Source organism: Floridaenema fluviatile BLCC-F154, from assembly GCF_041929135.1.
In the GTDB taxonomy this organism is placed as follows: domain Bacteria; phylum Cyanobacteriota; class Cyanobacteriia; order Cyanobacteriales; family Aerosakkonemataceae; genus Floridanema; species Floridanema fluviatile.
Genome location: NZ_JBHFNS010000082.1, coordinates 1 through 40,476 on the forward strand (window position 1 = coordinate 1; position 40,476 = coordinate 40,476).

The following is a 40,476-nucleotide window of genomic DNA, read 5'->3' on the forward strand; positions in this document are numbered from 1 at the left end:
TTGCTCTTTGTTTGGATATAATCTTACCTTTAAACCTATCAACATTTCTCTGTTAATCCGGGAATTAGTAACAGTATAACCTGGGAAAATGTCAAGGTCAAATTATATCGATTCGCTATGCTCAATCTGAGGTTTTGGTCATAATTCATCTCCCGGTAAGCTGCGCTGTACCGGGAGTCTTCTTGCGACATTGAGATAATGTAGCAGCGAATTGTAGCGTTGTTAGCGAGCATCCTAGTTTGTAAGGGCGAAGCATCCCGATCGATCGGCTATTGATGAGAAACAGAGATTTACTACCGGAATGCTTTGCCCTTATTCTATTTCACTGAAATCTCCTGCCTGAGAGCGATCGCCTTTTTCTTAACAACGAGCGACACCTTCTAGGCGTGCGGCTTGTTGAACGGCACTGGCAACAGCTGTAGCAACTCGTTTGTCAAACACGGAAGGAATAACGTGCTCTGCATTTAGTTCCGTGGGACTGACTAGGGAAGCAATGGCATAAGCTGCTTCTAAATACATAGTAGTGGTGATGGTGGTGGCGCGACAGTCTAGGGCACCACGGAATACCCCTGGAAAGGCTAAGACGTTGTTAATTTGGTTTGGGTAGTCGCTGCGACCTGTGGCGATCACGGCGGCATCTGAGACGATGTATTCTGGCTGAATTTCGGGGATGGGATTAGCCATTGCAAAAACTATGGGGTCTTTTGCCATTGATTTGACCATTTCCGGGGTGAGGACTCCGGGGACGCTAACGCCGAGGAAAATGTCTGCGCCTTGGAGGGCTCCGGCGAGGGACCCTTGGGCTTTAACGGCAAATTCGCGTTTTTCTTCGTTGAGGTCGGTGCGACTTTGGGAGAGGATACCTTTAGAGTCACACATCCAGATGGATTCTGCTCCTGCTTTTTTGAGTAGGCGGGCGATCGCAATTCCAGCTGCACCTGCACCGTTAATCACAATGCGAACTTCTGATAAGGATTTTTTGACTAGTTTCAGGGAGTTAATTAAGGCTGCTAAACTAACGATCGCAGTTCCATGCTGATCGTCGTGAAATACGGGAATATCTAATTCTTGTCTGAGTCGCCTTTCGATTTCAAAACAACGGGGTGCGGCGATGTCTTCTAGGTTAACGCCTCCGAAGACTGGGGCAATGTTTTTTACGGTGTTAACTATTTCGTCGGGATCTTGGGTGGCGAGGCAAATGGGGAAGGCATCAATGCCAGCAAATTCTTTGAATAACATGGCTTTGCCTTCCATGACTGGTAATGCACCGCCGGGGCCTAAGTTGCCTAGTCCTAAGACGGCGCTACCATCGGTGACGATCGCTACTGTGTTTTGTTTAATGGTTAAGCTGTAAATTTTTTCTGGGTCTTGGGCAATGGCGGTGCAAATCCTACCCACACCTGGAGTATAAGCCATTGCTAGGTCTGATTGGCTTTTTAAGGGAATTTTGCTGTTGACGCTGAGTTTGCCACTGCGATGTAGATTAAAGGTGCGATCGTAAACTTCTAAAATTTTGATATCGGGGAGTGCCTTCACTGCTTGGATAATCTCTTCGTCTTGTTCCAAGCTGGCAGCATCAACGGTAATTTCCCGAATCGAAACGTGGCGTGATTGTTCGATTAAATCAATTTGTCCTAGATTACCACCAACGGAAGCGATCGCCTGAGTTACGCTGGCTAACATTCCGGCGCGATTAGGTAATTCGATGCGAATAGCCAAACTATAACTAGGATTTGGTGTAAGTTGTACCATGTTTTCTTCTTGCCTCAGTTAACGTTGCTTTCTGGTAGTTTGCCCAGAAATTTAATATTTTCTATTACAACGTCCTCAGATTAGAGGAAGAAAAGCTGTTTTATTGTACTAACTCACACCAATTTAAGAGTTGATGGGGAGGTGGGGAGATGGGGAAGTGGGGACAAGGAGACGATATAACTCAAAACTGCCTCTGTGCCCCTCTGCCTTTTGCCTTTCTTTTAGCCGACGGTGTAAGCGGAACTGATTGCCCAAATGATTAAGCCGATAATCGTACCTAGAACTAGGATGGCTGAAATAGTTACGGCTGTGGGAGTGTCGGCTCCCTCAAATTTCATGATGCCACGATTTAGGTCTGTCATAATGCCGTATATTCCTCCTGTAGAGTGCTGCTAAGTTTTAGAAGTTAAGCATTTCAAATAATAAGTTAACTAGTTGTTGCTAGCTTCGTCTATTATCATTAGTTACAAAAACTCAAAAATTAAACATATCTTTAGAAAGTTTTTTGGCACTGAAGTGCTTAGAACGAACCGAAAATTATAGATGAGTTAAAGTTAGGGAGATGAAGAATTGTGAATTTTTTGGTGATAGTTTTGCTGGTGGTGTTTGTTTTATGGTTGGTTTTGGAGGTGGGGTTACGATCGCGTTTTGGGTTTGGTAATCCGTTAATTTATGTTGCAGATGCCGAGATTGGTTATTTGCTAGGGCCGAATCAGCGAACGCGGAGATTTGGGAATCGGATTGAGATTAATGAGTATTCGATGCGGGGTGGGGGAATTTCTCCGACTTGCCCGGAGTCAACTTTGCGGGTGTTGTTGTTGGGAGATTCGATCGCAAATGGTGGTTGGTGGACCGATCAAGATCGGATTTTGTCGGCAACAATTGCCAGTGAGTTAAAGGCAAATTTGGGGGAAAATGAGTTTAAAGAAGTGGAAGTTTTGAATGCTTCAGCAAATTCTTGGGGGCCGAGGAATGAGTTAGCTTATTTAAAGCGATTTGGTACTTTTGGGGCGCAAGTTGTGGTGTTGTTAATTAATACTGACGATCTATTTGCGACTGCGCCTTCTAGTGTACAGGTGGGACGCGATCGTAATTACCCAGACAAAAAGCCTTTATTGGCTTTACAAGAAGTTTTTATTCGTTATGTTTTGCCAGCACCAAATATCCCGGAATTAGCTATTTTGAATCAGGAGGCTGGCGATCGAGTTGGGTTTAATTTAGCAGCTATTGAGGAGATTTTGGCGATTGCAAAATCTAAAAATAGCAAATTTTTGCTGGCAATGACACCATTATTGCGAGAAGTTGGCGAACCTGGCCCTCGTGATTACGAAATTAAAGAACGCCAACGACTTACCGAATTCACTGCCAGCAAACAAATTTTCTACCTGGACTTTTTGCCAGTGTTTAACTCTGCCGAGTCAAAAGAAAGTTTATATAGGGATCATATTCACCTCAGTTATCAAGGTAATTGCCAAGTTAGCCAAGCAATTACTAAATCTATTGGACAATTATTAGAGCTAAAATCATCAGCCATTACAGACAGGGAAGAATATTTTGGCTGAATTTAAACCTGCAAAGGCGATTGATTAATGCGCTCTACTTCTCTTTGATGCCAAACTTGACCATCAAGAGCCATTTGCTCAATTGAGCTTGCTAAACGCAAAGCTTTTAGAGCTTGTTCGCCGCCGACGGAAGGTTGATTACCACCACGCACGCAATTGACAAAATGCTCTAATTCTGCGTGCAGTGGTTCAATATTACTGGTGTAAACTTTCTCAATTAGACCATCTTGCCGATAGAGTACTTGACCGTAATCAGTCATGCAGTTAGCGGTAGTTTTGCGATGAATCAGAATTTCATTATTGAGAAAGTCAGCTTCAGTCAAGGAATTTTTACAATGGGCCGCAATGCGGCGGATTTTCCGATGGGTAACTTTGCTAGCTGTGAGAGTTGCCACAATACCATTACTAAAGCCTAAAGTGGCGGTCACGTAATCTAAATAGCCAGAATCGGAGGCACGGCTACCACTGGCGGTTAATTTCACCACTGGGACAGCTGCTAATTCCAGCAATAGGTCGATGTCATGGATCATTAAATCCAAGACGACGGAGACATCGTTAGCTCGGTCTGAGTAGGGGCTCATGCGGTGTGCTTCTAGAGCCAGCAGTTCTTCGGTTTTCAGGACTTTGCTGAGTTCTTGAAATGCTGGGTTAAAGCGTTCAATATGTCCGACTTGGAGAATGCGCCCGGATTCAGCGGCAGCATTCACTAGACTTTCAGCTTCGTTGATGTTAGCCGCGATCGGTTTTTCAATCAAAACATGAATGCCTGATTGCAGACAGGTCATTCCTACTGAATGATGCAAGCGAGTCGGTACGGCAATACAAACTGCCTCTACATGGGGCAGTAAGTCGCGATAATCTTCAAAGAAGCGGACGCGATACTTGCTGGCAGTATCTAAACCGCGTTCGACGTTAATATCTGCGACACCGACTAGTTCTACATCTTTGAGTAGGCTCAACACGCGGGTATGATGTTGCCCCATGTTACCCACACCGATGACCCCGATTCGCAACGGTTCTATACTTCGTTGCATATATGCGTTTGCAAATCTCACGGAGATGCTTTCTTGCACTCTGGTATGCTCCTACACCACGCTTGGTCTTTTTACTTATAGCCGTCAAAAACCATCCAGATGGTAACATAGTGACTCCATTGATTAAGAATTTATAAGCAGACTCAAAGTTCCTACACAGGTTAAGTTGACCCAAACGGGTTTTTATGCTTTGGCGGAAAACGTCGTCAGCAGGAGCTAGGAGCAGTTTAGAGGGGGGGAAAGATTATGAAAGCGGTGGTTTTGTTATCTGGGGGTTTAGACTCGTCAACTGTGCTCTATCAAGCTCTGGTGGATAGGTTTGATTGTTACGCGCTTTCCTTTGATTATCAGCAGCGTCATCGCCGGGAGTTGGTTGCGGCGCGAGATATTGCGTGTTCTGCTGGTGTCAAGGAACACCAAGTAGTCAGCTTTGATTTACGGTTGTGGGGTGGTTCGGCGCTGACGGACGATCGAATTGATTTGCCTGACGATCGATCGCTTTCCGAGATGGGAGGAAGTATTCCAATTACTTATGTTCCGGCGCGAAATACGATTTTTTTGAGTTTTGCGCTGGGATATGCGGAAGCGATCGATGCCTCCAAGGTTTACATTGGTGTCAATGCTTTAGATTATTCTGGTTATCCTGATTGTCGTCCTGATTACATCCAAGCGATGCAGGAAGTTTTTCGTTTAGGAACTAAGCAAGGTCTTGAAGGTGAGCCGATTCAAATTGTTGCGCCGTTAATTAATTTGAAAAAGACGGAAATTATTCAATTAGGTAATAGTTTAGGTGTGCCTTGGTCAAAAACTTGGTCTTGTTATGCTGGTGGGGAAAAAGCTTGTGGTGTTTGTGATTCTTGTCGGCTACGTTTGGCAGCTTTTCAAGAGTTAGGTTTAAAAGATCCAGTAGAGTATTCTTAATAAGAACCGTTAATTAAAAACATCTTTATGGGAGGTCTAATATGGAGATAGTTTCTAGTTCTCACCTCTATGAAACCGATTTTTATGCTTGGACTCAAGAGCAAGTTAGTCTGCTGAAAACTCAGCAATGGGATAGATTAGACAGGCTTAATTTGATAGAGGAAATTGAAACTTTGGGTAGGAAAGAAAGGCAAGAATTACGAAATCGATTAGGTGTTTTGTTGGGGCATTTACTCAAGTGGCAATTTCAATCAGAAAAACGTACTAATAGTTGGTTGGGTACTATTCGTGAACAACGGATTCAAATTAAATTGCTTTTGCAGGATAGCCCTAGTTTGAAACCCTATTTAAGTCAAGGTTTCCTTGATGCTTATGAACTAGGTTTGGCTTTAGCAATTAAGGAAACTCAGTTAGACGAAAAGGTATTTCCCGAAGTTTGTCCTTATCTTCCAGAAGAAGTGATGAATCCAGAATTTTTTCCTAATTAATTGGATATTTAATCGGAAATTATATCTGAATCAGAGCTTTTATTATGGATGTTATTTGTTGGGTAATTTTCTGTTTCAGTTCCACTGTTTAATTCGTTTTTCTCTTGAATAAAATCTGATGTGGAATCGAGACGACGAATGCGAATTTGATGTAACCTTGGCCCTTCAGCAGAGATAACTGTAAGTTCTAAGTTTTTATAATGTAATCTTTCTCCAATTTGGGGAATTTTCTGAGCTTCGTAAAGTAAGAAACCTGCTAAAGTGTGGTATTCATCGGTTAAGGGTAAGTTTAAATCTAGGAGGTCGTTAAGTTCTTCTAAGTTGATTTGAGCTTGGACTAAAAATGTTTGTTCATCTAAACTTTGGATGATTAATTCTTGGGGGTTTTCGGGTTCGTTAGCATCTCCGATTATTTCGGCAATTAAATCATTAATTGTAACTAATCCAGCGGTTCCGCCAAATTCATCGACTACCATGACCATTGGCAGATGCGATCGCTGCATCATCGGCAATAATTCACTCAATGGTGTATATTCGGGAACGAATCTTACGGGACGAATCCAAGGTTGAATGGCAGTGTCTAAATTTAAGTTTCCTTGGGCTAAAGGTTCGGCTAATTCGATAAAGTCAATAATCCCCCGAATATCATCTAAAGATTCTCCCATTACGGGGTAGCGGGAGTGACGATTAGCACCGATTTCATAAAGTAACATTTGGAAGGTGGCGGTGCTGGGAATAGCGGCAATACTAATGCGGGGAATCATCACTTCTCCAGCGGTAATATCGCCAAATTCAAAGACGTTTCTTAATAGTTCTCTTTCTTCGGCTTCTAATCCTGTAGACTCGGTAGAAGTGGTAATAATTTGTTGTAGTTCTTCGGGAGTAACTGGTGGTCGCCAACCTTGTCCGGTGTAACGAATTCCGCCTAGTCTTAATAAAAAGCGAGTGGATTGATTTAAAATCCAAATGAAGGGGTTAAAAAAGCGGGCGATCGCTAAACTTGGTGGCCCTAAAAATCTAGCTAATTGTTCCGAATAAAGTAAAGCGACTGATTTCGGACACAACTCGCCTAAAACAATTTGTAAATAAGCAATCAGGAAAAAAGCTACGGGAACGGCTAAAGTATGAGCCATCATTTGATTTAAAGATTGGGGTAAGGGGAGGCGAGTCAAAAAGCTAGCGACTAAAATCGCCATTGTATTTTCGCCAATCCAACCCAAAGCTAAACTCGAAAGGGTAATTCCTAGTTGGGTAGTTGAGAGTAAGCGATCGATACTTCGTTGCAAATCCTGAACGGTTTTTGCCGGAATATCGCCGGAGTTAACTAGTTGGTTGATGCGCGATCGACGCACCGAAACCATCGAAAATTCAGCCGTAACAAAAAAAGCGTTGATTGCAATTAGCAACAACACCGACAAAATCCGAAATAAAACATCCGACCAAGTTAAGACAATGGGAACTTGATTAATCAATCCCAAATTAGCGACTAACAAAACCACAACAGTGGCAAACATTTAAGGAAAAAGTATTATTACTAAAAAACGGTTTCTAACTAATTATTAGGTTTGGTAATGGGGATACCAGCAGCTTGCAGACGAATCTTTTGATCGGGATAATCTGTTAACGTCAAAGAAAGTTGCTCTGCATTTTCTAAGATCGAATTCGGAATATTTACTGTTCCCGTAAAAGCCTGACTATTAGCAGGTAATTCTCCTGGTAAACCCTCTGTATTAGCACTCAAAGGTCGTCCCCAATTGTCAGTAAGATCTAATAAGGTATAAACAAACTGTACTGGTTGAGAGCTTTCATTTTTTAAGCTAACATCCAGCAGTAAAAAACCTTCTTGCTGACGAGTTGAGCGAATTTCCAAGACTACGCCCTTATCTTGGGCGGTAATGGGAAAACCGGGCTGAGTTGGTGGTTTTTGAGCAGCCTCAGCTTTAGCCACTAACTTTTCTTTTGTATTACTGTCTGCTTCTTTTTTTTCTGGTTTAGTTTGCTTGCCTCTTTCCTGTATCCGAGTTTTTACAGACTTAAGAATCTCGGCTTCTTTGAGAAAAACCAGGGGTTTGGAAGTCAATTGAGACTCCTTCTGGTTCTTTCTGGCAGTAGGGCGAGCATCTGGTTGATTGACACCTTTGAGAGCTTCCCTACCTAAAGCGAACCCCCAAATTCCACTCAAAAAGCCCCCGCCAAACATCAGTGCTAGCAAAGTAATTGTCAACACTGCTGTTGGGTTCAATTTTTTGATGGATGTTATATTTTTCGCCATTTTGCTTCCACTAACGCTCAATTATACTCAGCTAGGATTAAAGCTTGTCGGATTTACCTGATTGATTATACAATTAAAGAGCTTATCGCTCTTGATGTGCTTAAAGTGGTATTATAGTATTCTCTGTAAAACTACTACCGCTTTCTAAGCAAAAATTTTTCCGGCAGTTGGCCGAGCGGATTAGGCAGCGAACTCATAATTCGCCTCAGGCAGGTTCGACTCCTGCACTGCCGATTTCAAATTTAGCGGAATTAACTCTAGCTGTGTGTAGCAAGGAATTCAGTCTTGCCTGTGTTGGGGAAGAGGACTAAAGTCCCTACTACAAACTTTTATTGTGGGGGTAGTTCTTGGTTATAAAGTTCAACTCCGGGAACTGGTCTTTCGATCAGATCGGGAAGCAGTAATAACACAGAGGTATTGTAGGGATTAGGTAAATTTCTAGTGCGAATCACTGGATCGCTAGTGTTTTGTAATCTCATGGCTTCTACATAAAGGTTATGAACTGTTCTACCGTCTTCAGTGATTTCAATTTCTGGATAATTTCCCTGTAGCAAGTTCCAGCTGGGGCCAAAAATAAAGTAAAGTTGTCTGGGAAAAACTTGATTTTGATAAACTGGCTTACCGTTGTTGTAATAAGCACGGTTCATTGCTTCATCCAAAGTGTAAACGCTCAAAGGAAAGGGGTTTACACAATCTATGCCGTTTGTACAATCTACTCCGACTTGAGCTTTGGCAGTAGTGGCGAATAAACTAGTAGCAGCAGTCAGTGTTAAGGCTGCGATCGAACTGCTCAGGCGCATGACCATAAATTTCACCCTCACTTTTTTCCAAATATTAACCTATCTTTCAGTTTAAGATCGTTGTTGGCTGATTTAGATTAATTACTGTAATGACTAGTGGAATTAAAAGTTCATCTGATTTGACGAGTTTACGGCAGCAACTACTAGATTTATTTTGTCAGTTGGCGTATCAATCGGGGGATTTTGTGCTGTCTTCTGGGCAAAAGAGTTCTTATTACATTAATGGTAAACAGGTGACTTTGCATCCGCAAGGGGCTTTGGCGATCGGGCGTTTACTTCTCTCCATGTTACCGGAAGATACGCAAGCTGTTGCTGGGTTAACTTTGGGTGCAGATCCGATCGTATCAGCTGTAAGCGTAATTTCTGCTTTGGAAAATCGCCCAATTCCCGCTTTAATTGTCAGAAAAGAAGCTAAAGGTCATGGTACAAAAGCTTACGTTGAAGGGCCAAATTTACCCGATGGTGCAAAAGTGGTAGTTTTGGAAGATGTGGTAACTACTGGACAGTCTGCAATGAAGGCGGTGGAGAGATTGCGCCAAGCTGGTTACACTGTGGAAGAAGTGATTTCTTTGGTGGATAGAAAGCAGGGTGGTGAAGAGTTTTATCAGTCTGTTGGGTTGAAGTTTTCGGCGGTTTTTGGAATTGAGGAAATTCAAGAACGGGATAAACAGTTAAAAGTTTAAACTAAAGTTATACCGTTGCTTTATGAAGCTGCGCCTAAATTTATTTAGCGCATCTTCATCCAGAATTGGTATTAGGAAGGTCAAAATATTATGGTTACTGCGACGAATGTTAAACAGCAAATCTTTTCTTTAGAAGATTATATGCAGAATCCACCCGAAAATACTGAATGGGTGAACGGACAACTGATTGAAAAAAATGGGATGACTTTTAAACATAGTGTAACTCAATCTAGGCTTGATTATTTCTGGAGGAGTTATGTTCGATCGATCGAACAAGGAGGAGAAGTTGTCACCGAAGCAGCTTGTCGCACTAATAAACAAGGTCGCCGTCCAGATATTGCTTATATTACTCGTGAAATGATCGAGCAATATGGCGAGTTTGAAGTGTTACCTCAAAGTTTTCCTTTAATAGCTGAAATTGCTTCGCCAACTGATACAGTTGAAGATTTTTTTGCTAAAGCTAAAGAGTATTTAGATTCTGGTTGTCAGGAAGTTTGGTTAATTTTACCAGAAAATAAGTTGATATTTGTAATTACCGAAAGTCACAGATTATGCTTTGGTGTTGGTGAGGTAGTGAGTACACAAGTTATGTTACTGGGATTTAGTGTTGCGGTGGATGAGTTGTTAGGTTGAATCAAGGTAAACTCAGATCTTGCACTTGCGCTGTTAGCCCACCCGGAAATCAATTTCCGGGCTAATAGCTCAAGTCCATTAAAATGGACTGAAAGCATAAGAATTGAAAGTATTTAGTCCTCTTTAGAGGAGTTTAGCTATAAGAAAAGCGAATTGATTCGCAGGCGGATTTTGAGGCTGATGTAAGATTTGAATAAACACAATTATTTGGCTGAAAATACTTACAATTATATAAAGAGCGATCGCACTACCAATTACAAAGGTAAGTAAATAATTCTATTAACCCACTCTTCAGTATTAGACGCAGACCAAACTATAATTAAAGTTTCTATAACTTCAAATATTGAAAGCTTTTTAGGTACGATTATCAACCCCGGACTTGTTTCATTGCTAATAAATTCAGCAAAGTATCTTGGCATAGTCCTTTGATCGTGAGAAACAAGAATTCTCCCTCCTTGTGCTGCAATTTCTAATACTTGTGTGTCTGTTAAACCGCTTAAACCTGCTGTTGTAGCTGTTTGAAAATCTATTTCTGGTTCTCTTCTTAATATACCAGTTACAATGTTTTGGTTGAGGTCTGCATCTGCCTGAAAGCGAATAGTCATACTTTTTGCATTTGGGCATCAGCTAATTTTTTGTATAGCAAAGGATTTGCTTCCTTCGCCGCTTTTCGCTGTTCCGCAAAAATAACTTCTCCTTCTTCCAGATAAGCATCTATTTCAGTTCGATTTGCTAAGTAAAATGTAATTGAGCCATAAACTTGTTCAAGGGTTAATGTCGGAAAAGCTTGGGCAATACTTTCGGGTGACATACCGTTTAAGAAGGAATAAACTATTGAATCTAAGGAAACACGAGTTCCCGTTATTCGGTAAGATCCTTCTTGCTTTTCAATGTATTCTTTAGTAGTTACCATGTCAAAGTCTTTATTTTTAAACAACAGTATTTTTGCTTGTAAATCCATTGCTGTTTACCAAGGTAAAATATTAAGGTGGGATTTTTCCCACCCTACTTTAATTTTAGATGCTAGGAACTGCTACAGATTCCTGATCTTTTGCCAAGAATTTCTCTAATTCTTCCAATGCTTCGGCATCAACTTTTGTTTGCATTGGGCAGAATTTTGGCCCACACATTGAGCAGAATTCGGCGGTTTTGTAGATGTCTGCTGGTAAGGTTTCGTCGTGGTATTCTTTGGCCCGATCGGGATCTAATGCCAATTCAAATTGACGATTCCAATCGAAATTATACCTGGCTTTGGAAAGTTCGTCATCGCGATCGCGTGCTCCCGGACGATGACGCGCAATATCCGCAGCATGGGCAGCAATTTTATATGCAATTAACCCATTTCTCACGTCTTCTGCATTGGGTAAACCTAAATGTTCTTTAGGCGTTACATAACACAACATTGCAGTACCATACCAACCAGCCATTGCTGCCCCGATCGCAGAAGTGATATGGTCATAACCAGGAGCAATATCTGTCACCAATGGCCCTAAAACATAGAAAGGTGCTTCGGAACACTCTTCCATTTGTTTTTTCACATTAAACTCAATTTGATCCATCGGTACATGACCTGGCCCTTCGACCATTACTTGCACATTATGTTCCCAAGCTTTGCGAGTTAATTTACCAAGGGTTTTTAATTCAGCAAGTTGGGCAGCATCGGAAGCATCATGAGTACAACCGGGGCGCAAAGAATCGCCTAAACTAAAAGAAACATCGTATTTCTTAAAGATTTCAATGATGTCTTGGAAGTGAGTGTAAAGCGGATTTTGCTTGTGATGATGTAACATCCACTTAGCAATAATTCCGCCACCACGAGACACAATTCCTGTTAGGCGAGATTTCACTAATGGCAAGTATTCAATTAAAATACCTGCGTGAATTGTCATGTAATCAACGCCTTGTTGAGCGTGTTTTTCAATCACATGAAGAAAGTCATCAGGGGTAAGATTTTCCATCCTGCCATAGACGCTTTCTAATGCTTGGTAAATTGGCACTGTACCAATGGGAACAGGGGAAGCTTTAATAATAGCAGTGCGAATTTCATCTAAGTTTCCGCCACCTGTGGATAAGTCCATCACGGTGTCAGCACCATATTTCACCGACAATTTCAGCTTATTGACTTCTTCTTCAATATTAGAAGAATTAGGAGAAGCACCAATGTTGGCATTAACTTTGCACTTGGAGGCGATGCCAATACACATCGGCTCTAAGTTAGGGTGGTTAATGTTAGCAGGGATAATCATCCGTCCCCTTGCTACTTCATCCCGAATTAACTCAACTGGGAGATTTTCCCGTTGGGCGACGTAGTGCATTTCTTCGGTGATCACACCCTGACGGGCGTAGTGCATTTGAGAGACATTAGCTTCCCCACGCCGCTTGGCGACCCATTCTGTTCGCATATTTGATTCCTCGGATAAACAGCTTCCCTCCGCTGGTATTACCCAGTCTCAGGTACTAAGGGTCTAATCTCAGCCCAAAATGGGCACCCCTAGCTTGGATGTAGATTGTATCACCTTGGATTGGTGGTGAGTTAGGGTATGTTAGGAAAATTTTATAAAATGTGTAGGAATGGTAATTGCTGTTGAATTGTTATAGTATCTGGCAGAATGCTACCACAACAGTATATTCATCTCGATCGCAAGTAACTTGAAAATTGCGATCGGGATAAAGTGATTTTAGGCGACTCGTCCACATTTGAGAGAGTGCATTTCCTAAATAATATAAGTTATCGATCCCAACTTTCTCTGTACCTGGTAGCAAATCATCAATATGCAGATGATTCATCACTTTTTCAATTGCTGTCATGTCTTTGCCAAGTTTAGCTTTCCACTGTTCGTAGGTTTCTTGATTAAAAGTTTCAGCTAAAAATATTCCGCCTTCATGTTCTATAATATCAGGTAAAAATAGTTTGGTGAATGCGATCGCTATTTCCGCATTAGCGACACCAAATAGATAATCCCAAAGTGAGAACTCTTCGTCGTTCACTTGTTTCCATTGCTGGAAATCAATTAACTGTTCTGGATTTAATGATATTTGTTTTATAGCCATCAGCTTTACAGCGTTACACAACCAGAGAATGATTGATTAGATCGACTTAGATTCTACTTTAGTCTATCATTACATAATCTCTACACAATCATGCAACGCCTAGTTTAGGCTATTTCTGTTGCTGTTGCTGGTCGAACTAATTTTTCAGCTTGTATAAAAATATCTCCAATTGGATTTTTGTTATGTTTATACTCAACAACGTGAGGTGTAGAAATACCTGCATGAGCTTTTCCCGTCAAATCCACTCGTTTAATTGCTCGTCCATTATCATCGTAGACAATGTAGCTAGTTATATTATTTCCATCCATGCGATAGCGAACTTCTCTGGGATTTGCACCATCTAAGAGAAATTTGCCGCTAACTTGGGTTGCATTAGCTATTAGTATGCTGGCTGAGATACCAACTGTCCAGTCAACTGGTTTAGGCATTTGGTTTAGACATTTATAGATTTTATTTTTAGAGCAAGTAATGTTTTGGTTTTGATAGATATTACTTCGGTTTCATAATAATTTTTGTAAAGTTAGTAATAAATTCTCGTAGAACTTCTTTTGAACTAATAGACACCTGCCATGCGTAGGGGAAAAGCTTATCTTCTGTTAATATTAAATAGGTTTCTCTATCGGCGAAGTCTTCTATGTTAAAATTTTCTGGTTTTTCATAAATCATCTGCTCTGAAATCTCGTCATAATAATAAAGTCTGAATTCACCTCTAGTGTCTCCCCGAAAAACAGTTTGGTATTTGTCTTTTATTGATTGCAAAAATATATCTTCTTTGCTGGGAATAACCCAAATTATTCCTAATATATTAAATTCATAATCAGTATCACCATAAGGATAATCATAATTAGAAGGCCCCAGACACTCTTCTATTTTTAAGCTTTCTTGCTCTAAAACACCTTTGCTTATAGAAATATATAAAGTTTCTTTGCGCTGTGCTAAAACAAGTTGATAACGTTTATCACCTTTTCCGGGGTTTTTAAGGCGATAACCTATATATTGAGATGTCCTTTTTTCCTCAAACTTCTCATAAAAACCCATTTCAGTCAGCATACTGATAGCCAAAGACAGCAAATCTTCGCCACCTTGAATCACTTGGATATTCGTAGAGACTAAACGGGGAACGCCGTTTTCTACCTCAAAACGCTGAATGACATCGTAGATAATCTTGGACATGGGCTAACTCCCAAAAACCTTGGTTAAGATTCTTGGATATAGCATAACCGTTATTTTGGAGTTTGCCAATAACCTTAGCTAAGATTTTTAGATTTTGTTGGAAAGAGCAACCCCCAAAGAGGCAGCAAAATCATCAAACGCTATACTCTATCTGTAAAACAGGCAGATGCACCAATGACAGACAACGAAATCATTCGTCTTCAAGCGCCGCAATTTCCAGCAGCAAGCGAAGTACTGGCAAAAGCGTTCGAGAATGACCCAGTTTTTAGTTACATTTTCCCGAAAGAGGATGAAGCTAGAATGGGTAGAATCAAGCAGCTATTTCTCGTTTCATTGCGCTACAGCCAGCCTTTTGATTCAATTTATACAACTGATGATTTAAAAGGTGTGGCAATTTGGGTACCCCCTGGAAAATATCCAATGGGTTTCTGGCAAACTTTTCAGTTAGCTTTAACTATGCCTTTTAAACTGGGTTGGGGAGGGATGAAACGGGGAATTCCGCTATTTAACAAAATAGAAGAATGTCATCAAGAATGTATGTCGGAACCTCATTGGTACTTGAACGTACTGGGTGTTGACCCTGCTTATCAAAATCAAGGTGTGGGTGGAAAGCTGATTGAACCAATTCTCAAACAAGCAGATGGGGAAAATTTGCCTTGTTACTTAGAGACTGATAGCGAAAAAAATGTTAGTTTTTACCAGAATCGCGGTTTTCAGGTGATTAAGAGTTTTGATTTGCCTGGAAATGACCTGTGTGTTTGGGGAATGAAGAGAGAACCGCAGGTTTAATTTGTGGGATGGGTTAGGTACTAAAACGGAAACTTGTGACTTCTATCACGAGTCAAAAGGCGATTCACTCACAAGAAAACTAAGGTTTATCGCACCTTATTTATACCTAATTGTCACAGGAATTGAACTTGGCTAGTCACTTTAACTGCTGGCTAAAAAAGGAATACTGTTAAGCGTCCTCAGTTTGTACTAACAGATACTTTAATGGTCAGTAAATTCTCCATGTCTCAACCCAGATTTACTACTCAAATTAACCCACCCTCTAAAGCTGGGCTAATTTTTATTATAAGCAATAGTGCTAATAATTTTGAATTGTTGACGAAATTATTAACGGAATCACGATTTAATGTAGTAGTAGCTAAAAATGTTGATTCAGCGATTTATCAGGCTGAATATGCTCGACCAAAGTTGATGATTTTAGATATTACAGAATCAGAATTTAATGGTGTAAGAGTTTGTCAATTATTGAAGGAAAATAATATCACTAAAGATATTCCTGTGGTTTTGCTTTCTGACTCTGCCCACCAAGAGGAGAAAATTAAATGTTTGGCAATTGGTGCTGTTGATTATATCAATAAACCTATTCAGAAGGAAGAAGTTTTAGTCCGAGTTAAAAATAATATAACTATTTGTCGGTTGCAACAACAAGTTAGCGAACAGGCTCGACGCATTCAAAATCAAATGGCTATTCAGAATTTAATTGGGTTGATGCAAGAGCGAATTTGTCAGTCTGCTAAGTTAGAGGAAATCCTCAGCCATACTATCAATGAACTCCGGGTGATTTTGCAAAATGAACGAGTGTCTGTTTATCAATTTGAGCAATATTCTAACCAGACAATAAGTTTTGATTCAACAAGTTTAAAGGAGATTTATAGTTGGGATGCGAAAGATTACTCAAAAGTAAAAGCTCGATATTATACTGTTATTAATGAGTATCAAAATCAACCACCGCATCGGGAAGAAAATCAGCTTAATTTGATTCTTCCGATTCGACAGGGAGGAAGTATCTGGGGATTGTTAATTGTCGAAAATCTTTCGCCAAAACTTGAGGGACAGGAATTACAGGTGGAGTTACTTAAACAATTGACGAGACAGATAGGAATTACTATTCAACAAGCGCAACTTCATGAGAAATTAAAAACTGTTAATGAAGAGTTGCATCGCTTGGCAACTTTAGATGGTTTAACTCAGTTAGCGAATCGATATTGGTTTAATATGTATCTTAGCCAGGAATGGCAACATTTATTAATTGAAGAAAGTCAAGGGTTCCGGTTTAAAGGTAATTCAAATTGTTTGTCTTTGATTATGTGTGATGTGGATTACTTTAAGCCGTATAATGATAATTATGGTCATTTGTCGGGGGATTTTTGTTTGCAGGAGGTGGCAAAAGCGATTCGAGAAACGGTGAATCGTCCTGCTGATTTGGTGGCGCGTTATGGTGGGGAAGAGTTTGCGGTGATTTTGCCAAATACAAGTGCAGAAATGGCGTTTGATATTGCAGAGAAGATTCGGACTAAGGTTAAAGATTTACAAATTGCTCATTGTAAATCACCAATCAGCCAATTTATTACTCTCAGTTTAGGCGTGTCCAGTATTGTTCCGCATCGGGAGTCTTCGCCGGAAGAGTTGATTGCGATGGCTGATAGGGCGTTGTATCGGGCGAAGGAACAGGGACGCGATCGCACTTATATCTTGTAATAGGTTACAATGCTCCTCTGGAGAGTGATAGTCTAGAAACTATTCCCATCCAAATCGATGCCAATGAAGCCGAAAATTACAGATATGGTGGCATGGCAGCAAGCTGAGTTGTTGATGCAGCCCGCCTATCTTCGCATTGTTGATAATCTTCGTAAACAGTTGGAACAGTCTGCTTGGAAGGGTACTTATGAGGAAGTGCAAAGTCCTTTTCCGGGCTATCTACTGCGTTTGCAACACAAGGATCAAGAATTTACTATAAGTTTATGGGATCTTTGCTTTCAGGTTTGTTTTTTGGAGTACCAGCCTACTCATTCTGAACTGGAAAGCCAAGATGTTCAGATTGATACTAGTTTAATTGATGAAACTGGGGATGTAGATTGGGAAAAGTTGGAGGCGAAAACGCAACGGATAATTGAGGAGATATTTACAAATTTGCCCGCTAGTTAGTAGACTTTTAAACTTGGAGGTAAGCAAGGATGATGCAAGATTTACAAGATATTCAAGTAGCAGCTGGGGCGATTATTCAAGAGGGAGTAGCGGTTAGTTTTGGGAATGAGTGGGATGCTTTGCAGGCGGCTAGGGAAGGGGTGGCTTTGTGCGATCGATCTCATTGGGGTATAATTTTAGTTAGCGATGATGATAGATTGCGCTTTTTACACAATCAAAGTACCAATGATTTTTTATCTCTGAAACCGGGCGCAGGTTGCGATACAGTTTTTGTTTCTTCAACAGCTAGAACTATTGATTTAGTAACTGCATATATTTTAGAAGATGCAGTATTACTTTTAGTTTCGCCCAATCGTCGGGAATATTTGCTGCAATGGTTGGATAAATATATCTTTTTTGCTGATAAGGTGAAACTGAAAGATATTACTAATGATACTGCTATTTTTAGTTTAATTGGCTCGGAAAGCGAGCAAATTGTTAAAAAATTGGGTGCGGAAGAGATTATTAATCAAGCTTATGGTAATCACCAATTATTTAAGTTAGAAGATATTGAATTTCGCGTGGCTGTCGGTAGTGGTTTAGCCATTCCCGGATATACTTTAATTGTGGCTGCTGAATATGCAGCAAAGTTATGGAAGAAGTTACTAGAATTAGGTGTAGTTCCTTTAGGCGAACAAGGTTGGGAACAGTTAAGAATTACTCAAGGAAGACCAACTCCAGACCAAGAATTAACCGATGATTATAATCCTTTAGAGGCGGGGTTGTGGCAAACAATCTCTTTCACTAAGGGATGTTATATTGGTCAGGAAACTATTGCTAGGTTAAACACTTATAAAGGTGTGAAACAGCAACTTTGGGGAATCCGTTTAGCTGCGCCTGTAGAAGTGGGAAGTGTGATTAGTTTGGGTGATGAAAAGGTAGGAAAACTTACGAGTTTTACTGCAACTGAAAATGGTTATTTTGGTTTAGGTTATGTGCGAACAAAAGCTGGTGGAGAAGGTTTAAAAGTGCGAGTTGGAGAAGTGGAAGGCGAAGTTGTCGAAGTTCCGTTTTTGACTCGTGATTCTTCTCAATAGACTTTTGGAAAAAATGCGAATTCTTTCTTTTTTAACGCAGATGAATACTTCTCCATTTCTTCCCTTCGCGTTCTTTGCGTCCTACCCTGCGGGAAGGCTACGCCTAATGCGGTTCAAAAAAAACTTATTGCTGTTCTCTTACCCAAGCGCGAAAAGCTTTTAAAGTAGCAGTTTCCCCATCTATTAAACTTTGGCGAATGAAGCGAGGAATAGCATCCAAAGCTAACCAAGGAAAAGTCCGACTTTGCGATACTTGATTATAAATCAAAATTGGTTCTTGTAACAGATAAATTTCTAATTTCTGCCCATCATAACGCCAAAATTCGGGAACTCCCAGTGCAGCATAAATCGGACGTTTGTCTAAAGAACTGCTGGTAATATCAATTTCAACTACTAAATCTGGAGGAGGGTCAATTTCAAGATTAATATTTTGCTTATGCCTAACTAAAGGCTCATTTTGGATATAATAACAGGAGTCTGGTTCTGCGCCTTGTTGTAAACTTTCTCGCTTTAAAGTTAAAGAGCCAAATTTCTTTAAGTTTAAGTTTAACTCATCTGCGATCGCACGCACCAAATCATCAATAAATCGGTTGTTATTTTCATGCTCTCCCAAAGGTGTCATAATTTCCAAAAATCCTTCATAATAAGCTAGGCGAGTTGCTCTGTCTTCTCCTAAATCTACTAACAATCTCTCAAAAGTTTGCCAACTGACATTTTTTAAGATTACCCTTTGTTCGGCGGGTACGGAAGTTGCTACAATCATAAGTTTTTTAAAGATTAAGGTTATTATTGAACCGCTCCAGACGCAGAGGACGCAGAGGGAAGAGAAGGAGGATTACTTTAATTTGGGATGGAATTTAGCATAAAGCATTGTTAGGACTGGTTTATCATTTTTTAAATGTCGTTCTATGACTGCTGGTACTTCATCTGGGTTTACGCGATCGTACCAAAAACGATCGGGTTCTATCAATACCATCGGGCCATTACCACATTGTCCTAAACAGGGACTCGCAATAATAGTAACGCCGGGTACAGGATACGCTAAAAAAGCTGCTAAAACTTTCGCAGCACCAAGTTTTCGACAAGCTTTACTTTGACAAATTAAAACTGTTTTTGTAGACATTTTCTCTGAAGTAGGTTGAGTGATAAAAAACCCAACCTACTTAGATTTTGACTCAATTTAGCTAACTTTGAGGACGGCGCGATAGCGAACTTTGTTCTCGCGAACTTTCTGCATTGCTTCGTTTGCTTGTTGCATTGGGAAGGTTTCAATGATAGGCTTGATTCCAAAGCGATCGGCAACTGAAAGCATTTCCACCATCATTGCTCTTCCGCCAATCGGAGAAGACATCACTCGACGACGCTTACTAAGTAAAGAGAACAGTGGTAGCGTCAAAGGTGCGTCAGGAACCCCAACCAAAGTTAAAGTTCCATCAGAATTAAGATATTCGATGTAAGCTGCCCAATCCAGAGATGCGGGAACTGTACTAATAATAATGTCAAGTAGGCGAGTTGGTAGTGGTGGCGATTCTCCGGGAGGAACAACAACCACATGATTAGCGCCTAGTTGATGGGCGAATTCTGCTTTATCTTGAGAAGTAGTGAAAACGGTGACACTATTGCCTAACTTACTAGCAAATTGCACCGCTAAATGTCCCAGTCCGCCAATGCCAATTACACCAATTTCTTGACCGGAACTCATCCCAGCATAACGCAAGCCTGAGTAGACTGTAATCCCTCCACAGAGTAATGGTCCTGCTGCTTCCGTTTCTATGCCTTGAGGAATATGGAAAGCAAAGCGCGAGTCTACTTGAAGATAATCTGCAAAACCACCATATCCACTGATAATTAAACCTTGGTTTTCGTCGCAAAGGTTTTCGTTTCCTTTGAGACAATCGGGACATTGCAAGCAGGATGACATTTGCCATCCTACACCAATGCGATCGCCAATTTTCAAATGTCTCACTTGCGAACCTAACTCTACCACTTCCCCAATTACTTCATGTCCCGGAACTAGCGGATAACGCGAGTTTCCCCAATCGTTATCTATTACATGAATGTCTGAGTGACAAATGCCGCAAGCTAATACTTTAATTAAACAGTCGTAGTCTTGCAATTCTCCAGGGTCGAAGCTGTAATCTTTGACAGGTTCGCCTGTTTGGTAAGATGCTAATGCGTTAATTTTCATTTTTTAACCGCAGATGTTTATCGAGGTTTTTGGTGAGTTGCAAAATCTTGGTTTTTTAACCACAGATGTCCACAGATGAACACAGATAAACACAGATGTTCATGAGAGTTTTTTGTGAGGTGCGAAAATCTGTTTTTTAAACGCAGATAAATGCAGATAAACGCAGATAAACGCAGATATTTAGAGGAATTTTTGTCGCTGGGAAATGACTAATGACTAGTCTGGTGATAGTCCTTTTGAGGCTAACCATTCTCGATTATACAATCGGGATTGATAACGAGCACCACCATCGCAGAGAATTGTTACTATTGTATGTCCGGGGCCTAATTTTTTGGCAATGGCGACAGCTGCGCCAACGTTAATGCCTACAGAACCTCCCATAAATAAGCCATCTTTTCGTAATAATTGATAAATTACTCGAATCGCTTCTTGGTCATCAATTTGAATGGCATCATCAATGGGTACGCCTTCCATATTAGCAGTCACCCGACTATTACCAATTCCCTCTGTGATAGAGTTTCCTTCGCTTTTAATTTCTCCGGTTTTGGCATAACTATATAATCCGCTTCCCATTGGATCTGCCAAAATAGTTTTAACATCGGGATTTTGATCTTTGAGAAACATCGATACTCCCGCATAAGTTCCACCTGTTCCTGTGGCGCAAGTGAAAGCATCAATTTTTCCGTCTGTTTGTTCCCAAATTTCTTTTCCGGTAGTCTCGTAATGGGCAAGTCTATTCGCTAGATTATCAAACTGATTCGCCCAAATTGCGTTTTCCATTTCCGAGGCAATTCTGCCGGAAAGTCTAACATAATTGTTTGGATCTTTGTAAGGTACGGCAGGAACGGGACGAACTTCTGCACCTAATGTCCGCAATGCGTCCATTTTTTCCTGAGATTGGGTGTCTGGGATAATAATCAGGCATTTGTAACCTTTGGCGTTGCAAATATGCGCTAGTCCAATCCCTGTGTTTCCCGCTGTTCCTTCAACTACTGTACCCCCCGGTTTAAGTAAGCCTTTCTCTTCTGCTTCTTTAATAATATAAAGTGCGGCGCGGTCTTTCACGGAACCGCCTGGATTGAGAAATTCGGCTTTTCCCAGGATTTCGCAACCTGTTTCTTCGCTGAAGCTGTTTAATCTAATTAGGGGCGTGTTGCCAATCGTGCCTACAAAGCCGTTTTTGATGTCCATTTTTAAATTTATGATTAGATCGATCGCTAGGTAACAAATATTGTCAGTTTAGCAGGAGCAGTAATACAAGCAAAACAATAAGAATAAAATATAAGGATACCAGGATTTACTTTTCCCAATAACTTTTGTATGTAGGGCCAACCTCTACAGTTCCGTCAGGTAGGATGACTTGCCAAAAAAAAGTGCGATCGAAAATAACCATATTCCAATTCTTAACACTACCAAAGTTAGTTTCAATTAAAATAGATGAACTTAAATTAGCTTGAAATAAGTCAGCACCTCTAAGACTGGTACGAGTCAAATTAGCACTTTCTAAATAAGTTTTGGTTAGGTTAGAGCCTCCCAGCATTGTATCTCTTAAGTTAGCACCAGTTAGAATTGTTTCAGTCAAGTTAACCCCGATTAAATTAGCTTGGTTGAGATTGGCACCTGTTAAGTCTGCCCCGCTGAGATTTGCACCAGGCAAGTAAGCTAAATATAGGTCAGCCCCTCTAAGATTAATCCCTCTCAAGTCAAATCCTTTGAAGTTAGGGTTGGTGGATTCGAGGTATTCTAAAACCTTAGACCAATCTCTTACAGGTTTTAGTTCACTTCCGGCAAAATTCCTTTCTCCAGCAGTATAGCGGTTGATTAATTCTTCGACATTCATAATTTTTGTTGAATATCTTAGCAGATTTAATAGTAGCGAAATCGCTTCTTCTACCAAACTTTATTCATATTAAGCACAAATCCCGGCAATACTCGATCGCCGCTAACTGTTTCAGGATTATCTAAAATTTCTATTTCTTGATTTGGAAGATAAATATAAACTCGGCGATTCTTTCTATCAATTAACCAACCTAATTGTATTCCCGGTTCCTTCATATATTCTTCCATCTTTTCTTGTAAAGGTTTCAGATTATCTGAAGGCGACCTTAATTCTACTACGAAATCGGGACAAATTGGCGCGAACTTTTGTTGCTGTTCTGAGGTTAAACTATTCCACCTTTCTAATTTTATCCAAGATGCGTCGGGCGATCGTTTCGCACCCGTCGATAATGTAAATCCCGCACTGGAAGAAAACGCAATTCCTGTACCATCTTCATCTGCCCAATTCATCAATTGCTGAATTATTCTAGCTTCTCGATTTCCTGAATCTGAACCAGTCGGCGGCATTATTAACAATTCTCCCAACTTATTCTGCTCAATTTGTAAGTCTTGATTCACTTGGCAAAATTCAAAAAATTGCTCATCCGTCATTTGCAATTGTGGCGGCATCCTCAATACTATCTGTTCGGAAAACATAGTTTATTTCCTCTCATTTTACCAAACTTTACTTACATTTAAAACAAACCCAATAGTTGCGGGATTATCTAAAACTTTTTTAAAATAAATCCCGGCAATACTCGATCGCCGCTAACCGTTTCAGGATTATCTAAAATTTCTATCTCCGCCGTTCCTGCAACTTTCGATAAACTGCTTTAATATCAACATTATGATGAGCTAAAGCAACCAAAGTATGATAAAATAAATCGGCAACTTCTCCAGCAATTCCTGCTTTATCATCATCCTTAAAAGCCATCACTACTTCAGCGGATTCTTCGCCAATTTTCTTTAAAATCTTATTATCTCCACCCGCCAATAATTTGCAAGTATAAGATTCTTCATTGGGACGATCTCTGCGATCGCAAATCACCTCAAACACCTGTGATAAAGTATCAGCAGGTGGCGCAATCTTCGAGCCGTTCACTTGATGAAAACAACTACGTTCCCCAGTATGACAAGCAATATCGCCAATCTGTTCCACAGTAATTAGTAATGCGTCGCTGTCGCAATCGTAACGCATACTTTTCACATTTTGGACATGACCAGAAGTTTCTCCTTTAGGCCATAATTCCGATCGAGAACGACTCCAAAACCAAGTTCTTCCAGTTTCCAATGTTTTGGCTAAAGATTCCCGATTCATCCAAGCCATCATCAAGACAGTACCATCAAGATAATCTTGCACAATAGCCGGAACTAATCCCCGTTCGTCATACCGAATTTGCTCGATCGGGATAGACTGGTTAAGAGTCGTTAAATCAGCAGCCATAAACTTTGGTCACAAAAACAAAAGCAGAATAGATTGCTTATTGTAACTGGTTTTGACTCCCAAATTTTATTTTTTGGGACTGGGGATTGGGGACTGGGGACTAGGGACTGGGGACAAGGACAATTTTTACATAAAAGCCTTCTGCCTGGAGCCTTTAAACTAGTAAAGGATTTGACCCTAAATCGGGGGTATTATAGATATTTGCGGCTTGAGTTCTTACAGCACACCAAGCAACCTGATGAGCTTTTGACTCTTCACCGTACCAATGAATAGCACAATTGAACGCTGCTCGGTATAATTCTTGTGCAGCTTCCGAAAGGCGATCGCGCACATCTGCTGGTAAATCTTGATTGCTTTTATATAACATCTGTGTATTTACGGGTAGATGGGGGTATCGCGAGACTAACATTGTCGATCATTGGTTGCATCTATCTAAAGGCAGACTTTAAAGCCACGACAGGCAAAGACTTACAGTTAAGGAGACAGCTTTGGTGACCACCTCTTTTAAAACCACCAAATCAGAAGAAATTTTCTCAGCAGCACAGAAAATCATGCCAGGAGGCGTGAGTTCTCCTGTACGTGCATTCAAATCAGTGGGAGGACAACCCATCGTCTTTGACCATGTTAAAGGCGCTTACATCTGGGATGTTGATGGGAATCAGTACATTGACTATGTAGGAACTTGGGGCCCAGCAATTTGCGGTCACGCCCATCCCGAAGTAATTAAAGCACTGCACGAAGCTTTAGAAAAAGGAACTAGCTTCGGCGCACCTTCAGTATTGGAAAACGTCCTAGCGGAAATGGTAATTGATGCCGTTCCTAGCATTGAAATGGTGCGGTTTGTCAATTCGGGAACGGAAGCTTGCATGGCAGTATTGCGTTTGATGCGTGCTTTTACCGGACGCGAGAAAGTAATTAAATTTGAAGGTTGCTATCACGGACACGCCGATATGTTTTTGGTGAAGGCGGGCTCCGGGGTTGCTACCCTTGGTTTACCCGACTCCCCTGGCGTTCCCAAATCTGCAACCAGTAGCACTCTCACCGCACCTTACAACGATTTGGAAGCTGTAAAAGCTTTGTTTGCCGAAAACCCTGGTGAAATTTCGGGTGTTATTCTGGAACCAGTAGTGGGTAATGCGGGCTTTATTCCTCCAGATGCCGGATTTTTAGAAGGACTACGGGTAATTACGCAGGAAAATGGTGCATTGCTAGTTTTTGACGAAGTAATGACTGGGTTCCGCATTGCTTACGGTGGCGCACAAGAAAAATTTGGTATTACCCCCGATTTAACAACTTTAGGTAAAATAATTGGTGGTGGTTTACCAGTGGGTGCTTACGGTGGTAGACAGGATATCATGTCTATGGTGGCACCCGCTGGCCCAATGTACCAAGCGGGAACTTTATCCGGCAATCCCTTGGCAATGACGGCAGGGATTAAGACTTTGGAATTATTGCAAAAACCCGGCACTTACGAGTATTTGGATCGGATTACCAAAAAACTTAGTGATGGCTTGTTGCAGATTGCGAAAGAAGCTGGTCATGCGGTTTGCGGTGGTCAAATTAGTGCCATGTTTGGTTTATTTTTTACTGCTGGGCCAGTTCATAATTATGAGGATGCGAAAAACTCTGATACGGCTAAATTTGGTCGTTTCCATCGGGGAATGTTAGAACGCGGGGTTTATTTGGCACCTTCGCAATTTGAGGCGGGATTTACTTCTTTTGCTCATACAGAAGAAGATATCGATCGCACTTTAGCAGCTGCAAAGGAAGTTCTCTCCACTTTCTAGTATTTCATCGATCTCTCGCCGCTACCCCGTCTGTTTAGGCGGGGTTTATTGTTATGTATTTTTAACTAATTTGCGATTTATTTTTTTTCATTACAAACCCTTAATTTTCCGTAGTTAATCGGGTATCAATAACTTTAAGAAACTAATAAAATCACTTTAGATGGGAGTAAAACAACTAAATAGGCGATTTTATCTAGAAACTACTTTGCCCATTATCAGCCAATAGTCAGAGTAAAAAATGAAATACTCAGTCGCACAAAAAGATATCGGAAAAATTCCCAAATTTATTAAATTACTGAAAGGCTTGTCTAAATTGACCTGTGTAATCAGCATTGTTATAGGTTGTTATCTTTGTGTAAGTTGGATGATTATTCCAGGACTAGGCTTAATTATTCCTGGGTTAACATTATGGTTATGGCATCAGAAGAATATTAAAGGTAGATTAGCAATTTTTAATCTTGTCTGTTTATTATTGCTAATTTTTTTAGAAATGTTAGAAACATTCCCCTTATTTATCCAAGTGAATTTTGGGAAAATGCCGGGGGATTTGGCAACTAATACAGGAATTGCAGTTATTTCTCTGAGTCTAGCCTTATTTTTGTTAGTAAAAAACTTTTATAGTGCGGCTCAATTTTTTAGCGTACTGGCATTTCTCCTCGCTTTAATTGGCTTTTTGGGGGATGTTTATCAAATCAAAAATTTTTACGGATTTGGGTCTTATACTACAATGTTCTTGCCGACAAGTATGGCAATTATCTTATTGTCTTTGGGGATTTTGTTTGCTTCTCCCCAACAAGGTTGGATGCGAACGTTAACTAGTGAAAATGCTGGGGGAATTATGGCAAGACGGATGTCGCCTATTGCGATCGCCATCCCATTAATTGTCGGCTGGCTAATTTTAATAGGTTATCGCACTAATACCTATTCCCCAGAAATTGCGATCACTTTATTGAGTGTCTTAAATATTATCTTTTTTAATTGGGTAGTTTGGTGTACTGCTAGATTTTTAAGCAGAGTCGATAGCCAAAGAAAACAAGTACAAAAAGCCCTACAAGAAAATGAAATTAAGTTTCGGGCTATCTTCGATCAATCATTCCAATTCGTTGCTTTATTAAAACCAAATGGTACTTTAATTGAAGTCAATCAAGCTGCATTAGATTTTGGGGAACTTGCCTTAAATGATGTGATTAACAAACCTTTTTGGCAAACTAAATGGTGGGTAGATGAAGATAGATTAATTACTCGCTTATCTCTGACTAACTATGAAAATTTGTCTCCCGCACAACAACAGTTGAAAACTGCTATTAATCAAGCATCGCAAGGGGAATTAGTTCGTTATGAAGTAGATGTTTGGGACGCAAATAATCAATTAGTAACTGTTGATTTTTCTCTCAAACCACTCCGCGATCGCACGGGAGAGATCATCTTATTAATTGCGGAAGGGCGCGACATTAGCGATCGCAAACAAGTAGAAATCGCTTTACGAGAAAGAGAACAATTTTTAGCCAGCATTTATGATGGCGTTAACTACATTATATGTGTAGTTGATGTTAAAGAAGATGGCGAAATTACTTATGCTGGTTGGAATCCAGCCACAGAAAAAATTACTGGAATTAGTTCTCAAACTAGTTTTGGCAAAACCCCCGAAGAACTTTTTCCACCACATTTATCTAGGGAATTTCGCCAGGGATTTAACCAATGTTTAGCGGCTAAAGCTTCTATTTCTTATGAAAGTCATACGATAGTTGATAATGAAGAAGCTTGGTTAATGGCAACTTTAAATCCCTTGAAAGATCCAGCAGGGAAAATTTACCGTATTATTGCCACTTCTACTTATATTACTGAACGGAAAAAAGCTGAAGAAGCTTTGCGGGAAAGCGAAAAATTAGTGCGATTATTTGTGGAACATACACCAGCTGCGATCGCCATGTTTGATCAAAATATGAACTATTTAATGACTAGTCGCAGCTGGTTAATTGATTATCATCTGGAAAATCAAGATATTATCGGTAAATCTCACTATGAAGTCTTTCCTAATATTCCCGATCGTTGGCGAGAAATTCATCATCGCTGTTTAAAGGGCGCAGTAGAAAAATGCGAAGAAGATCAAATTATTCATATTGATGGCACAATAGATTGGATATATTGGCAAATTCATCCTTGGCATAATGATGATAACGAAATTGGCGGAATTATCATATTTTCCGAACTGATTACCGATCGCAAAGAAGCAGAAATAGCTTTGCAAAAATCGGAAGCCCAATTCCGCAAATTAGCCCAACAAGAAGCATTAGTTAATCACATTGCTAACCAAATTCGTAATTCCTTAGATATTGACTGCATTTTAGGAACTACAGTACATGAATTGCGTAACTTATTGCAGATCGATCGCGCCGCCTTTGGTTGGTATCATTACGATAGTAATCCCCAAACTTGGGAATGTATAAAAGAAGCAAAAAACGAACTTTTACCTAGTATATTAGGATTATACAAAGCAACCGTACTTGGCCCTTTAAAAGATAAAATTCTGAATCAGGAAACCTTTCAAGTTAATGAAGTTAAAACTTACTCAGATCCGATTTTACGGGAATTTCTTTTAGAGTTACGTTATTCCTCAATTTTAATTTTACCTATTCAAACCCAATCTGGGAAATTCGGGGCTTTTAGCTTAGGACATACTAACAGCAAACGCCCATTTACTGACAGCGAAGTAGAATTAATTGAAGCTGTGGGAGTGCAATTAGCGATCGCCCTTAACCAAGCTGAACTATACTCCCAAAGCCAAGAACGTACCCAACAATTAGAAATCACATTGCAGGAATTACAACAAACACAAACTCAATTAATTCAAAGCGAAAAAATGTCCTCTTTAGGGCAAATGGTAGCAGGTGTCGCCCATGAAATTAATAACCCAATCAGCTTCATTTATGGCAATATTCAACCCGCTACTGAATATATTCGAGACTTACTTAAACTACTGGAACTGTATCAAATACATTACCCCTATCCTGCACAACAAATCCAAATAGAAGCAGAAGCAATTGATTTAGAATTCTTGATCGAAGACTTACCCAAAGTGTTAACCTCTATGAGAGTAGGCGCAACCCGAATTAGAGATATTGTGCAGAGTTTGCGCGTTTTCTCCCGCTTAGATGAAGCCGACATGAAAGTAGTCGATATTCACGAAGGAATAGATAGCACAATCATGATTTTGGAACATCGACTAAAACCCAAACCTCACTTTTCTGGCATTTCCGTAGTTAAAGAATATCAGAAATTACCATTAGTAGAATGTTACCCAGGACAACTAAATCAAGTATTTATGAACATTTTAGCTAACGCCATAGATGCTTTAGAAACTCAACCAGAACCCCGCAATATTACGATTAATACTCAAGCTAAAAATCAGTTAGTTATGATTAAAATAGCTGACAATGGTGCAGGAATGCCTCAAGAGGTTAAAAGTAAAATATTCGACCCATTTTTCACTACCAAAGCTGTAGGTAAAGGTACAGGTTTAGGATTAAGTATTTCTCATTCAATTATTGTCGAAAAACACAATGGTAACTTGGAATGTAACTCCCAATTAAGTCAAGGTACAGAGTTTATTATTGAAATTCCAATCCGACAAAAATAATTAATTTTTTCTTCGCATTCTTGGCTTTTCAAAAACAAGACTTCTGTACTTCACAGAGTTGAAAATCGCTGTACTTAAGGGTATCACTTTTTTCAAAGTTCTCTTCCCTAAATTAAAAGAGTTTGTTTTACTATTTGGCGGATTTAACTTAGTGGGAACTGGGGTATGTCGTAGCAACAAAAAAGGAATACTTAGTAATCCTAAAATCATCACTATTGCAGCAGTTATCCACACCATTAAACGGCTAGCCTGATAATCTGCTTCTTCAATTTGCCGGAAAACTTTGTTATATCGCCATACAGATAAACTAATAACAATCACTCCTAAAATTACTAAACTAATTCCTAAATTTTGGGAACTAAGAAAGGTATCTGGAACGGTATTTTGTCCTGTAAATGAAACTTCTAGTTGTCGGAGAAATAAGCCAAAACGGGAAATGGCAAAACCAAAACCAATTAAGGCAATAGCTGTTCTCAGCCAAGCTAAAAAAGTTCTTTCGTTGGCTTGATGTTCTCTTTGTCGATCGATCTTTCCCGAATTAGCCATACTTTTTAAAACTAGTTAGCTGGGCGAACTTACCCAACCAACTTTCAACCTTTTCAACCTTAACGATAGTTAGTAAATTGCAACGCTACCGGGTAATCTTCCTGCTTCAAACGTTGAATAACTGCTTGTAATTCGTCTTTATCTTTCGCAGAAACTCGCACCGCATCGCCTTGAATCGAAGCTTGCACTTTCTTAAATTCGTCGCGAATTGATTTGCTAATTTGTTTAGCAATTTCCTGGCTAATGCCTTTTTTGAGTTTAATTTCTTGGCGAACTCGATTACCGCTGGCTGCATCAACTTTGCCGTAATCAAAAATTTTCAAAGATAACTGTCGCTTTGCTGCTTTTGTTTGCAAAATTGTATGCACGGCATCCAAAGTAAACTCGCTATCCGTGTTAATAGTAATCGTTTCCTTGCCTAATTCTACAGTAGTTTTAGTATCTTTCAAGTCGTAGCGACTAATAATGTCCCTATTAGTTTGATCGACTGCATTTACTAATTCTTGGTAATCAAAGTCACTAACAATATCAAAGGAATAAGTGGAGGCCATAACAAGTAACTGAACGCTAACAGAGGATGATTGGTAATTGGTAATTGGTGGTTAATTGGAAATTTCAAATCTAAAATTGGATGAGACTTGTTATTGCTAATTTTCCTACCTATTACCCATTACCTAACAATTGATTTCATCTAGCTTGGTTAAGACTCAATACAATTAAAGTGCCACTACAAAGAGTTGCGATCGCAAACATTAGCGATCGCAACAGTGGTACATTCAAAATGTAAAACACCGAGTAAAACAAGCGGGCAACTAAAAAAGTCAACCCAGCAAAAATTGCCAGAGTCGAACTAACACCTGTAATGTATGCCATCAATGCTGCTGGAGCGAAGATCATCAAAGCTTCAAAACTATTTTGATGCGCCCAAGTAGCACGTTGAGCATAAGCAGGTAACTTATCAACCATAGCTCTAGGAGTTGCTAAAGCTTCTGTTCCCAAATTGACACGAGCAAAAGCTACTAGCAAAAAAGGAACATAAACTAAAACAATAGCCACAGCAATGCAATACAGAAAAGTTATCGATCCTGACATTGGTAATAACCTCATCAGCCCTAATTCATTTCCCCAATTTGCACCTTAATCAAAATAAAACAAGGTGACTAATTTTCTTTGCTCCTCAGCATCTTCGCAGGTTTTTAAAAGTGTCCTACTATCGTGAAAAGCAAAGCAAATTAATTGTTGACATCGGGAAACAATTTCCTGATTGCAGAGAGCACTAGCTTCACCCAAAGACAGATGATCGTTTTCCGGCTTTTCTACCAAGTGCATTACCTGTTCGAGCAACTCACGAGACTCTCGCGGTTGTCTGTCCAGGCTTTGCGGTAAAATCACCGTTAACAGCTTGGGATCTGCCCGCATTGCGCCGCGAATCGCAGCTGCATTTGTCCCCGTAGCACCAGAAGTGAGCAGTTTATTCCCCGTTAAAACTAGGGCATAGCTCATCATTTCAATTAAGTGCTGATGGGTAATAGGAACGTGGCGCGAACCTAACAGGGCAATTCTTTTTGCCCCTGTTTGTTGGATCGTCGCTAGTTCTTGGACTAATTCATCAAATTTAGGAATGTCCAGCGATTGACTCAAGGATTAATGTTGAAGACACAACGACCTAGTTATTTTAACAGACTCAGTTAGGGCAAAGTCACAGCTGTTTGTAAATCAAGTGTTGCCAGCAACCGATTAATATCAAAATGTTTTGCCATTAACTGCCGGACACATTCGACCTTGATTGGTTCTTGGAGACGTACCTGACCAAAAGCTCGATCGATAATTTCCACAGTTGTTAAAGTATCCAGATCCACCGAAAGAATTGGGATTTCCAAATCTTCAGCCCGACTCAAAATCAATTCAGTAGGAGGAATATGCCCAGTGAGAATTAGACATTGGGTAGAAGTTTCCAAAGCTGCTAGTTGAATTTCGGTGCGATCGCCCCCAGTCACCACCGCCATATTCCGTCCTTTACGGAAATATTTCAGTGCTGAATTAACATCCATTGCCCCAATTGTCAAGCTTTCTACTAGTAGATCTAAGCGATCGCCACGGCATAAAACCTCAGCCTTCAACTGCTTGACCAACTCCCGAACAGTCACGCTGCGGAGTAAAGCACTGCGGGGCAGAATGCCCAACACTGGAACCTCGCGGTTTTCCAGAAATGGACGCACTTCTGTTTCGGCAATTTCCATTTCCTCTGGAGGCACATCATTGAGCATCACACCCAACAAGCGATCGCCCAACAACCACTTAGCCGACAACAACTTATGTACCGAAAGCACCGACTGCCAACGAGACACTAGTAACACTGAGGCATCAATAGTATTAGCCACCTCTAGCAAAGACAAATCAAACAAACTGCCCTCATCTAAAGTACCTGGCCCCTCTAAAAACACCAATTCCCCAGCCGCCACATCAAGATACTTCGCCAACTCCCTCCGGTAATCTACCGTATCCTCCCCTTTAATCCGATTTTGGACAGTTTTCTGATTGAGAAAAAACAAAGTTTTCTTAATTCTCTCCAAAGGCAAGTTCAGGCTTTGAGCCAAAAACTTTACATCCTCATCCATCCCATCAGGATGAGAATCGCTCCAACAAGTTCCCAGAGGCTTACCGTAGGCAATATCCAGTTGTTTTTCTTTTAACTGATGGGCAAGCCCCAATATTACTGCTGACTTGCCACTATAAGATTCTGTTGACCCAACCAGCAAATATTTCGTGAATTTTGGCACACCCTCGCTCCTGACTTCACTTTCTTACAAGGTGGCTTTTCCAATTTTTACTCATCCAGGCGTAACAGCCTCCGGTAGAAACTCTTGGAAAAGTCGATCGTCCGCGTGGACTTAAAATTCATTATCACTTCTATGAGAAAGTTAACAAATTCATTATTTGCCAAAGTAATCTCATAGCTGAGTTCTGCATTACCATCAAACTGCAACCGACAACGAGTTAAATCTGCGGGTAATGCAGCCACACTCCAAGTAGCGACAAAAGGAATACTCTCCCCGCCTTCAATTTTGCGATTTCCTTCCAGTACACCCTTTTCATAAAGGCTCATTGCCTTGGGAAGCCAAGTTCGCTTATTGCCTTGGTAGTAGGGCATATAAACACCTACTCTTTGAGGATTGGCAGGGGGCAGTTGTTCAATAATATCCATAAAGTTCCTTTTTTGCTCGTTACTATAGGTATCAACTAAAATTGTCCCGATCGTATTATTCCCCAATTTAACCAGCGGAATTACCACTTTGCCGCTAAACTAATACGAAATTATCATCACAAAAAAATGGTCGGGGAAAAATTACTCGGCTCAAAGGGGCAATTTCCCTGGAAAATGGTTGCAGAACTGCGAAAACTATAGCTTTACTTGGCTGAGCTTTCTAGTTCAATCACACAATGGCAAGTCTTACTTTGGAGAAGCTATGGCACCTTTGGTGGCAAATTACTATTTAACCTATCGGTGTAATGCTCGTTGTCATTTTTGCGATATTTGGGCCTTAGAACCGCCTAAAGAAGCAGATTTCGAGACAATTCAGCACAACTTAAGGGATTTGCGACGTTTAGGGGTAAAATACATCGATTTTACAGGTGGCGAACCCCTACTGCGATCGGACGTAGCCCAAATCTACACCGAAGCTAAAGCGCAAGGGTTCATCACCAGCATGACCACCAACACCATTCTTTACCCGAAACGGGCGGAAGAAATGCGGGGCTTAGTTGACTTCCTCAACTTTTCCCTAGATGGCCCAGATGCCGACACTCACGACCAATCGCGGGGCGTAAAGATTTTTGATAATTTGGTTGAATCCGTAGCTCTAGCCAAATCCCTTGGCGAGTATCCCGTACTCAACCACACCGTCACCGCCCAAAATCACCGACGAATTTCCGAGGTAGGAGAATTAGGACAGCGTTTAGGTGTCCGAGTTTGGCTAAATCCCGCCTTTACAGCCCATAGCAACTACAATTCCAAGAAAAATCCCACCCCCGAAATCGTCAAATCAATAGAGACAGCTGCGAAGCAGTACAGCAATCTTGGATACAATAAGGCTGCATTGGCCTTTATTGAAGCCGGAGGCAATGACACCAAAAATCCCCGTTGTAAGGCGGTGGATGCTGTAATTGCCATTTCTCCTGATGACAAACTGTTGTTACCTTGCTACCACTTCGCCCAAACTGGTGTCCCAATTAACGGGAAATTATACGATTTGTATCGCCAGTCGGAAGTGGTGGAAGAATACCGTCAGTCTCAGGGCAAACTACCCGTTTGTGAAGGCTGTACAGTTTGGTGTTATCTAATACCCAGCTTCTTTAAAGGTGTAGATAAGTACTGGTGGTTGAATCAACTGACCTATGCCAGCGAATTCCTGGCCCGAAAACAATTCCTACAACGAGTTTGATGAATTGAACTCGCTGATCTCCGATATCTCCCAAACAGAGGACTCGGACGAGACACCCAATCAAGGATATGGGGGACGTAGACGGAAAGCGGCGATCGTCCTGACGATCGTTTGGAGTGGCACTATTGCCCTACATTTACTTTCGTGGGGTAGTTGGCTGATCTTAGGCTTGACAACCTTAATGGGAATTCATGCCATCCGCGTTCTGCGAGCCCGCCCCCATGCCCTACCTAAGTCTTTGTCACCAGAAAACCAAGATTCTTGGCCCTACGTCTCTTTACTGGTAGCAGCTAAAAATGAAGAGGCGGTAATTGAAAGCTTGGTCAAAACCCTCTGTAGTTTAGATTATCCTAGCTACCGTTATGAACTTTGGGTAATTGATGACAACAGCACGGACAAAACTCCACTGGTACTCAAGCAACTGACGCAAAAGTACGATCGGTTGAAGGTATTCCGGCGATCTTCCGGTGCAAGTGGCGGCAAATCAGGCGCATTAAATCAAGTTCTGCCCCTGACTCGTGGCGATATTATCGCTGTGTTTGATGCTGATGCTCAAGTACCTAAAGATATGCTCCAGCGTGTCGTCCCTGTTTTCGCTAAGGAACAGGTGGGCGCAGTTCAAGTGCAAAAGGCGATCTCTAATCCTGATGTGAATTTACTCACTATGGGACAAGTGGCAGAAATGGCACTTGATAGCTATTTCCAACAACAACGGATCGCCATTGGTGGCATTGGCGAACTGCGGGGAAATGGTGAGTTTATTCGCCGTTCTGCTTTGGAAGAATGCGGCGGTTTTAATGAGGAAACGATTACTGATGACCTCGACTTAACTATCCGTCTGCATCTGGAACAGTGGGACATCGAGTTTGTCCTCGATCCTGCGGTGGAAGAGGAAGGGGTAACGAGTACGATCGCTCTTTGGCATCAACGCAATCGTTGGGCGGAAGGCGGTTATCAACGTTATCTGGACTACTGGCGACCGATTTTTGCTGGTCGCATGAGTTGGCGGAAAACTTGGGATATGTTCATGTTTTGGACGATCCAGTATTTTCTCCCCACCGCAGCAGTACCGGATTTTTTAATGGCGATCGCCCGCAACCGAATGCCTGTGTTTAGCCCAGTCACAGGTCTAATGCTTACCATGTCTTTTATCGCTATGTTTAGCGGTTTAAGGCGGATTAAGAAACCGGAAAAAGCCACTATTCCTAACCTGTTTTTAACTTTGCTTCATACCATCCGTGGCACTTTATATATGTTTCACTGGATCGTTGTTATGGCTAGTACTACAGCCCGAATGTCTGTTTTACCTAAACGACTAAAATGGGTGAAAACTATCCATAAAGGTGCAGAGTCTTAGAAGGCAGAGGGGCAGAGGGGCAGAGGGGCAGAGGGGCAGAGGGGCAGAGGGGCAGAGGAGAATTTAAAACTCAAAACTCAAAACTCTCTCACTCCCCATCTCCCCATTTCCCCATCTCCCCATCTCCCTATCTCCTTGTCCCACTTGCCATTGCCTAAAAGTCTTCTTCTGGTTCTGCGAAGTCTTCTGTGTCGAAATCTGGGTTTTGGGAGAGCGATCGCAAATCGTTTTTTTCCGGTAAAGTCTCCCCTAATTCTAGAAAATCATCTGCTTCTACAATCACACCATTAAAAACACTAATTAAACGTTGAGCAGCCTTTCTTAATACTTCCGCTTCCGCATTCTTTGCTGATTCTTCGGGTTTTGATTTTGGCGGTTTCTCCGGTTTATTGAAGGTTGGCGGTGGCGCTTTTGGTTCTGGGTTAGGTGCGGGATTGCTGGGGATTTCGCGATCGGCTTTCACCGGAACTTCTGAAGATTCAATAGTCGATTCAATATTAGTTACTTGCGGCGGAGAAATTTCCGTTTTTTTATTAGTAATTTGTACCCTTTGATTAGTTACGGATTGATTTTGATTGCTGATTACTTTCAAAATTACTTTAACTTTTCGCTGCAAAATTCGCTGAAATGCAGTTTCCAAATAGGCAATTTTTGGCTGAGCAATTTTTAGCAAGTTCGCTGTTTTAATCCCGATCTGAGCCTGAGAATCTTCTAAAGTTAATAAACATCCATGTTGGCTAAAAAGAGCTTTGCCTGCAACTGGTAAAACTTCTAATATTTGTAGCCAAAGTTGTTCTAAATTGAGTTCGTGACTCCCCAAATTAGCAGAGGAATAAATTTCTGATTGTGGTTCAAATTCCACAGTTTCAGCAGTCTCAGCAACGGGCTGACTAATCTCTTGATTTGGCTGAATATTCTCGAATTTAACCGGAGGTTTTACAGAAGTTGAATCTTCGGCAGGTGGCGCTTTTTGAATAGTTCGAGTAGAAAAATTTTGAGGAACATTAATTGGATTAGCCTTTTGGGTTACAGGGGAATTATTTGCAGGTTGAATTGTTTGTCTAATTGCTGAAGGTAACAAACTTAATAAGGTGACTTCTAACCATAGTCGAGGTTGCGTCGTATTTCTAATTTGAAATTCGCTATCTTTAAGTAATTTTTGACCTGCTAAAATTTGGGTGATTTCCAAACCTGTAAACTCACACATCTTTGACCAGGTTGGAGTAGTGACAACGGCTAATTCTGGACGGTTAGGCGCACTTTTAGCAATTAATAAATCTCGGTAAAAACTGGCTAAATTTTGCAGCACAATTAACGGTTCTCGTCCTCTATCCATCAGGCGACGCGCAATGTCTAAAACTGCGGTAGTTTGGTCATTGGCGATCGCCTCCAACATCTCCATCAAATCTCTTTCAGGAACCGCACCCACTAAATCCCAAACCGCCTCAACTGTAACTTGTTCGGGAAATAAACTTAACTGATCTAATAAACTTTCCGCATCTCTTAACCCACCTTGGGCAACTTGGGCAATTAAAGTAATTGCTTCTTTCGTAATGTTAATGTTTTCTTGATTCGCAATTTGCCACAAATGATCTACCATTTCCTGTAAAGGAATCCGGCGAAAATCAAATCTTTGACAGCGAGAAATAATGGTGGGTAAAACTCTTTGCGGATCTGTTGTTGCTAAGACAAAAATTACTCGATCGGGCGGTTCTTCCAAAGTTTTCAGCAAGGCATTAAACGCCGCTGTTGATAGCATATGAACTTCGTCAATGATGTAAACTTTGTAACGACACTGTACGGGGGAAAATTGCGATCGCTCAATAATTTCTCGAATATTATCTACCCCAGTGTTGCTAGCAGCATCAATTTCTACTACATCTAAAGATGAGCCTTTAGCAATAGTTATACAAACATCACATTTACCACAAGGACTTTCTGTGGGAACATTGCTAGAAAGACAATTTAATGACTTAGCAAAAATTCTCGCACTTGAAGTTTTGCCTGTACCTCTAGGGCCAGTAAACAAGTATGCTGGAGCAATACGTTCCTGTTGGATCGCATTAGTTAAAGTAGTTGCGATCGCCTCTTGACCCACCAAATGGGCAAAAGTTTGCGGACGATACTTGTGATGCAGGGGTTCGTAAGACATGAGAAACAAAAAGCAATATAGTTAATGGCTAAGATGCTTATTAATCGTGAGATTATCTATTTTGAAACTTAAAATTTTCACTTTGAATTGCTGTTGGCGTAGCCTGCCACAGGTATATCAGTTACTCGTTACCATTTAGCAATTACCATGCCACAATTTTCCATCCCTAGTTTAATTCTCTGTAGCTTGGCTGTTCTCACATTCATCAGTCTACAATTCCCACCAAAAAATCCTCACAACGTTAAAGAAAAAAAAGAAAAGCCTGTCGCAATAGCACAAAACTTGGAAAATAGTCAAGGTAAACAAAATAATTTAAACTTCCAGCCAACTCAAAGTTTTTTAATTATTGGCGGTGGGCCAGAACCAGAAGCTAACGAAATTGGCATTGAAAAAAACATTCTCTACTTTCAGCGGACTCTGCGTGTAATGGGATACAATCCAGCAGAGGTACCCATCTTCTTTGCTAATGGTAACAATCAACAAGCCACCGTGAGCTATTTGGACAACAGCGGGAGACAATTGTTTAAAATCCCAGAGATACCCAATATTAAGGGTGCCTCAACTTTGTCTAACCTAGAAAACGCCATTCAACAATTACAAACTAAAAAACCTGATTCTGTGTTCTTTTACTTCACAGGTCACGGAATTCGTAATCCTGAGAATATCAATAATAACCTAATGTTGTTATGGGATGATGAACCATTAAGCGTTAAAGAGTTTTCTAATTTGTTAGATCAATTACCTCCAAAAACATCATTTGTGGGTATGATGAGTCAATGCTACTCTGGGTCATTTGCTAATTTAATTTATGAAGGTGGTAATCCGAAACGTCCTGTAACTCAAAGACCTCGTTGTGGGTTCTTTGCTACTGTGAAAACTCGACCTTCCGTTGGCTGTTCCCCAGAAATTAACGAAGCTGACTATGAGGATTATAGCTCTAGTTTCTTCGCTGGTTTAAGTGGACGCGATCGCACTGGTAAAACAGTAGCTTCCGCTGACTATAACCAAGATGGGCGAGTCTCTTTCACAGAAGCCCACGCTTTTGCCAAAATAGACCAAGAAAACGTTGATTTTCCCCTGTCTACTTCTGAGTTTTGGCTGCAAAATCAAGCTAATAAAAAGACTCAAGAAACTATCTTAAGTCAGCCGATAAATGCTACTTTAGTAACAGCACGTCCCGAACAAAAATATGTAATTAATTATATCACAAAAATGTTTAATTTAAACCCGGAAAAGTCTTTTCGGGAAAATCAAAAAACTACCCTCCGGGGGAAAATCAAAACGGAAGAACAAGAAGCTTATTTAATGCGGTTACGCATGGAACTATTAAACATTGGCATGGAAAAAAAAGTGCGAACTTCCCAAAACTCTCAAGCTATTAGCATACTTGAGAGATTACTTCAATGTGAAAATGGTTCTTGGGGGAAACAATAAATAAACGGTTGTCAAATGAATAGAATAAATCCTGAAATTAAAGCAAAGATCGAACGTATTGGGCGAGTTGTTCGCAACTGGCTGAGAAGAAAACTCAGGCAATGGTTAAAACCTTGGTTGACACCAAAGCCACAAAAGTATCAAGTACCACAAAATTATACGTCCCCAGAAGATAATCGACCTTTAGATAATGCAGACTATGAATATTTTTTCATGCAGTTACTAGAAGGGGTGGATCATGGATGGCGAAGAATTCAAGTTGAGCGAGTTTTTGCCGCTTTGTGTGAGAAAAGTCCAGAAGCAGAATGGATTGATTGGTTGAGGGAATTTGGCGATCGCTTATTAGCCGCACCATCAGCAAATGAACACTTAGCCAGTCAAATGATTAGATTAGGTGAATTAGGTTGCGGAACTTTCGGCAAAATGTCCCGTGAAATCGGCTTTTCCTTGCTAGCAAGATCGCCCCAAGCCTATCTTTACAATCATGAGCTTTATCAAGAACCAGAAATAGTAGAAAGTCCCGCCCAAAAAGCACAAAATTTATTTCACCAAGGAGTCGAACAATTTAATTCAGGAGACTTTTGGGCAGCAATTGCTACTTATGACAAAGCTCTAGAAATTTTACCAAACGCTAACGAAATTTGGTACAACCGCGGCAACGCTTTATTTAAAATAGGTAAAGCTACAGAAGCGATCGCCAGTTATGAAAAAGCCTTGGAATTTAAATCAGACAAATACGAAGCATGGAACAATCGCGGCAACGCTTTATTTAATTTAGGCTACATTCAAGAAGCCTTAGAAAGTTACAGTAAAGCCGTAGAAATTCAACCCCAATATCACCAAGCTTGGTTTAATAAAGCAGTATTATTGGGGAATTTAGGTAGGCTAGAAGAAGCGATCGTCGCCTACGACAAAGCTTTAGAAATTAAACCCCAAGACGATCAAGCTTGGTTTAACCGCGGATTAGTTTTAGGTAATTTAGGTAACTTAGAAGATGCGATCGCCAGTTGGGATAAAGCCTTAACCATTAACCCAGAACGCTACGAAGCATGGTATAACCGCAGTGTAGCCCTGAATAACTTAGGTCGAACCGAAGAAGCTAACGCCAGCTTAGAAAAAGCAATGGCACTTAAACCAGATCTTTATTGAAGGGACTGGGGACTGGGGACTGGGGACTGGGGACTGGGGACTGGGGACTGGGGACTGGGGACTGGGGACTGGGGACTGGGGACTGGGGACTGGGGACTGGGGACTGGGGACTGGGGACTGGGGACTGGGGACTGGGGACTGGG

At 40.8% G+C, this 40,476-nt stretch carries 42 protein-coding genes, 1 tRNA gene and 1 riboswitch; of the genes, 16 read left to right on the top strand and 27 right to left on the bottom strand.

The window, feature by feature from the left end; all coding sequences use genetic code 11:
* Positions 1 to 360: 360 nt before the first annotated feature.
* Both ACE1B6_RS22380 and ACE1B6_RS22385 read right to left on the bottom strand, forming a co-directional pair.
* The gene (locus tag ACE1B6_RS22380; protein ID WP_413259489.1) at positions 361 to 1,752 is read right to left on the bottom strand and encodes a malic enzyme-like NAD(P)-binding protein; all 1,392 of its coding nucleotides are present in this window, start codon (positions 1,750 to 1,752) and stop codon (positions 361 to 363) included.
* 221 nt (positions 1,753 to 1,973) lie between these two features.
* A complete protein-coding gene (locus tag ACE1B6_RS22385) occupies positions 1,974 to 2,114 on the bottom strand; it encodes a hypothetical protein (protein WP_413259490.1) in 141 nt (46 codons plus the stop codon).
* 210 nt (positions 2,115 to 2,324) lie between these two features.
* Here ACE1B6_RS22385 and ACE1B6_RS22390 point away from each other — a divergent pair, with 210 nt between their 5' ends.
* Positions 2,325 to 3,314 (top strand): SGNH/GDSL hydrolase family protein, encoded by a 990-nt coding sequence (locus ACE1B6_RS22390; RefSeq protein WP_413259491.1) that lies wholly within the window; start codon positions 2,325 to 2,327, stop codon positions 3,312 to 3,314.
* A gap of 2 nt (positions 3,315 to 3,316) precedes the next feature.
* On the opposite strand, the gene ACE1B6_RS22395 is transcribed toward ACE1B6_RS22390, so the two are convergent.
* On the bottom strand, positions 3,317 to 4,348 hold the full coding sequence (locus ACE1B6_RS22395; RefSeq protein ID WP_413259492.1) for a Gfo/Idh/MocA family oxidoreductase: 1,032 nt from the start codon (positions 4,346 to 4,348) through the stop codon (positions 3,317 to 3,319).
* 246 nt (positions 4,349 to 4,594) lie between these two features.
* On the opposite strand from ACE1B6_RS22395, the gene queC reads away from it, so the two are divergent.
* Both queC and ACE1B6_RS22405 read left to right on the top strand, forming a co-directional pair.
* A complete protein-coding gene (queC, locus tag ACE1B6_RS22400) occupies positions 4,595 to 5,269 on the top strand; it encodes a 7-cyano-7-deazaguanine synthase QueC (protein ID WP_413259493.1) in 675 nt (224 codons plus the stop codon).
* Positions 5,270 to 5,310: 41 nt separating this feature from the next.
* The gene (locus ACE1B6_RS22405; RefSeq protein WP_413259494.1) at positions 5,311 to 5,757 is read left to right on the top strand and encodes a DUF29 domain-containing protein; all 447 of its coding nucleotides are present in this window, start codon (positions 5,311 to 5,313) and stop codon (positions 5,755 to 5,757) included.
* An 8-nt stretch (positions 5,758 to 5,765) separates the two neighbouring features.
* Here ACE1B6_RS22405 and ACE1B6_RS22410 read toward each other — a convergent pair whose 3' ends face one another.
* Positions 5,766 to 7,271, bottom strand: a complete 1,506-nt coding sequence (locus ACE1B6_RS22410) for a hemolysin family protein (protein WP_413259495.1) — start codon at positions 7,269 to 7,271, stop codon at positions 5,766 to 5,768.
* A 38-nt stretch (positions 7,272 to 7,309) separates the two neighbouring features.
* On the bottom strand, positions 7,310 to 8,029 hold the full coding sequence (locus ACE1B6_RS22415; protein WP_413259496.1) for a hypothetical protein: 720 nt from the start codon (positions 8,027 to 8,029) through the stop codon (positions 7,310 to 7,312).
* Positions 8,030 to 8,190: 161 nt separating this feature from the next.
* On the opposite strand from ACE1B6_RS22415, the gene ACE1B6_RS22420 reads away from it, so the two are divergent.
* Positions 8,191 to 8,263 (top strand) — tRNA-Ile (locus ACE1B6_RS22420).
* Positions 8,264 to 8,358: 95 nt separating this feature from the next.
* Here the strand turns inward: ACE1B6_RS22420 and ACE1B6_RS22425 are convergent.
* A complete protein-coding gene (locus ACE1B6_RS22425; protein ID WP_413259497.1) occupies positions 8,359 to 8,835 on the bottom strand; it encodes a hypothetical protein in 477 nt (158 codons plus the stop codon).
* Between the two features lie 83 nt (positions 8,836 to 8,918).
* Between ACE1B6_RS22425 and pyrE the strand changes: the two genes are divergently transcribed.
* Together pyrE and ACE1B6_RS22435 are read left to right on the top strand one after the other, a co-directional pair.
* Positions 8,919 to 9,512, top strand: coding sequence for an orotate phosphoribosyltransferase (pyrE, locus tag ACE1B6_RS22430; protein ID WP_413259498.1), 594 nt, complete (start codon positions 8,919 to 8,921; stop codon positions 9,510 to 9,512).
* A gap of 90 nt (positions 9,513 to 9,602) precedes the next feature.
* Complete coding sequence (locus ACE1B6_RS22435; protein ID WP_413259499.1) at positions 9,603 to 10,145, top strand: Uma2 family endonuclease; 543 nt, start codon at positions 9,603 to 9,605, stop codon at positions 10,143 to 10,145.
* 254 nt (positions 10,146 to 10,399) lie between these two features.
* Here ACE1B6_RS22435 and ACE1B6_RS22440 read toward each other — a convergent pair whose 3' ends face one another.
* From ACE1B6_RS22440 to ACE1B6_RS22465, 6 genes are all read right to left on the bottom strand, one after another.
* Positions 10,400 to 10,750, bottom strand: a complete 351-nt coding sequence (locus ACE1B6_RS22440; protein WP_413259500.1) for a DUF5615 family PIN-like protein — start codon at positions 10,748 to 10,750, stop codon at positions 10,400 to 10,402.
* Positions 10,747 to 11,106 carry a DUF433 domain-containing protein gene (locus tag ACE1B6_RS22445; RefSeq protein WP_413259501.1) on the bottom strand — a complete coding sequence of 120 codons (360 nt, stop codon included), beginning with the start codon at positions 11,104 to 11,106 and terminating at the stop codon, positions 10,747 to 10,749. Before ACE1B6_RS22445 ends, ACE1B6_RS22440 begins: the two co-directional genes overlap by 4 nt.
* Positions 11,107 to 11,161: 55 nt before the next feature.
* Positions 11,162 to 12,547 carry a phosphomethylpyrimidine synthase gene (thiC, locus tag ACE1B6_RS22450; RefSeq protein ID WP_413259502.1) on the bottom strand — a complete coding sequence of 462 codons (1,386 nt, stop codon included), beginning with the start codon at positions 12,545 to 12,547 and terminating at the stop codon, positions 11,162 to 11,164.
* 7 nt (positions 12,548 to 12,554) lie between these two features.
* A riboswitch (TPP riboswitch) is annotated at positions 12,555 to 12,648 on the bottom strand.
* Between the two features lie 89 nt (positions 12,649 to 12,737).
* On the bottom strand, positions 12,738 to 13,196 hold the full coding sequence (locus tag ACE1B6_RS22455; protein ID WP_413259503.1) for a hypothetical protein: 459 nt from the start codon (positions 13,194 to 13,196) through the stop codon (positions 12,738 to 12,740).
* Between the two features lie 104 nt (positions 13,197 to 13,300).
* Complete coding sequence (locus ACE1B6_RS22460; protein ID WP_413259504.1) at positions 13,301 to 13,624, bottom strand: polymorphic toxin type 24 domain-containing protein; 324 nt, start codon at positions 13,622 to 13,624, stop codon at positions 13,301 to 13,303.
* A gap of 61 nt (positions 13,625 to 13,685) precedes the next feature.
* A complete protein-coding gene (locus tag ACE1B6_RS22465; RefSeq protein ID WP_413259505.1) occupies positions 13,686 to 14,369 on the bottom strand; it encodes a hypothetical protein in 684 nt (227 codons plus the stop codon).
* A 174-nt stretch (positions 14,370 to 14,543) separates the two neighbouring features.
* Here ACE1B6_RS22465 and ACE1B6_RS22470 point away from each other — a divergent pair, with 174 nt between their 5' ends.
* From ACE1B6_RS22470 to ygfZ, 4 genes are all read left to right on the top strand, one after another.
* The gene (locus tag ACE1B6_RS22470) at positions 14,544 to 15,158 is read left to right on the top strand and encodes a GNAT family N-acetyltransferase (RefSeq protein ID WP_413259506.1); all 615 of its coding nucleotides are present in this window, start codon (positions 14,544 to 14,546) and stop codon (positions 15,156 to 15,158) included.
* Between the two features lie 222 nt (positions 15,159 to 15,380).
* Positions 15,381 to 16,856 carry a diguanylate cyclase domain-containing protein gene (locus tag ACE1B6_RS22475; protein WP_413259507.1) on the top strand — a complete coding sequence of 492 codons (1,476 nt, stop codon included), beginning with the start codon at positions 15,381 to 15,383 and terminating at the stop codon, positions 16,854 to 16,856.
* Positions 16,857 to 16,919: 63 nt separating this feature from the next.
* The gene (locus ACE1B6_RS22480; RefSeq protein ID WP_413259529.1) at positions 16,920 to 17,303 is read left to right on the top strand and encodes a hypothetical protein; all 384 of its coding nucleotides are present in this window, start codon (positions 16,920 to 16,922) and stop codon (positions 17,301 to 17,303) included.
* Between the two features lie 29 nt (positions 17,304 to 17,332).
* Entirely contained in the window at positions 17,333 to 18,379 is a 1,047-nt protein-coding gene (gene ygfZ, locus ACE1B6_RS22485) for a CAF17-like 4Fe-4S cluster assembly/insertion protein YgfZ (RefSeq protein WP_413259508.1), read from the top strand.
* Between the two features lie 124 nt (positions 18,380 to 18,503).
* Here the strand turns inward: ygfZ and ACE1B6_RS22490 are convergent, their stop codons facing one another.
* The 8 genes from ACE1B6_RS22490 to ACE1B6_RS22525 all read right to left on the bottom strand — a co-directional run bounded on the left by ACE1B6_RS22490 (position 18,504) and on the right by ACE1B6_RS22525 (position 24,196).
* Positions 18,504 to 19,142 carry a Uma2 family endonuclease gene (locus ACE1B6_RS22490; protein ID WP_413259509.1) on the bottom strand — a complete coding sequence of 213 codons (639 nt, stop codon included), beginning with the start codon at positions 19,140 to 19,142 and terminating at the stop codon, positions 18,504 to 18,506.
* Between the two features lie 72 nt (positions 19,143 to 19,214).
* Entirely contained in the window at positions 19,215 to 19,502 is a 288-nt protein-coding gene (locus ACE1B6_RS22495) for a (2Fe-2S) ferredoxin domain-containing protein (RefSeq protein WP_413259510.1), read from the bottom strand.
* A gap of 57 nt (positions 19,503 to 19,559) precedes the next feature.
* Complete coding sequence (locus ACE1B6_RS22500; protein WP_413259511.1) at positions 19,560 to 20,567, bottom strand: NAD(P)-dependent alcohol dehydrogenase; 1,008 nt, start codon at positions 20,565 to 20,567, stop codon at positions 19,560 to 19,562.
* A 216-nt stretch (positions 20,568 to 20,783) separates the two neighbouring features.
* On the bottom strand, positions 20,784 to 21,758 hold the full coding sequence (locus ACE1B6_RS22505; protein WP_413259512.1) for a cysteine synthase A: 975 nt from the start codon (positions 21,756 to 21,758) through the stop codon (positions 20,784 to 20,786).
* 106 nt (positions 21,759 to 21,864) lie between these two features.
* Positions 21,865 to 22,407 (bottom strand): pentapeptide repeat-containing protein, encoded by a 543-nt coding sequence (locus ACE1B6_RS22510; RefSeq protein ID WP_413259513.1) that lies wholly within the window; start codon positions 22,405 to 22,407, stop codon positions 21,865 to 21,867.
* A 50-nt stretch (positions 22,408 to 22,457) separates the two neighbouring features.
* Entirely contained in the window at positions 22,458 to 23,042 is a 585-nt protein-coding gene (locus ACE1B6_RS22515) for a Uma2 family endonuclease (RefSeq protein WP_413259514.1), read from the bottom strand.
* Positions 23,043 to 23,181: 139 nt separating this feature from the next.
* On the bottom strand, positions 23,182 to 23,829 hold the full coding sequence (hisIE, locus tag ACE1B6_RS22520; RefSeq protein ID WP_413259515.1) for a bifunctional phosphoribosyl-AMP cyclohydrolase/phosphoribosyl-ATP diphosphatase HisIE: 648 nt from the start codon (positions 23,827 to 23,829) through the stop codon (positions 23,182 to 23,184).
* A gap of 154 nt (positions 23,830 to 23,983) precedes the next feature.
* Positions 23,984 to 24,196 (bottom strand): ChaB family protein, encoded by a 213-nt coding sequence (locus ACE1B6_RS22525; protein ID WP_413259516.1) that lies wholly within the window; start codon positions 24,194 to 24,196, stop codon positions 23,984 to 23,986.
* A gap of 121 nt (positions 24,197 to 24,317) precedes the next feature.
* Between ACE1B6_RS22525 and hemL the strand changes: the two genes are divergently transcribed.
* Positions 24,318 to 25,616, top strand: coding sequence for a glutamate-1-semialdehyde 2,1-aminomutase (gene hemL / locus ACE1B6_RS22530; RefSeq protein ID WP_413259517.1), 1,299 nt, complete (start codon positions 24,318 to 24,320; stop codon positions 25,614 to 25,616).
* 238 nt (positions 25,617 to 25,854) lie between these two features.
* On the top strand, positions 25,855 to 29,253 hold the full coding sequence (locus ACE1B6_RS22535; RefSeq protein ID WP_413259518.1) for a PAS domain S-box protein: 3,399 nt from the start codon (positions 25,855 to 25,857) through the stop codon (positions 29,251 to 29,253).
* Here the strand turns inward: ACE1B6_RS22535 and ACE1B6_RS22540 are convergent, their stop codons facing one another.
* The 6 genes from ACE1B6_RS22540 to ebsA form a co-directional block, all read right to left on the bottom strand.
* Positions 29,254 to 29,799 carry a YidH family protein gene (locus ACE1B6_RS22540; RefSeq protein WP_413259519.1) on the bottom strand — a complete coding sequence of 182 codons (546 nt, stop codon included), beginning with the start codon at positions 29,797 to 29,799 and terminating at the stop codon, positions 29,254 to 29,256.
* 59 nt (positions 29,800 to 29,858) lie between these two features.
* On the bottom strand, positions 29,859 to 30,350 hold the full coding sequence (locus ACE1B6_RS22545; RefSeq protein ID WP_413259520.1) for a YajQ family cyclic di-GMP-binding protein: 492 nt from the start codon (positions 30,348 to 30,350) through the stop codon (positions 29,859 to 29,861).
* 136 nt (positions 30,351 to 30,486) lie between these two features.
* The gene (locus tag ACE1B6_RS22550) at positions 30,487 to 30,891 is read right to left on the bottom strand and encodes an MAPEG family protein (RefSeq protein WP_413259521.1); all 405 of its coding nucleotides are present in this window, start codon (positions 30,889 to 30,891) and stop codon (positions 30,487 to 30,489) included.
* A gap of 45 nt (positions 30,892 to 30,936) precedes the next feature.
* Positions 30,937 to 31,440, bottom strand: coding sequence for a DNA recombination-mediator protein A (locus ACE1B6_RS22555; RefSeq protein ID WP_413259522.1), 504 nt, complete (start codon positions 31,438 to 31,440; stop codon positions 30,937 to 30,939).
* 47 nt (positions 31,441 to 31,487) lie between these two features.
* Positions 31,488 to 32,579 (bottom strand): phosphotransacetylase family protein, encoded by a 1,092-nt coding sequence (locus ACE1B6_RS22560; protein ID WP_413259523.1) that lies wholly within the window; start codon positions 32,577 to 32,579, stop codon positions 31,488 to 31,490.
* 47 nt (positions 32,580 to 32,626) lie between these two features.
* Positions 32,627 to 33,004 (bottom strand): type IV pilus biogenesis protein EbsA, encoded by a 378-nt coding sequence (ebsA, locus tag ACE1B6_RS22565; RefSeq protein WP_413259530.1) that lies wholly within the window; start codon positions 33,002 to 33,004, stop codon positions 32,627 to 32,629.
* A 262-nt stretch (positions 33,005 to 33,266) separates the two neighbouring features.
* Here ebsA and ACE1B6_RS22570 point away from each other — a divergent pair, with 262 nt between their 5' ends.
* Together ACE1B6_RS22570 and ACE1B6_RS22575 are read left to right on the top strand one after the other, a co-directional pair.
* Complete coding sequence (locus ACE1B6_RS22570) at positions 33,267 to 34,241, top strand: radical SAM protein (protein ID WP_413259524.1); 975 nt, start codon at positions 33,267 to 33,269, stop codon at positions 34,239 to 34,241.
* Complete coding sequence (locus tag ACE1B6_RS22575; RefSeq protein ID WP_413259525.1) at positions 34,195 to 35,598, top strand: glycosyltransferase family 2 protein; 1,404 nt, start codon at positions 34,195 to 34,197, stop codon at positions 35,596 to 35,598. Before ACE1B6_RS22570 ends, ACE1B6_RS22575 begins: the two co-directional genes overlap by 47 nt.
* Before the next feature lie 154 nt (positions 35,599 to 35,752).
* Here ACE1B6_RS22575 and ACE1B6_RS22580 read toward each other — a convergent pair whose 3' ends face one another.
* On the bottom strand, positions 35,753 to 37,750 hold the full coding sequence (locus ACE1B6_RS22580) for a DNA polymerase III subunit gamma/tau (protein ID WP_413259526.1): 1,998 nt from the start codon (positions 37,748 to 37,750) through the stop codon (positions 35,753 to 35,755).
* Positions 37,751 to 37,897: 147 nt separating this feature from the next.
* Between ACE1B6_RS22580 and ACE1B6_RS22585 the strand changes: the two genes are divergently transcribed.
* Positions 37,898 to 39,184: a C13 family peptidase gene (locus ACE1B6_RS22585; RefSeq protein WP_413259527.1), complete on the top strand. Its 1,287-nt coding sequence runs from the start codon at positions 37,898 to 37,900 to the stop codon at positions 39,182 to 39,184.
* Between the two features lie 15 nt (positions 39,185 to 39,199).
* The gene (locus tag ACE1B6_RS22590; RefSeq protein WP_413259528.1) at positions 39,200 to 40,333 is read left to right on the top strand and encodes a tetratricopeptide repeat protein; all 1,134 of its coding nucleotides are present in this window, start codon (positions 39,200 to 39,202) and stop codon (positions 40,331 to 40,333) included.
* The last annotated feature ends 143 nt before the right edge of the window (positions 40,334 to 40,476 follow it).

Bases quoted from the DNA above. Each gene is read 5' to 3' on its own strand.
- ACE1B6_RS22380 (WP_413259489.1), bottom strand. From the start codon at position 1,752: ATGGTACAACTTACACCAAATCCTAGTTATAGTTTGGCTATTCGCATC.
- ACE1B6_RS22385 (WP_413259490.1), bottom strand. From the start codon at position 2,114: ATGACAGACCTAAATCGTGGCATCATGAAATTTGAGGGAGCCGACACT.
- ACE1B6_RS22395 (WP_413259492.1), bottom strand. From the start codon at position 4,348: ATGCAACGAAGTATAGAACCGTTGCGAATCGGGGTCATCGGTGTGGGT.
- queC (WP_413259493.1), top strand. From the start codon at position 4,595: ATGAAAGCGGTGGTTTTGTTATCTGGGGGTTTAGACTCGTCAACTGTG.
- ACE1B6_RS22405 (WP_413259494.1), top strand. From the start codon at position 5,311: ATGGAGATAGTTTCTAGTTCTCACCTCTATGAAACCGATTTTTATGCT.
- ACE1B6_RS22410 (WP_413259495.1), bottom strand. From the start codon at position 7,271: ATGTTTGCCACTGTTGTGGTTTTGTTAGTCGCTAATTTGGGATTGATT.
- ACE1B6_RS22415 (WP_413259496.1), bottom strand. From the start codon at position 8,029: ATGGCGAAAAATATAACATCCATCAAAAAATTGAACCCAACAGCAGTG.
- ACE1B6_RS22425 (WP_413259497.1), bottom strand. From the start codon at position 8,835: ATGGTCATGCGCCTGAGCAGTTCGATCGCAGCCTTAACACTGACTGCT.
- pyrE (WP_413259498.1), top strand. From the start codon at position 8,919: ATGACTAGTGGAATTAAAAGTTCATCTGATTTGACGAGTTTACGGCAG.
- ACE1B6_RS22435 (WP_413259499.1), top strand. From the start codon at position 9,603: ATGGTTACTGCGACGAATGTTAAACAGCAAATCTTTTCTTTAGAAGAT.
- ACE1B6_RS22440 (WP_413259500.1), bottom strand. From the start codon at position 10,750: ATGACTATTCGCTTTCAGGCAGATGCAGACCTCAACCAAAACATTGTA.
- ACE1B6_RS22445 (WP_413259501.1), bottom strand. From the start codon at position 11,106: ATGGATTTACAAGCAAAAATACTGTTGTTTAAAAATAAAGACTTTGAC.
- thiC (WP_413259502.1), bottom strand. From the start codon at position 12,547: ATGCGAACAGAATGGGTCGCCAAGCGGCGTGGGGAAGCTAATGTCTCT.
- ACE1B6_RS22455 (WP_413259503.1), bottom strand. From the start codon at position 13,196: ATGGCTATAAAACAAATATCATTAAATCCAGAACAGTTAATTGATTTC.
- ACE1B6_RS22460 (WP_413259504.1), bottom strand. From the start codon at position 13,624: ATGCCTAAACCAGTTGACTGGACAGTTGGTATCTCAGCCAGCATACTA.
- ACE1B6_RS22465 (WP_413259505.1), bottom strand. From the start codon at position 14,369: ATGTCCAAGATTATCTACGATGTCATTCAGCGTTTTGAGGTAGAAAAC.
- ACE1B6_RS22470 (WP_413259506.1), top strand. From the start codon at position 14,544: ATGACAGACAACGAAATCATTCGTCTTCAAGCGCCGCAATTTCCAGCA.
- ACE1B6_RS22475 (WP_413259507.1), top strand. From the start codon at position 15,381: ATGTCTCAACCCAGATTTACTACTCAAATTAACCCACCCTCTAAAGCT.
- ACE1B6_RS22480 (WP_413259529.1), top strand. From the start codon at position 16,920: ATGAAGCCGAAAATTACAGATATGGTGGCATGGCAGCAAGCTGAGTTG.
- ygfZ (WP_413259508.1), top strand. From the start codon at position 17,333: ATGATGCAAGATTTACAAGATATTCAAGTAGCAGCTGGGGCGATTATT.
- ACE1B6_RS22490 (WP_413259509.1), bottom strand. From the start codon at position 19,142: ATGATTGTAGCAACTTCCGTACCCGCCGAACAAAGGGTAATCTTAAAA.
- ACE1B6_RS22495 (WP_413259510.1), bottom strand. From the start codon at position 19,502: ATGTCTACAAAAACAGTTTTAATTTGTCAAAGTAAAGCTTGTCGAAAA.
- ACE1B6_RS22500 (WP_413259511.1), bottom strand. From the start codon at position 20,567: ATGAAAATTAACGCATTAGCATCTTACCAAACAGGCGAACCTGTCAAA.
- ACE1B6_RS22505 (WP_413259512.1), bottom strand. From the start codon at position 21,758: ATGGACATCAAAAACGGCTTTGTAGGCACGATTGGCAACACGCCCCTA.
- ACE1B6_RS22510 (WP_413259513.1), bottom strand. From the start codon at position 22,407: ATGAATGTCGAAGAATTAATCAACCGCTATACTGCTGGAGAAAGGAAT.
- ACE1B6_RS22515 (WP_413259514.1), bottom strand. From the start codon at position 23,042: ATGTTTTCCGAACAGATAGTATTGAGGATGCCGCCACAATTGCAAATG.
- hisIE (WP_413259515.1), bottom strand. From the start codon at position 23,829: ATGGCTGCTGATTTAACGACTCTTAACCAGTCTATCCCGATCGAGCAA.
- ACE1B6_RS22525 (WP_413259516.1), bottom strand. From the start codon at position 24,196: ATGTTATATAAAAGCAATCAAGATTTACCAGCAGATGTGCGCGATCGC.
- ACE1B6_RS22535 (WP_413259518.1), top strand. From the start codon at position 25,855: ATGAAATACTCAGTCGCACAAAAAGATATCGGAAAAATTCCCAAATTT.
- ACE1B6_RS22540 (WP_413259519.1), bottom strand. From the start codon at position 29,799: ATGGCTAATTCGGGAAAGATCGATCGACAAAGAGAACATCAAGCCAAC.
- ACE1B6_RS22545 (WP_413259520.1), bottom strand. From the start codon at position 30,350: ATGGCCTCCACTTATTCCTTTGATATTGTTAGTGACTTTGATTACCAA.
- ACE1B6_RS22550 (WP_413259521.1), bottom strand. From the start codon at position 30,891: ATGTCAGGATCGATAACTTTTCTGTATTGCATTGCTGTGGCTATTGTT.
- ebsA (WP_413259530.1), bottom strand. From the start codon at position 33,004: ATGGATATTATTGAACAACTGCCCCCTGCCAATCCTCAAAGAGTAGGT.
- ACE1B6_RS22570 (WP_413259524.1), top strand. From the start codon at position 33,267: ATGGCACCTTTGGTGGCAAATTACTATTTAACCTATCGGTGTAATGCT.
- ACE1B6_RS22575 (WP_413259525.1), top strand. From the start codon at position 34,195: ATGCCAGCGAATTCCTGGCCCGAAAACAATTCCTACAACGAGTTTGAT.
- ACE1B6_RS22580 (WP_413259526.1), bottom strand. From the start codon at position 37,750: ATGTCTTACGAACCCCTGCATCACAAGTATCGTCCGCAAACTTTTGCC.
- ACE1B6_RS22585 (WP_413259527.1), top strand. From the start codon at position 37,898: ATGCCACAATTTTCCATCCCTAGTTTAATTCTCTGTAGCTTGGCTGTT.
- ACE1B6_RS22590 (WP_413259528.1), top strand. From the start codon at position 39,200: ATGAATAGAATAAATCCTGAAATTAAAGCAAAGATCGAACGTATTGGG.